Annotated in this window: 71 protein-coding genes and 1 tRNA gene (1 of these 72 only partly in view); 30 read left to right on the top strand and 42 right to left on the bottom strand. The window is 67.9% G+C overall.

The window, feature by feature from the left end; all coding sequences use genetic code 11:
* The 14 genes from ACWGIF_RS01630 to ACWGIF_RS01565 all read right to left on the bottom strand — a co-directional run.
* Positions 1–290 carry the 5' portion of a hypothetical protein gene (locus ACWGIF_RS01630; RefSeq protein WP_453489379.1) on the bottom strand. Its footprint begins 34 nt before the window's first position, so the window shows 290 of its 324 coding nt (coding positions 1–290); it begins with the start codon at positions 288–290; its stop codon lies off the left edge, out of view.
* Between the two features lie 2 nt (positions 291–292).
* Entirely contained in the window at positions 293–754 is a 462-nt protein-coding gene (locus tag ACWGIF_RS01625; protein WP_453489376.1) for a toprim domain-containing protein, read from the bottom strand.
* A 31-nt stretch (positions 755–785) separates the two neighbouring features.
* Positions 786–1,202 carry a CHC2 zinc finger domain-containing protein gene (locus ACWGIF_RS01620; protein ID WP_453489373.1) on the bottom strand — a complete coding sequence of 139 codons (417 nt, stop codon included), beginning with the start codon at positions 1,200–1,202 and terminating at the stop codon, positions 786–788.
* Entirely contained in the window at positions 1,199–1,348 is a 150-nt protein-coding gene (locus ACWGIF_RS01615; protein WP_453489370.1) for a DUF7215 family protein, read from the bottom strand. The genes ACWGIF_RS01620 and ACWGIF_RS01615 overlap by 4 nt, the downstream gene beginning before the upstream one ends.
* 8 nt (positions 1,349–1,356) lie before the next feature.
* Positions 1,357–1,728 carry a hypothetical protein gene (locus ACWGIF_RS01610; protein ID WP_453489367.1) on the bottom strand — a complete coding sequence of 124 codons (372 nt, stop codon included), beginning with the start codon at positions 1,726–1,728 and terminating at the stop codon, positions 1,357–1,359.
* Between the two features lie 30 nt (positions 1,729–1,758).
* Positions 1,759–2,637: an AAA family ATPase gene (locus ACWGIF_RS01605; protein WP_453489364.1), complete on the bottom strand. Its 879-nt coding sequence runs from the start codon at positions 2,635–2,637 to the stop codon at positions 1,759–1,761.
* Positions 2,574–3,068 (bottom strand): deoxycytidylate deaminase, encoded by a 495-nt coding sequence (locus ACWGIF_RS01600; RefSeq protein ID WP_453489361.1) that lies wholly within the window; start codon positions 3,066–3,068, stop codon positions 2,574–2,576. The genes ACWGIF_RS01605 and ACWGIF_RS01600 overlap by 64 nt, the downstream gene beginning before the upstream one ends.
* Positions 3,069–3,112: 44 nt before the next feature.
* Positions 3,113–3,550: a hypothetical protein gene (locus tag ACWGIF_RS01595; protein WP_453489358.1), complete on the bottom strand. Its 438-nt coding sequence runs from the start codon at positions 3,548–3,550 to the stop codon at positions 3,113–3,115.
* 37 nt (positions 3,551–3,587) lie between these two features.
* A complete protein-coding gene (locus ACWGIF_RS01590) occupies positions 3,588–3,737 on the bottom strand; it encodes a hypothetical protein (RefSeq protein WP_388517594.1) in 150 nt (49 codons plus the stop codon).
* Entirely contained in the window at positions 3,734–3,934 is a 201-nt protein-coding gene (locus ACWGIF_RS01585; protein WP_453489355.1) for a hypothetical protein, read from the bottom strand. Before ACWGIF_RS01585 ends, ACWGIF_RS01590 begins: the two co-directional genes overlap by 4 nt.
* Positions 3,931–4,407, bottom strand: a complete 477-nt coding sequence (locus ACWGIF_RS01580; RefSeq protein WP_453489352.1) for a hypothetical protein — start codon at positions 4,405–4,407, stop codon at positions 3,931–3,933. The genes ACWGIF_RS01585 and ACWGIF_RS01580 overlap by 4 nt, the downstream gene beginning before the upstream one ends.
* Before the next feature lie 47 nt (positions 4,408–4,454).
* Positions 4,455–5,420 carry a hypothetical protein gene (locus tag ACWGIF_RS01575; protein ID WP_453489349.1) on the bottom strand — a complete coding sequence of 322 codons (966 nt, stop codon included), beginning with the start codon at positions 5,418–5,420 and terminating at the stop codon, positions 4,455–4,457.
* Entirely contained in the window at positions 5,417–5,674 is a 258-nt protein-coding gene (locus tag ACWGIF_RS01570) for a hypothetical protein (protein WP_453489346.1), read from the bottom strand. Before ACWGIF_RS01570 ends, ACWGIF_RS01575 begins: the two co-directional genes overlap by 4 nt.
* Before the next feature lie 201 nt (positions 5,675–5,875).
* Complete coding sequence (locus tag ACWGIF_RS01565; protein WP_453489344.1) at positions 5,876–6,334, bottom strand: hypothetical protein; 459 nt, start codon at positions 6,332–6,334, stop codon at positions 5,876–5,878.
* A 141-nt stretch (positions 6,335–6,475) separates the two neighbouring features.
* Here ACWGIF_RS01565 and ACWGIF_RS01560 point away from each other — a divergent pair, with 141 nt between their 5' ends.
* The gene (locus ACWGIF_RS01560; RefSeq protein ID WP_453489341.1) at positions 6,476–6,802 is read left to right on the top strand and encodes a hypothetical protein; all 327 of its coding nucleotides are present in this window, start codon (positions 6,476–6,478) and stop codon (positions 6,800–6,802) included.
* Between the two features lie 52 nt (positions 6,803–6,854).
* Here the strand turns inward: ACWGIF_RS01560 and ACWGIF_RS01555 are convergent, their stop codons facing one another.
* From ACWGIF_RS01555 to ACWGIF_RS01435, 25 genes are all read right to left on the bottom strand, one after another.
* Positions 6,855–7,061 carry a DUF7439 family protein gene (locus tag ACWGIF_RS01555; protein WP_453489338.1) on the bottom strand — a complete coding sequence of 69 codons (207 nt, stop codon included), beginning with the start codon at positions 7,059–7,061 and terminating at the stop codon, positions 6,855–6,857.
* Between the two features lie 4 nt (positions 7,062–7,065).
* The gene (locus tag ACWGIF_RS01550; RefSeq protein WP_453489335.1) at positions 7,066–7,887 is read right to left on the bottom strand and encodes an N-acetylmuramoyl-L-alanine amidase; all 822 of its coding nucleotides are present in this window, start codon (positions 7,885–7,887) and stop codon (positions 7,066–7,068) included.
* A 71-nt stretch (positions 7,888–7,958) separates the two neighbouring features.
* On the bottom strand, positions 7,959–8,333 hold the full coding sequence (locus tag ACWGIF_RS01545; RefSeq protein ID WP_453489332.1) for a DUF2746 domain-containing protein: 375 nt from the start codon (positions 8,331–8,333) through the stop codon (positions 7,959–7,961).
* Positions 8,330–9,652, bottom strand: coding sequence for a tail fiber domain-containing protein (locus ACWGIF_RS01540; RefSeq protein ID WP_453489329.1), 1,323 nt, complete (start codon positions 9,650–9,652; stop codon positions 8,330–8,332). Before ACWGIF_RS01540 ends, ACWGIF_RS01545 begins: the two co-directional genes overlap by 4 nt.
* A gap of 69 nt (positions 9,653–9,721) precedes the next feature.
* Entirely contained in the window at positions 9,722–11,653 is a 1,932-nt protein-coding gene (locus ACWGIF_RS01535) for a hypothetical protein (RefSeq protein WP_453489326.1), read from the bottom strand.
* Positions 11,654–11,959: a hypothetical protein gene (locus tag ACWGIF_RS01530; protein WP_453489323.1), complete on the bottom strand. Its 306-nt coding sequence runs from the start codon at positions 11,957–11,959 to the stop codon at positions 11,654–11,656.
* The gene (locus tag ACWGIF_RS01525; RefSeq protein WP_453489320.1) at positions 11,959–13,164 is read right to left on the bottom strand and encodes a siphovirus ReqiPepy6 Gp37-like family protein; all 1,206 of its coding nucleotides are present in this window, start codon (positions 13,162–13,164) and stop codon (positions 11,959–11,961) included. The genes ACWGIF_RS01530 and ACWGIF_RS01525 overlap by 1 nt, the downstream gene beginning before the upstream one ends.
* A complete protein-coding gene (locus tag ACWGIF_RS01520) occupies positions 13,165–14,019 on the bottom strand; it encodes a phage distal tail protein (RefSeq protein ID WP_453489317.1) in 855 nt (284 codons plus the stop codon).
* Positions 14,020–14,026: 7 nt separating this feature from the next.
* Complete coding sequence (locus tag ACWGIF_RS01515; RefSeq protein WP_453489314.1) at positions 14,027–17,848, bottom strand: hypothetical protein; 3,822 nt, start codon at positions 17,846–17,848, stop codon at positions 14,027–14,029.
* 3 nt (positions 17,849–17,851) lie between these two features.
* The gene (locus tag ACWGIF_RS01510) at positions 17,852–18,166 is read right to left on the bottom strand and encodes a hypothetical protein (protein ID WP_453489312.1); all 315 of its coding nucleotides are present in this window, start codon (positions 18,164–18,166) and stop codon (positions 17,852–17,854) included.
* Positions 18,167–18,246: 80 nt separating this feature from the next.
* Positions 18,247–18,576, bottom strand: a complete 330-nt coding sequence (locus ACWGIF_RS01505; protein ID WP_453489309.1) for a phage tail assembly protein — start codon at positions 18,574–18,576, stop codon at positions 18,247–18,249.
* 123 nt (positions 18,577–18,699) lie between these two features.
* Positions 18,700–19,440, bottom strand: a complete 741-nt coding sequence (locus ACWGIF_RS01500; RefSeq protein ID WP_453489306.1) for a phage tail tube protein — start codon at positions 19,438–19,440, stop codon at positions 18,700–18,702.
* Between the two features lie 43 nt (positions 19,441–19,483).
* Positions 19,484–19,993: a hypothetical protein gene (locus ACWGIF_RS01495; RefSeq protein WP_453489303.1), complete on the bottom strand. Its 510-nt coding sequence runs from the start codon at positions 19,991–19,993 to the stop codon at positions 19,484–19,486.
* The gene (locus ACWGIF_RS01490) at positions 19,968–20,459 is read right to left on the bottom strand and encodes a hypothetical protein (RefSeq protein WP_453489301.1); all 492 of its coding nucleotides are present in this window, start codon (positions 20,457–20,459) and stop codon (positions 19,968–19,970) included. The genes ACWGIF_RS01495 and ACWGIF_RS01490 overlap by 26 nt, the downstream gene beginning before the upstream one ends.
* Positions 20,456–20,794, bottom strand: a complete 339-nt coding sequence (locus ACWGIF_RS01485) for a phage head-tail adapter protein (protein WP_453489298.1) — start codon at positions 20,792–20,794, stop codon at positions 20,456–20,458. Before ACWGIF_RS01485 ends, ACWGIF_RS01490 begins: the two co-directional genes overlap by 4 nt.
* Entirely contained in the window at positions 20,791–21,249 is a 459-nt protein-coding gene (locus ACWGIF_RS01480; RefSeq protein WP_453489295.1) for a hypothetical protein, read from the bottom strand. The genes ACWGIF_RS01485 and ACWGIF_RS01480 overlap by 4 nt, the downstream gene beginning before the upstream one ends.
* Before the next feature lie 79 nt (positions 21,250–21,328).
* Complete coding sequence (locus ACWGIF_RS01475; RefSeq protein WP_453489292.1) at positions 21,329–22,384, bottom strand: hypothetical protein; 1,056 nt, start codon at positions 22,382–22,384, stop codon at positions 21,329–21,331.
* A gap of 84 nt (positions 22,385–22,468) precedes the next feature.
* A complete protein-coding gene (locus ACWGIF_RS01470; RefSeq protein WP_453489289.1) occupies positions 22,469–22,984 on the bottom strand; it encodes a hypothetical protein in 516 nt (171 codons plus the stop codon).
* Positions 22,985–22,986: 2 nt separating this feature from the next.
* Positions 22,987–24,129 carry a VG15 protein gene (locus ACWGIF_RS01465; protein WP_453489286.1) on the bottom strand — a complete coding sequence of 381 codons (1,143 nt, stop codon included), beginning with the start codon at positions 24,127–24,129 and terminating at the stop codon, positions 22,987–22,989.
* Entirely contained in the window at positions 24,126–25,565 is a 1,440-nt protein-coding gene (locus ACWGIF_RS01460) for a phage portal protein (protein ID WP_453489283.1), read from the bottom strand. The genes ACWGIF_RS01465 and ACWGIF_RS01460 overlap by 4 nt, the downstream gene beginning before the upstream one ends.
* A gap of 33 nt (positions 25,566–25,598) precedes the next feature.
* Positions 25,599–27,245, bottom strand: a complete 1,647-nt coding sequence (locus ACWGIF_RS01455; protein ID WP_453489281.1) for a terminase — start codon at positions 27,243–27,245, stop codon at positions 25,599–25,601.
* Positions 27,246–27,265: 20 nt separating this feature from the next.
* Positions 27,266–27,697, bottom strand: a complete 432-nt coding sequence (locus ACWGIF_RS01450; protein ID WP_453489278.1) for a phage terminase small subunit — start codon at positions 27,695–27,697, stop codon at positions 27,266–27,268.
* A gap of 13 nt (positions 27,698–27,710) precedes the next feature.
* Positions 27,711–27,971, bottom strand: a complete 261-nt coding sequence (locus ACWGIF_RS01445; protein ID WP_453489275.1) for a thioredoxin family protein — start codon at positions 27,969–27,971, stop codon at positions 27,711–27,713.
* Positions 27,968–28,210 (bottom strand): hypothetical protein, encoded by a 243-nt coding sequence (locus tag ACWGIF_RS01440; protein ID WP_453489272.1) that lies wholly within the window; start codon positions 28,208–28,210, stop codon positions 27,968–27,970. Before ACWGIF_RS01440 ends, ACWGIF_RS01445 begins: the two co-directional genes overlap by 4 nt.
* A 1-nt stretch (position 28,211) precedes the next feature.
* Positions 28,212–28,284, bottom strand: a tRNA-Met gene (locus tag ACWGIF_RS01435).
* A 2,535-nt stretch (positions 28,285–30,819) separates the two neighbouring features.
* Between ACWGIF_RS01435 and ACWGIF_RS01430 the strand changes: the two genes are divergently transcribed.
* The 24 genes from ACWGIF_RS01430 to ACWGIF_RS01315 all read left to right on the top strand — a co-directional run bounded on the left by ACWGIF_RS01430 (position 30,820) and on the right by ACWGIF_RS01315 (position 43,342).
* The gene (locus ACWGIF_RS01430; protein ID WP_453489269.1) at positions 30,820–31,167 is read left to right on the top strand and encodes a hypothetical protein; all 348 of its coding nucleotides are present in this window, start codon (positions 30,820–30,822) and stop codon (positions 31,165–31,167) included.
* Between the two features lie 26 nt (positions 31,168–31,193).
* Positions 31,194–31,553: a hypothetical protein gene (locus ACWGIF_RS01425; RefSeq protein ID WP_453489266.1), complete on the top strand. Its 360-nt coding sequence runs from the start codon at positions 31,194–31,196 to the stop codon at positions 31,551–31,553.
* A 114-nt stretch (positions 31,554–31,667) separates the two neighbouring features.
* On the top strand, positions 31,668–32,060 hold the full coding sequence (locus ACWGIF_RS01420) for a hypothetical protein (protein WP_453489263.1): 393 nt from the start codon (positions 31,668–31,670) through the stop codon (positions 32,058–32,060).
* A gap of 107 nt (positions 32,061–32,167) precedes the next feature.
* Positions 32,168–32,689, top strand: a complete 522-nt coding sequence (locus tag ACWGIF_RS01415) for a hypothetical protein (RefSeq protein WP_453489260.1) — start codon at positions 32,168–32,170, stop codon at positions 32,687–32,689.
* Positions 32,690–32,823: 134 nt separating this feature from the next.
* Positions 32,824–33,600 carry a hypothetical protein gene (locus ACWGIF_RS01410; protein WP_453489257.1) on the top strand — a complete coding sequence of 259 codons (777 nt, stop codon included), beginning with the start codon at positions 32,824–32,826 and terminating at the stop codon, positions 33,598–33,600.
* 100 nt (positions 33,601–33,700) lie between these two features.
* Positions 33,701–34,045 carry a hypothetical protein gene (locus ACWGIF_RS01405; RefSeq protein WP_453489254.1) on the top strand — a complete coding sequence of 115 codons (345 nt, stop codon included), beginning with the start codon at positions 33,701–33,703 and terminating at the stop codon, positions 34,043–34,045.
* Positions 34,045–34,302: a hypothetical protein gene (locus ACWGIF_RS01400; RefSeq protein WP_453489251.1), complete on the top strand. Its 258-nt coding sequence runs from the start codon at positions 34,045–34,047 to the stop codon at positions 34,300–34,302. Before ACWGIF_RS01405 ends, ACWGIF_RS01400 begins: the two co-directional genes overlap by 1 nt.
* 11 nt (positions 34,303–34,313) lie before the next feature.
* Positions 34,314–34,736, top strand: coding sequence for a hypothetical protein (locus tag ACWGIF_RS01395; RefSeq protein ID WP_453489248.1), 423 nt, complete (start codon positions 34,314–34,316; stop codon positions 34,734–34,736).
* A gap of 128 nt (positions 34,737–34,864) precedes the next feature.
* The gene (locus ACWGIF_RS01390) at positions 34,865–35,092 is read left to right on the top strand and encodes a hypothetical protein (protein WP_453489245.1); all 228 of its coding nucleotides are present in this window, start codon (positions 34,865–34,867) and stop codon (positions 35,090–35,092) included.
* Positions 35,093–35,145: 53 nt separating this feature from the next.
* Positions 35,146–35,715 carry a hypothetical protein gene (locus ACWGIF_RS01385; protein WP_453489242.1) on the top strand — a complete coding sequence of 190 codons (570 nt, stop codon included), beginning with the start codon at positions 35,146–35,148 and terminating at the stop codon, positions 35,713–35,715.
* An 80-nt stretch (positions 35,716–35,795) separates the two neighbouring features.
* Positions 35,796–36,017 (top strand): DUF7417 domain-containing protein, encoded by a 222-nt coding sequence (locus tag ACWGIF_RS01380; protein WP_453489239.1) that lies wholly within the window; start codon positions 35,796–35,798, stop codon positions 36,015–36,017.
* Positions 36,014–36,286, top strand: a complete 273-nt coding sequence (locus ACWGIF_RS01375; RefSeq protein ID WP_453489236.1) for a hypothetical protein — start codon at positions 36,014–36,016, stop codon at positions 36,284–36,286. Before ACWGIF_RS01380 ends, ACWGIF_RS01375 begins: the two co-directional genes overlap by 4 nt.
* 4 nt (positions 36,287–36,290) lie before the next feature.
* Positions 36,291–36,749, top strand: a complete 459-nt coding sequence (locus ACWGIF_RS01370; protein WP_453489233.1) for a hypothetical protein — start codon at positions 36,291–36,293, stop codon at positions 36,747–36,749.
* Positions 36,750–36,869: 120 nt separating this feature from the next.
* A complete protein-coding gene (locus ACWGIF_RS01365) occupies positions 36,870–37,334 on the top strand; it encodes a hypothetical protein (protein WP_453489230.1) in 465 nt (154 codons plus the stop codon).
* Positions 37,331–37,606: a hypothetical protein gene (locus ACWGIF_RS01360; RefSeq protein WP_453489227.1), complete on the top strand. Its 276-nt coding sequence runs from the start codon at positions 37,331–37,333 to the stop codon at positions 37,604–37,606. Before ACWGIF_RS01365 ends, ACWGIF_RS01360 begins: the two co-directional genes overlap by 4 nt.
* Complete coding sequence (locus ACWGIF_RS01355; protein WP_453489224.1) at positions 37,603–38,196, top strand: deoxynucleotide monophosphate kinase family protein; 594 nt, start codon at positions 37,603–37,605, stop codon at positions 38,194–38,196. The genes ACWGIF_RS01360 and ACWGIF_RS01355 overlap by 4 nt, the downstream gene beginning before the upstream one ends.
* Positions 38,197–38,211: 15 nt before the next feature.
* Positions 38,212–38,421, top strand: coding sequence for a hypothetical protein (locus ACWGIF_RS01350; RefSeq protein WP_453489221.1), 210 nt, complete (start codon positions 38,212–38,214; stop codon positions 38,419–38,421).
* Entirely contained in the window at positions 38,418–38,711 is a 294-nt protein-coding gene (locus tag ACWGIF_RS01345; RefSeq protein ID WP_453489219.1) for a hypothetical protein, read from the top strand. The genes ACWGIF_RS01350 and ACWGIF_RS01345 overlap by 4 nt, the downstream gene beginning before the upstream one ends.
* A gap of 10 nt (positions 38,712–38,721) precedes the next feature.
* The gene (locus ACWGIF_RS01340) at positions 38,722–39,174 is read left to right on the top strand and encodes a hypothetical protein (RefSeq protein WP_453489216.1); all 453 of its coding nucleotides are present in this window, start codon (positions 38,722–38,724) and stop codon (positions 39,172–39,174) included.
* A gap of 11 nt (positions 39,175–39,185) precedes the next feature.
* Positions 39,186–39,422 (top strand): hypothetical protein, encoded by a 237-nt coding sequence (locus ACWGIF_RS01335; protein WP_453489213.1) that lies wholly within the window; start codon positions 39,186–39,188, stop codon positions 39,420–39,422.
* The gene (locus ACWGIF_RS01330; RefSeq protein WP_453489210.1) at positions 39,419–39,631 is read left to right on the top strand and encodes a hypothetical protein; all 213 of its coding nucleotides are present in this window, start codon (positions 39,419–39,421) and stop codon (positions 39,629–39,631) included. Before ACWGIF_RS01335 ends, ACWGIF_RS01330 begins: the two co-directional genes overlap by 4 nt.
* A 155-nt stretch (positions 39,632–39,786) precedes the next feature.
* The gene (gene thyX / locus ACWGIF_RS01325; RefSeq protein ID WP_453489692.1) at positions 39,787–40,437 is read left to right on the top strand and encodes an FAD-dependent thymidylate synthase; all 651 of its coding nucleotides are present in this window, start codon (positions 39,787–39,789) and stop codon (positions 40,435–40,437) included.
* A gap of 182 nt (positions 40,438–40,619) precedes the next feature.
* The gene (locus tag ACWGIF_RS01320) at positions 40,620–42,614 is read left to right on the top strand and encodes a recombinase family protein (protein ID WP_453489207.1); all 1,995 of its coding nucleotides are present in this window, start codon (positions 40,620–40,622) and stop codon (positions 42,612–42,614) included.
* Entirely contained in the window at positions 42,572–43,342 is a 771-nt protein-coding gene (locus ACWGIF_RS01315; protein ID WP_453489204.1) for an ABC transporter permease, read from the top strand. The genes ACWGIF_RS01320 and ACWGIF_RS01315 overlap by 43 nt, the downstream gene beginning before the upstream one ends.
* A 171-nt stretch (positions 43,343–43,513) precedes the next feature.
* On the opposite strand, the gene greA is transcribed toward ACWGIF_RS01315, so the two are convergent.
* Positions 43,514–44,011 carry a transcription elongation factor GreA gene (greA, locus tag ACWGIF_RS01310; protein ID WP_326588341.1) on the bottom strand — a complete coding sequence of 166 codons (498 nt, stop codon included), beginning with the start codon at positions 44,009–44,011 and terminating at the stop codon, positions 43,514–43,516.
* Between the two features lie 155 nt (positions 44,012–44,166).
* Entirely contained in the window at positions 44,167–44,577 is a 411-nt protein-coding gene (locus tag ACWGIF_RS01305) for a DUF4307 domain-containing protein (protein WP_453489201.1), read from the bottom strand.
* Positions 44,578–44,684: 107 nt separating this feature from the next.
* Between ACWGIF_RS01305 and mca the strand changes: the two genes are divergently transcribed.
* Together mca and ACWGIF_RS01295 are read left to right on the top strand one after the other, a co-directional pair.
* Entirely contained in the window at positions 44,685–45,566 is an 882-nt protein-coding gene (mca, locus tag ACWGIF_RS01300) for a mycothiol conjugate amidase Mca (RefSeq protein WP_453489198.1), read from the top strand.
* Positions 45,567–45,568: 2 nt separating this feature from the next.
* Positions 45,569–45,799, top strand: coding sequence for a hypothetical protein (locus tag ACWGIF_RS01295; protein WP_453489195.1), 231 nt, complete (start codon positions 45,569–45,571; stop codon positions 45,797–45,799).
* A 342-nt stretch (positions 45,800–46,141) separates the two neighbouring features.
* On the opposite strand, the gene ACWGIF_RS01290 is transcribed toward ACWGIF_RS01295, so the two are convergent.
* Positions 46,142–49,426, bottom strand: coding sequence for a tetratricopeptide repeat protein (locus ACWGIF_RS01290; RefSeq protein WP_453489192.1), 3,285 nt, complete (start codon positions 49,424–49,426; stop codon positions 46,142–46,144).
* Between the two features lie 211 nt (positions 49,427–49,637).
* Here ACWGIF_RS01290 and ACWGIF_RS01285 point away from each other — a divergent pair, with 211 nt between their 5' ends.
* The 3 genes from ACWGIF_RS01285 (at position 49,638) to ACWGIF_RS01275 (ending at position 53,874) form a co-directional block, all read left to right on the top strand.
* Positions 49,638–50,402 carry a DUF4344 domain-containing metallopeptidase gene (locus tag ACWGIF_RS01285; RefSeq protein WP_453489189.1) on the top strand — a complete coding sequence of 255 codons (765 nt, stop codon included), beginning with the start codon at positions 49,638–49,640 and terminating at the stop codon, positions 50,400–50,402.
* Between the two features lie 62 nt (positions 50,403–50,464).
* A complete protein-coding gene (locus ACWGIF_RS01280) occupies positions 50,465–51,772 on the top strand; it encodes a recombinase family protein (RefSeq protein WP_453489186.1) in 1,308 nt (435 codons plus the stop codon).
* 47 nt (positions 51,773–51,819) lie between these two features.
* Positions 51,820–53,874 (top strand): thioredoxin domain-containing protein, encoded by a 2,055-nt coding sequence (locus ACWGIF_RS01275; RefSeq protein WP_453489183.1) that lies wholly within the window; start codon positions 51,820–51,822, stop codon positions 53,872–53,874.
* Positions 53,875–54,134 lie beyond the last annotated feature (260 nt).

Raw genomic sequence — 54,134 nt, 5'->3', positions numbered from 1 at the left:
CTCAGGGCTGCGGCGGCGAGCTGGACGAGGGAGTACCGCAGCTCCAGCGCCGTGCTCGCGCCGACCTCGAAGGCGAGGGACAGGAGCAGTGCGTCGAGGCTGCCCGTCTTGGCGTACTCGCGGCCCCAGGCGGCTGCCCTGCCGTCGTGGGACTGGCGCCGGAAGGCGGGCGTCGGGGTGGTGGTGCCGACCCTGCCCATCTCGGCCTTCAGCTCGTCGAGGAGCTTGGCCAGGGGGTCGACCTTGCGGGGGGCGCGCTTCGGCTTTGCTGTCGTAGTCGTCTGTACCACTATCACACCTCGTCGTCGATAAGAGACAGGACCGCGTCAGCGCCCCCTGCCAGGTAGGTGTCGGTTACGTCGCCGGCCCGCAGCCGGACGGCCTTCGCCGTGCGGAGCTGGCGGCAGATCTTCGCGGAGAACTCCGCGCCGGCCTCGTCCGGATCTCCCCAGACCCAGACCCGAGAGAAGCCGGCCAGCATCCGGCGGTGCCGGGGCTGCCACATGTTCGCGCCGGGTGCGCCGACCGCGTACAGCCCGAGCTTGCGCAGGACCGCCCGGTCCAGCTCGCCCTCGGTGATGTGGATCGTGTCGCCGGCCTCGTGGATGGAGTCGATCCCGTACATGCGCGGGACGTCGTCCTTGATGGTGTTGTACTTCCCGTGGAAGAAGTCGCGGTGGTTGTGCTCCTGGAGGCACCGGAAGCGGATCGTCAGCGGCTTGCCGTTGCGGTCCAGGTAGGGGATGGCCAACATGCCCCGGTACTTCGCGTGACCGGGGAACGGGTCAGCGACGACGCCAAGTCGGGCGGAAGTTGCTTCCTCCCTTCCCAGCCCCCTTGCGTGCAGCCACTGTGCGGCCTCCGCCGTAAGCGCTCCTTCGTACGCCCGCGTCGCTTCCTCCAGCGTCTCCCGCTGGGAGGCCGAGAGTGGCCGCAAGGGCTCGTGCTCCTCGGAAATCGGTCTCCTCCTTCAACATGATCATGGTGTAGCTGTCGCCGCCCTCGCCGCAGGAGTGGCACTTCCAGAGCCCGGCGTCGAGCTTGTAGGACATGGACGGGGTGTTGTCGTCGTGGAGCGGACACTTGCCCATCCCCGTGTTCCGCTCCGAGTTGAAGTCCACCTCGAAGTGCTCCATCACGGCTTCGAGGCTGGGCTTGTTCTCGTCGTCGTGGTCGGCCTCGCCGACCCTGCGGTACCTCACGCCACCCCCTGAAGGTCCACCCCGTACGCCTCCTCGATCGCGAGGGTGGTGGTCAGGTCGGCGTCCGGGTCCTCGATGTAGGCGAAGAACGCCTCCGTCTCGTCCCACAGCTCGTTGCGCTCGTCCTGGGTCATGTCCGAACCCATGAAGCCGATCACTTCGGGTCCAGCCCGAGGTAGTTCTCCAACGTGGTGAGCACGTACGCCTGGCGCCAGTTCTTGCCTCGGGCCTTCACGACGGCGATCGAGGAGACCGCCCGCTCGTCGAGGCCGCGGTGCTTGGCGAAGTTCAGGCGCTCGACGCCTGCCTCTCGGACGAACGTGGACGGCTCGAACTTCGCGTTCTTCGCCTCGATCACCAGGAACTCGCCGGCCAGGCGGATGACCATGTCACCCTCGTCCTCGGTGCCGGCCAGGCGCAGGGACTCGACATCGAACCCTTCGCCGCGCAGGCCCTCCCGGAGGTCCGTCTCCCACTGCGAGCCCTTGCGCTTGTTGCGCTTGTTCCTTGCCGCTGCGTCGGTCACTCTATCACACCCTCTCACTATCACACCTGGTCATGAACCGAGGAGCACCTTCGTCGGGGACCACTCCTCTTGGGGGGCCGCCTTCGCGGCCTGGATGATCTGCCTCGGCTCCGCCCGGCGGAAGCGGGTGTATTCGGGTTCGCAGATCATCGTGGTGTAGCGCTGTGCGGTCGGATCGCACGGGCCCATGCGCTGCTTGACGCACGCGACGTGGTACGCCAGCGACGTCGGGTCGAGCGCGACGGACAGGGACAGCTCGGGCTTCTCGGAGAGGCCGCCCTTGATCTGATCCCGGCTCGGCGGGTTCCAGGGCGACGTCTTCGCCTCCCACGCCTTGTCACTGGCGTGGTGCAGCAGGATGACCGTCGCGCCCGTGTCGCGGGCCAGCTCGGTCGCGCCCTGCATCACCGCCATCTGCTCGGTGTAGTCCGACTCCGCGTTTTCGAAATCCATGAGGTTGTCGAAAACGATCACTTCGGGGTACGCGTCCCACAGCTCGATGTACGCCTCGATCTCCTCGTCGATCTGCCGCCAGGTGATCGGGCTCCCGAAGGAGAAGGTGATCTTCGAGTCGGCAAGCGCGTCGAGGTACGCCTGGCGGTACCGCCCGCCCTCAGCCATGCCCGCCTCGACCATCTCGGTCGTATCCCTGGTCGCCATCGACGCCAGCCGCGAGGACGCCGTGAAGGCGCTCATGTCGGCCGAGAAGTAGAGGGTGGGCAAGTTCATCTGCGCCACCCAGAACAGGGCGAAGCCCGACTTCTGCGTGCCTGACCGGCCTGCGATCATCACGACCTCGCCATGACGAGGGCGGACCCCGGCGGCGTACAGGTCAGTGAACGCCTCTATACGAGGGAGTTCACGGCCCGACTCCGCATGGAGCGAAAGAGACCTACCAGGGGTGAGCACGTACCGGACTCCTCTCCGAGGACGATGACCCGCTGAACGCCAGCGGAAGCGATGAGGGTGGTGCAGGCCGGGCACGGGCGGCGCGTCACGTACAAGGTGGCGCCGGGCAACTCGTGCGGGTCTGCATGGAAGATGGCGTTCGCCTCGGCGTGGACCGCCGGGCAGTTCGAGTAATCAGAGTTCGGCTCGCACTCCTCCGCGGAGAGCCGGCCTCGCGGGCAGTTGCCTGCGCTCTTACAGCCGGGGAGCCCGGCCGGAAGGCCGTTGTAACCGACGCTCAGCACGCGATGACGACGACTGAGCAGCACCGCCCCGACCTGGGCGCGGGTGCAGTCTGCGCGGGTTGCGACCGCCTCGGCGATCGACAGTGCCCACTGGTCCCAGCTTGGACGCACTCGGGACCTCCTTTCAGCGGGGCTTCCGCCCGCCATCTCCCTCCTTCCTGGTCTCGTTCCGGACGTTTATCACACTAGGATCACTCGAAGTCGGGGGCGTCGTTCACGGCCGCCTCCGCCTTGGCCTCACGAGCGTTGGCGTACGCGACGACCTTGGTGCGGGCGTCGGCGTCGTTGAGCGGACGCCACACCCACGCGGGACGCTGGCCCGGCTTCTTCGGGGGGATCTGGTCGAGGGTCACGATGGTCGCGCCGCCGACGATGGTCTCCAGGTCGCGGGCGAGGATCGTCTGCTCGATGCGCGTGCCCTTGGTCACCTCGGGGGTGCCGGCCGCGAGCTGGCCCTGGTCCTTGAAGACGGTGACGTCCGCGAGGACGGAGTCCTTCGGCCCGTTCGGGGTCGGACGCTGGCGCTCGAAGGAGTGGACCTCCAGGAGGATGGCGACGGCGCTCTGAACGTCAGCGGGCTTGAACCAGCCGCCGGCCTGCACGGGGATGTCGAGAAGGTTGAGAGCCACTAGGCGTATCTCCTTGTATTCGGTGAACGGTGTTCGGTTACTTGGTGAGGCAGCGGGCCGGCATGTCGCCGACCTTGCTGAAGGTCCAGAGCCCGCACGGTGCGGACGTCCAGAGCCAGATGCTGGCGATGATGCCGAGCGCGAGGGTGACGATGACGGCGACTTCCTCGCCCTTGGTGGGCTTCACCAGGGTCGGGCGGGGATGACGACGGTGGACGCCTGGGCGTCGATCACCTTCTGTCCAGGAGGCGCGCTCTCCCGAAGGGTCTTCACGACGTCCTTCGAGTGCTGCGCGGCGAAGACCTTCTCGTCGATCAGGAACCCGAGGGGGAGATCGACTTCCAGGGCGTAGGTCACGGTGGAAACGATGGTCACCTTGCTCACGCGGGCAGCGCCTTCCCCTTGGCCTTGTAGGCGTCCATCACGGCCGGGTCAGCGAAGAAGGACTGGTTCGCGGCCCACACCTTCTTCAGCTCGGCGCGGCTGGTCTGCTTCTCGATCTCGCCGAGAATCCAGGCGTTCTTGTCCTGCTCGGGGGCCGCGGGCGTAGCCGCCTGCTGCGAGCCGCCGACGCTGGCCCACGGGTCACCTGCCGGCTTGGCCGGGGGGCTGGGCTCCTCGGAGATGACCGTCGCACCGAGCTGGGTGGCGATCAAACCCTTGCCGTGGGCGATGTTCGTGGCGTTGGTGACGACGTCTGATAGCGTCAGTCCTGTCAGACTATCACGCTCCATCCCGAAGAAGTCGATGACGTCCTCGCGGACCTCTCCCGGCCGGCCCTTGAAGACCGCCCAGCTATCGTCATACGACTTGCCGTACTTGATGGTGACGGTGATGCTCCGACTCGATTCACTCACTCGCCGTTGCTCCTCTCTCGCGGTGACTTAGTCACTCTATCACACTTTCAGCCGGTCGAAGCAAGTTGCTTCTCTGTGGCCTGCCTCACGAACGGCATCATCGCCTTGCGCGACTTCGACCGCATCCCCCGGATCGTCAGCGCCAACTGCGCTGCCTCCCAGCCGAGGTTCAGATCCACCCAGTACAGGGTGCACTCCGCCTTGCCCGCCGGCAGGTGGATGATGATGCCCCAGTCCTGATTCACGGGCGGCAGAGGCCGGTAGGCCCCCGCTGCGTCCTGTTGTTCTATCACACGCTTCTTGAAGGCAGCAAGCTCGGCCTTGCTGTCGACGTCCACCGGGAAGCGCGTGTGGTCGTACAGCACGCCGCGCGAGTAGCACGCGAGCTGCGCCGCCATCTTCAGACCGCCGTACTCCACCGAGCCCGTCTTCAGGTCACAGATGAAGTTGTCGGAGATGAACTCCCCGCGCGGGTCTTCACCTGCGTACTCGGCCATGCGGTCGAAGGTGCCGGCGACCCCCAGCTCGTCGACCACGACGAACTGCTCGACGGCCTTGACCGTCAGCACCGACGTCTCCATGAGGTAGGCCCCCATGTCCTCGACGTCCTGCGCCGACGCCGTACGCGGGAGCTGCTGACCCGCGTCGACCAGCTCAGACAGGTTGTGCAGGTGCGTACCGCGCTCGCGCTTGTCGTTGGCCCCGGAGGCGTCAGTCGCCTGCTCGGCCAGGAAGTTGAGCGTCTTCTTGTCGTCCGGGTCCTCGGGGTTCAGGCCGCGGGCCTTGTCCACCAGGTCAGCGCGCTTGGTGGCGCCGACCAGGACCATGCGCTTGCCCCAGTCGATCAGGGCCGACTTGTCCTCGATGCAGTCGATGAAGGTCGTGGTGCGGGTGTAGCCCTTCGGCTTGCCGCCAGCCATCGGCACGACGAGCGGCCGGCCCCAACCGTCCCGAGGAACCGAGTGGTTGGGGTGGACGGGCTTCTGCGGGATCTCGATCAGGTTCAACGTCACGCGGCCACCCGAGGCTCGCGGTCGCACAGGAACGTGATGATGTTCCCGTCTTCGTCGAACTCCTCGTCGTACTCGTCCTGGTCGATCATCTCCAGGCCGAACTGCTCCAGGAAGTCGAGGACGTCCTTCATGATCGCGGGGTCATGGTCGTACGGGTCGGTGATCATGCGGTAGTCCTCCGACTCGGCATCGATGATGACGCGGATGCGCCCCTCATCGGCCACGAGGTCGGCCCTCTCCAGGACTCGAAGCACTCTCAACTCCTTCAGGTGTGTTAGTGAGACGAACTGTGGAACGGGATAGTCGCACATCCGGCAGGACTTCGTCAAGCAGTTCGAATTTGAAGATGGTTAAAACCTAACGGAGATCGTGTATCGCTCAAGTAAAAGGTGACGGTCCGTAGATAACAAAAAGACCCCCTCTTCCCGAGGGGGTCTTAGCAGGTCAGCGCGCCGTCAGCGCTCGTCAGCGTTGCGCCGCTGGGTCGTCTTCTCCTGCGGCCGGCGGATGAGGTCGTCGTCGCCAGGCTCGCGCGGGACATAGAAGAACCCGTCCTTAGTGTCGGGGTCGTAGTGCACGACCGCGTTCTCCTCTTCGAGCATGTTCTTCCAGGACTCCAGACGCTTGGTCTTGTCCTCGTCCATGTCCAGGCCGGCGCGACGCCGCGCCTCCGCCCGCAGCATGATCACCGGGTAGAGCTGCCGGTGCTCCTTCTTCATCGCCCACGGGATCAGCTCGTCGTTCCGCGCGATACGCCTGGCCAGGCCCTTGCGGTATCGGAAGTTCCCCCACGTCGAGGACACGGTGTCGATGTTGTACTTCCTCTTGTACTCGTCGATCATGTCCTGATACGTCCAGCCCTCCTCGAACCAGCGGATGACTTCACCCTCGTCGACGATCTTCTTCTTAGCCATGGTCTCCCCGTGTCTGCTGGGTGCTGCAACTGTTATCCGGTCGGTGTGTTGGTCTTACCTTCCCATTACAGCTGAGGGTCTGTCAACCTTTCACATGCGCGGTAGAGTGGTAGGCAGCACATAAGCAGCGGAGGAGTGGGGATGAAGATCGAGGTCACCGCCTGCGACATCGACAAGGTGACGCCTGCCACGACGTACACCATCATGCGCGACGGTGAGACGTTCGAGCTGGACCTGTGCGGCGAGGACGCCAAGCCCATCGAAGACCTGATCGCCCGCGCTCAGGGTGGCGGCGACGAGGTGCCTTCTCCCAGGTCAGAGCGCTCGTCGCAGTCGTCTCCGACCAGGCGGCCGGCGGCCCGTAAGGGAGCCGTCTCGGCGCCCGAGAGGAAGCCCGACAGGCGACGCAAGGCCCGCGTCACCAGCATGGAGGAGATCGAGCGGCAGAAGCGGGAACAGCAGGGCTGAGACGACAAGAGCGCCCCCACCGACCAGAGCGGTCAGTGGGGGCGTTCGTGTGTTACTCGGACTCTCCGTTGGGCTGGGCGTAGACACCCAGGGCGGTCAGCACGTGGACGGCGACCGCGACCTTCGGCTCGTCGGCGAGGTAGAGGGAGGCCAGGCCGGCGAGCGTGCCGAGCGTGGCGACAGCGGCCTTGGCGTAGGGCTGCACCTTCTTCGGCAGGAGCGGAAGGATCAGAGCGACAGGCTTACCGTGCTTGGCCATGGGCTCACGCCTTGACGGAGAAGCCGCGCTTCGCGCCGAGCTTCTTCAGGCTGGTCAGGCCGGGGATGCCGTCCGCGTCCGCACCGGAGTAGCCGAGCTTCTGCTGCCACTTCCGGTAGGCCGCGATCGTGGTCGTGCCGAAGGAGCCGTCCGAGGCGTAGGCCGCGGAAAGCAGGCCCTCGGCCTTCAGGGCAGCCTCGACGATCTTCACGTCCGCCGGGTGCGTGGTTGCGCCCTGCTTGGCGCCGGGGTCGCGCTTCGCGGCGGCCACCACGTTGGACAGGTCGACGACCTTCGCGGCCGGCTTGCTCGGGGCCGGCGCAGGTGCGGGCTGAGCACCAGCCGGGGCAGGCATCCCGGCCTGGACCCAGGCGTACAGCGGGCCGCCGGGACAGGCGGTCGCGATGCCGTCCCGGTGGCCCTTCTTCGCCAGGGTCCGGCCGGTCTTCCGGCACGCCTCGTCGTACAGCGCACGCGCGGCGGCCAGCGCCTTGTCGCTCGGCTTCTGGTCACCGCCGATGGCTATCTGGACACCGAAGCCGGACACGTTGTGACCGGGGCAGTGGGCTCCCTGGCCGGTCCAGCCGCGGCCCTCGAAGATCGTGCCGTTCTGGTCGATGACAAAGCTGTAGCCGATACCCGCCCAGCCCTGCGCCTGGTGCTGGCGGTCGATGGCCTGCGGGACAGCGTTGCCGGTCGCGGTGACGTGGTTCGCGCCGTCGTAGTGGATGAAGAACTCGGTGCGCTGGTTGAGCGCGACGTGGTTCGGGGTGCCGTTCCAAGGCTTCGCGCCCCAAGCTGCGCGGGAGACGATCGAGACGGACAAGGGGGGTACCTCCAGGGGAAAAGGCGAAGGCCCCGCCTCGCTGGGAGACAGGGCCTTCGGAGTGGGGCGGGTCAGGCGGCGTTGGCCGCCATGTGGTCGTCGAGTCGCTCGGACACCGCCAGGCGTTCGCGGCGCTCGTGCGCGATGTCTGAGCGGAGGGCGGCGATGTCCTCGGCCTGCTCGCGCAGGGCCTCGTCGTGGCGGGTCTGGCCGTCCAGGACGCGGTCGATCCGGTACATCACGGAGTCGAGGTCGTCGCGGAGATTCGTCGAGTGGGTGTTCGCCACCTGGTCGCGCGCCTCCTGGACGTGCTCGCGCACCTCGCTGAGGGACTTGTTCTGGCGGCGGAGGAACTCCGCGGCGATGCCGAGCAGGGTGACCATGACGGTGCCGCCGGCCGTTACGAGGGCGACCTGCACGGTGGGCTCCATGGCGAGAGTCGTCACGCCGCGCCCTCCAGGGCCGCCAGGCGCTCCTCCAGGTTCGCGATCTTCGCGGCCTGGTCCTGGACGACCGGGATCAGCGCGACGCCTAGCAGGTCGTAGCGCAGTCCGTCGACCTCGCCGTTCAAGTAGTTGATCAGCCAGGGAAGGTGAGTCTCGACCTCCTCGGCGATCAGGCCGACCTCGTCCTTGCCGCCCTCGCGCACGGTGCCGTCCTCGTCGACCTGCGTCTTGCGGTCGTAGATGACGGGGCGGAGAGACAGGACGTCGTCCGCCTTGACCTCGAAGTCGCGGACGTTCTCCTTGAACTTGATCGAGCTGGTGTTGCGCGCGAACGTGCCGTCGCCCTGTACCCACACCGCGTAGTAGGTGCCGGACCCGGAGACCGAGTCGGCGTGGACGCGCTTGGAGCCGTTGGCCCAGGCGATCGTCGAGCCGGACGTCAGGTACTCGCCGTGGCTGTGGCCGCTCGGAGGGAACGAGCTGGGCTTGCCGCTGATCGAGGTCCAGTCGTGCGAGTGGGACGACGGGGTGAACGTGGTCGGCTTCGAGGTGATCGAGAGCCAGTCGTGGGAGTGAGCGCTCGGGGGGTAGGTGGTGGGCCTGCCTGTGACCTGGGCCCAGTCGTGGGTGTGTGACGTGGGGTTGAAGGCAGTCGGCTTGTTGTTTACCTCGGTCCACTCGTGCGTGTGCACATCCGGGGGGAACTCGTTCGGCCGGCCAGAGATCGAAGCCCACGTCACGGTGGGGGCGAGGGCAGCCCACGCCGAGCCGGTCCAGTATTCCCACTGGTTGGTCGAGGTGTTCAGCCCGAGCCGGCCGATGCGGGGAGAGGTCGGGCGGGTCGAGGTCGTCCAGCCGCCCACGGTGGTGCCGATGAACCGTCGCTCACCAGTAACGGCGGATGCCGTGATCGTTGCGGCGCCCACGGCGACACTGACCTGGGCCAGTGGGAACTCGTAGACGCCGGTGTCGGTCTGTGTGACGGCCGGCACCCCACCGCCGGGCGTTCCTTGCACTACGGCGAGAACGATGGAGTTCGCGGCCGGGTCGAGACGCAGAACCACGCGGTCGATGCGCACACTCGTCGAGGCTGCGGCGATCGTGACGGTCTCCGTGGCTGTCGACTGGACCGCATGGCCGCGGATCAGCGCGAAGCCGGCGCTGACCTTGACCTGCATACCGGAGCTGTCGCCGAAGACGTTGAAGCCAGAGCCGCCCACCTGGTCGGCGACGCCCGTGGACTGAAGCTCACGGAAAAGGTAGGAGAACTGGCCCTCGCTGACCGGCTGCTCGTCGAAGGGATAGGAAGTGATGGTCACTGGGGGGTCCTTCCTGGGAAAAGGAAAGGCCCCCGGACCGAGTCACGGGGGCCTTGCGGATGGGGCGGGTCAGGCGAGCGCCATGACGATCGGGTCGTGGCTGGTCAGCACACTCGTCTTCGTAAACGAGGCAGGAAGCGAGGTCTGACTGTTGAGGTGCGCGGCGCGCATGAACGCTGTACCCAGGAGGTGGAAGTTGGCCGGGGCGGAGACTGCCCAGTTCTCGACGAAGTGGTAGTAGAAGTCCGTGGCTGAGCCGGCCGACACCAGGAAGGCCGCCCAGTACCGACCAGGCTGCATCACGTAGGAAGCGGTCAGGTTGAACGGCACGGCGCCCGTGTGGTTGTCGGTGATGTCGGTTGGGGTGCCCGGCTCCTGTCCGGCACCAGGCACCGGGTTAGCGGTGCCGCCAAGCGCGGTGCTTCCGGTCCAGGCGACCCGAGATCCAGCCTCGTTGTAGATGCCGGCGAAGAAGCGGGTGTTCGGCAGGATGGTGGACCCGCCCCATCCACGAGCGAAGACGACGACCTTGCTGACGGTGGTCGGCTCTGTGATGTTGATGCCGGCCAGGTACATACGGCCGATCACGGCTGCCTTCAGAGCGTTCCGCTGTGTCACGCCGTTCGAGTCGATGTACGCCTTCCAGTCGAAGGCGTTGGGGATGGTGGCCGGGTCGTGGGACCACGCCTGGAAGCCGAGGGACTGTGGTGTCCAAGAGTTCCTGGTGCCGCCGCCCACGTTGACGATCCGACCGTCGCCTTGGCGGACCTTCATCTCGCCGCCTTCGGCGTAGGCGACGACGCCGTTCGAGGGGTTCGTGGACGGGACCGTGGAGGCGTTCTGCATCCCGAGGACGCGCACGCCGCCACCGAACGGTGAAGTCGTGTCGCCGACACCCACGTTGTAGAAGGTGGCGCGCGTACTGTTGCTGTACGGGTGGCCGGCGTCGGTGACGCGGAAATATGTGGACGCGTCCGAGCTGCCGTACGCGGTCAGGGGGTGGCCGCTGGTCGGCTGGATCACCACGGGGCCCGTCACGGTTCCGCCGGTCAAGGGCAGGCCGTCGCCACCTGTACCGACCTCGAAGACCGTGCCGTCACCCTTGCGGATGTACGGCTTGCCGGCCTTCGAGTAGAGGTGGATACCTGTCGCTGGACCGGTCGGATCGGTGGCTATGTCCTTGGCGCCGATCGAGCCGGCCGCGGTGAGCTTCGCGTCGCCATGCGCGGACGTGGTGCCGATGGCGACCTGGCCGGTCCCTCGGTCGCCGTACATGATCGTCGACTTGAACGTGCCGTCGTCGTTACGGGACGAGAGGCGGAAGTTCGAGCCGGACCCGTCGCCAGCCTCGGCGACGTCATCCTTCTGGAAGGTCCAGCGCTTCACGCCGCCGACGTCGAGGCTCCACTGCCGGTACGCGCCGGACGCCCCGTTGAGGGAGAAGTCCCCGGTGAAGGTCCCGCCGCTCGTCGGCATGGCGTTCACGTCGGCCGCCGTCAGCGTGATGCTGGAGGCCGACTTGCCGTTGACCGAGGTGACCAGGCCGTTCGTGCCGGGGTCACCCTTCGGGCCCTTCAGGTTCATGATCGCGGTGCCCCAGCCGGACACGCCGCGCTGCCACACGTCACCGGTATCGGTGCGGAGCAGCATGTCGCCAGGCTTGGTGTCCGCGCTCGACGTCGAGGTGTTGTTCGTGTACCACTTCGAGCCGCCTACCGTGCCGACCTGAGCCCAGGTGCCGGCCGTCTTCTTCCAGTGCGTCAGCGTGGTGCTGGTGATACCGAGGTAGGTCCGGGTGTCGTCCTGGATGTAGATGTCGCCGTCCACGCCGACGCCCGAGGTGGGCGCGGTCGTCCCGGTGAGCACCTTGCTGCCCGCAGCGCCCGGAGCACCGTTCGTGCCGTTCGTGCCGGGGTCACCCTTCGGTCCCTGCGGGCCGGTGGCTCCGGTAGGTCCGACGACGCCGGAATCCTCCGGTGCCGGGTAGATGCTCAGTCCCACTTACACAACCTCCACTCCGCTGACGTGCAGCGTGCAAACCGCGCCACTGCCTTGTACTTGGATCGTTTCGTTCTCCTCGACCACCTGGTTGATCTCCAGGGTGAGCACGCCCTTCGCGGCCAGGCTGACCGCCGGGAGGATGTCCACCCCGGCGAGCTTGACGACGACCGACCCAACGGCCGTAGTGCTCGGGTTCGCGGCGACGATGTTCGTGACGATCGCCATGCCGGATGTGGGCACGGTGTAGGCGGTCGTCAGCGCCGTAGGGGCAGCGCCCCGGAAGAAGTTCATCGGCGTTGTAGCCACTACCAAACTCCCATGATCGACATGATGTCCGAGCCGCCCGAGCCCGCGTCCGCGCGCTCCAGTCGGGAGACGCGCTTCTCGGCGCTGGACAGCCGCTTGTTCAGTGCGACGTCGAGGTTGAACCCCGTCGCGTCGCCGAGGACCGCGCCGACCATGAACCCGGTGGAGCCGGCCTTCAGGGCGAGTCCGGTCACGTTGGACTTCAGCTCCTGGCCGTCCACCACGACCGCGACCCGGTCGCCCAGACCCCAGTCCTTGCCGAACGCCATGGTCGAGTCCTCCATGGGCACGAGCTGGACATCGACGGCGGTGAAGCCTGCGTCGGCTATCACCTCGTCGCCAGCCTGCTGAAGCTCGTCCCACTTATCGGTGTTGCGTTGGTCGACCCACTGCTCGATGCGGCGCCCCCAGTCGTTCTCTGCTTCGAGGCTCGTGGCCGAGTCGATCTGAAGGAGCTGCCGGTTGGTCAGCTCTCCTTGGCCGGCCACGATGGCGCGCGTCACGCCGGGGGCTGAGATGGTCGCGCGCTGCCCAGACAGGGTGCCGTTCAGCACGTCCAGCCGGATGAAGTCGGTCCTGTCCAACACCTCGTAGGTCTCGAAGACAAGCCCTGTTCCACGCTGTATGACGCGGAAACCGAGGTTGCCCAACAGAGCGACCTCGGTCAGCAGGTTGCCCAGCACGGGGAAGCGTGCCGACTTCACGACCTGGGGGCCGCGGGCCAGGTCAGCGCCCATCGTGAGCGCCGTCTTACGCCGTCCAACCGGTGCGCTCGGGCCGATGTTGGCCCGGACGAACGAGTGCATGACGCTCTCTGCTGGACCCTGTCTGACGTCATGCGCGAGGGCCTGCGTCGCCCCGTTGGGGTTGGTCGGCTGAGGGAAGGCGAGCATGTCGGAGAGGATCACGTCGTCAGACACGCCATCGAAGACGACCGAGCCGCCGGGGTCTTCAGGGGTGGAGGCGGACTCGAACCTGACCATCGGTCCGGACATCAGGGTGTAGCTGGGGCCGGTCACGATGATCCCGGCCCCAGGCGTACGCAGGTGCGGCGTAAGCGGGTGCTCCGCCGCGAGGGTGAGCTTCCAGGACCCGACGTTGTTGAAGGTGTCCTGCATCTCGAAGACCAGCTCCTCGGGCCGGACCAGGCCCACCCGAGTCAGCGTCTTGTCCCGCACTTCGACGGTGATGTCTTGCAGTCGCACTCACACCACCATCCACTTCCGCGGCTGCCACGAGCAGACGATCCGGGAGCCCGACGAGATGTCGAGCAGTGACGCCTCGGCCGTAGAGAGGCCGGGCTGGACCGTCCAGAAGCGCGGCGCGGCGTCGAGCTGGTCGTAGCGGTTGGCGCCGGACTGGTCGGTGACCGTGCCCTTCTTGGTGTCGATCGTGAGCACCTGGCCGGCGGTCAGGGTGCCGTTCCACCGCAGCCGATCGCCGCTGGGCGAGACAGCTGTGAACGTGTTGCCCGGCCCGTGGATCTTCCAGATCGGGTACGCCTCGGCGTCACCCGAGTTGTCGAGCTGGATCGTGCCGATCGCCTGAGAGGCCGCGACGGTCAGCTTGGAGAGGCTGGAGAGGAACGGGGCGGAGGTGGCACCCGTGATCTGGCGCGTCTCGGTGACCGAGGACGTCCAGTACGGGTCCGGGGCTCGGAAGGTCACGACCGTCTCGAACTCGGTCTCGCCGATCGTCTCCACGCCGTACGTGAACTCGCCGCCACCCACCCGATAGACGTCTGTCACCCATCGGGTGCCGTCGTCGTTCTGGAGGGTGAGGGTGCACCTCCCGGCCAGCGCCAGGGCCAGCCGGGAGAGGTGCGCTTGGAGGTCCCGGCGATTCCTCGCGAGGATCTCGATAGGGATGTCGATGTCCCTGGGCAGGACTCGCCTACGTCGGTACACAGCGCCGTCGCCGGCCCCTTCGAGCCACTGGACGGCGACGGGGGGCAGGCCGAAGCCTGTCACCCCCGTCTTGGCCTGGAAGCCCAGGCCCTTGTCCGCGATCTCGTTGAGGTCGAGCGTGTCTGCGCCGCTGCTCAGCAGGAGCTTCGGCAAGACCGAATCACCATCCCATCCGGGCTCGGTTGGCAGCGGCGAAGAGATCCTCTTCGGAGCCGAGAGAGGAACCCGGTGCTGCGTAGTAGTTGAGGACCTTCGTCGAGCCGCCCGAGTCGGCCCCGGCGAGTGCCGAGGAGATGGCGGCCGTGACGCCACGCGAGGCGCCGAACGCACTGATCGACGGGGCGCCGAACTCAGTGCCGGCGACGTCGTTCGTCAGCTCCTTCAGGGACCGCTTGACGGCGTCGTACCGGGACTCCAGACCCTTGATGAATCCGTTGATCACGAGCTGGCCGGCGTTCACCAGCAGCACGCGGTCGAGGGACTCGGGGCCCTTCCAGTCCGTGAGCTTGTCCGTCAGGGAACCCAGGGCGTTCTTGACGTCGCCGAACATGCCGGTGATGCCGGAGATGAAACCCTTGATCAGCTCGATACCGGCGTTCTTCAGTGTCGAGCCGAGGTTGGACAGTGCTTCCCTGGCCTTGGTGGGCAGCTTCCGAACTTCGGTGACGGCCTTGAGCAGCCACTCACCGATCGTCGTGACCAGCTTGCTGAACGCTTCCCTGGTCGCCGTCCAGACCGAGTTCCATCCGTCGGAGAAGAACCGGCCGATCGAGCGCAGCCCGTCCATGGCCTTCGTGCCCAGGTTCGAGAAGAACGAGGAGAAGCCCGAGCTGATCGAGTTCCAGGCGTCCTTGCCGAACTGCGAAACCTTCTGCCAGCCCGACTTGAAGGCGTTCCCGATGAAGGTCAGGCCCTTCTTCACTGCGCCGAGGACGCCGACAGAGAGCCAGGTGATCAGGGCGCCGAGGATCGTGTCCCACAGGCCCTTCAGGAACAACCAGAGGCCGTCCCACATCTTCTCCAGGCCGCTGAGACACCGGTCCCAGTCGCCGGTGAAGATGCCCTCGAACAGGCCGATCCAGAATTCGAAGTAGCCCTGGATCATCATCCAGACGCCCTTGAAGATCTCGACCAGTCCTTCGAGGACCAGGGCGACGCCGTTGATCGCGGCGACCAGTACGCCGATCAGCAGCTCGGCGATGAACGAGATGATCGGGGCGAGGATCGGCATCAGGAAGTCGATCAGTGCCTTGATCGCTTCGAGGAACGGCATGAGCGCCTGGACCAGGCGATCGAAGGCGTCCTTGAGGAGCGGCAGCATCTTCTCTGCGACTTCCTTGACCACCGGAATCAGCGGGAGGATCGCGGCCGTCAGGATCTTGATCAGGATGTCGACCAGCGGCATGGCCGCCTGGACGATCCCAGCCAGGAACTCGGCGACGATCGGCAGGATCGGGGCCAGGCCCTCGATGAGGGCCGCGACGAGCGGGGCGACCGCCGTCAGGATCTGCGTGAACAGTTGGACGATGACCGGCAGGATGATCCCGAGGGCCTGGAAGGCCATGGCGAGCGCGTCCTGGATGATCGGGACGAGCTGCATGATGATCGGCGAGAGCACCTGGAAGGCGCTGGTGAGAGCGCCGCCGAGCAGCTCGATGATCGGCAGGATCGACGGGGTCAGCGCGGTGAACGCGGCGGCCAGTGGAGTCAGCGCGGCTGCGATGAGCGGGCCGAGCTGCGCGGCGAGTGCGCCGACGATCGTCAGGACTGCGCCGAGCGCCTGCCCCAGAGGGGCCAGTACGGGCAGCACTCCTTCGACGCCGGCCTGGATACCGTCGAACAGGGCGTAGAGGCCGACGAACACATGGGGCTGGTTCAGCGCGGCAGCGATGCCGCCCATGGCCGTGCCGAGGATCGTGCCGACCTGCGGCAGGAGCACCGCGAGCTGTACGGCGAACTCGCCGAAGAACGCCTTGACCTGCGCGCCGCCTTCGGTGGCCATGTTCTTCATCGCGTCGTGCGCGGCCTTGAACAGGTTGGTCATCTTGGCCTGCACGCCACTGCTGTCTACGGCCTCATGGACTCCCGCGAGGGTGTCCCGGACCATCTGCAAGGTGGAGCCGCCGGCCTTGGTGGCGGCGTTGGAGATGCCGGCGAAGATGCCGAACATCTCCTTCAGGATTCCGCCGAGATCCTTCAGGGCCTCGATGCCCTCGTCGATCTCCTGCTTGAGGCCGCTCTCGCCCTTCATGTTCAGCCAGTTCGACGCTCGCTTGGCGATGTCCACGAACCACGCGGCGAGCCTCGGGAGGTAGCCAGCGCCGACCTCGCCGAGCACCTTGATGATGTTGGCGAAGGCTCCGGTGCCCTTCGTGGCCTCGTCGATCGACGCGGAGAGGTCGTCGAACATGCCGCCGAGCGCGGGCGCGAGGCTGGTCTTGAGGGAGTCGGCGAAGCCGCCGAAGAACTGGCCGAGCTGGGTGGAGGTCTTCTCGAACCCGCTCGTCAGCTCGGGTATGAGCGTGTCGATCAGTTCCCTGATCGGCTTCTTGGCCTCGGCCCAGAAGTTCTTGCTGATCAGGTCTTGGAGCTGAGAGAGCTGCCCCTTCACCTGGGGCAAGACCTTGTTGAAGTCCTTGAACGCGGCGACGGTGGCACCGATGCCGATCGCCATGCCGCCGAGAATTCCGGGCAGGGCGAGGGACGTTGCTCCGATCTGCGCGAGCGAGGAAGACAGGGCGAAGAGGTTGCTCGTCGCGGCCAGGCCCCACCCGGCGAGGCCGGCGATGGCCGTGGCCAGCGTGCCGATGATCGGCACGTTCTTGTCGAGGTTCTTCAGGGTGTTGCCGAGCTTCTCGAAGAGGTTGCCGAGGACGCGGGCGCCGGACAGGGCCTGGAGCATCGCCGTGGCAGTCGCGGCGGCCGACAGGGAGACCTTCGGGAAGAGGTTCACCACGCGGTCGCGCGCCAGTCGGGCCATGGTTGCCACCACCGCGGCGATGGCGGACTTCGAGGTCTCCGGCTCGATCTCGGCCTTCAGGCCGTCGATCTTGTCCTGGAGGTCGTCGATCTCCCGTTCCACCTTGGCCTTGGCCAGGGCGTCCATCTCGGGAGTGATCTTCGCCTTCAGCTCCTGCATCTGCTGGAAGGCACCTTCGAGCTGACGCTTGAGCTTGGCCACTTCCTTCTCGTCGAGCTTCGGGTTGATGGTGATGTCGTCCATCAGCTCGCGGATCTCGTCGTACGCAGCCTGGGCCGTCGCGAGGTCCCAGTTCAGCTTGACCTCCGCCTGAAGGTCGAGCCGCGACTGGAGTTCGGCGCGGGCCTGGCGCAGTGATGCCTCGTCGAGTTCGACTTCGAGGTCCACGGTCCTGAGCTTGGCCAGCTCGCCTTCGATCTTCGCGATGGCTGCTTTCAGGGAGGCGTCATCGCCGTAGTCGACTTCCAGCTCCAGGCGAAGGTCGCCCTTCAGCATCTCGCGTACGGCGAGCAGCTCGGCCTCGTCGACCTTGACGTCGATCTCGATCTCGCGGAGCTTGCCCAGCTCGGCGTCGATCTTGGCGATGGCCGCCTTGATCGAGTCCTGGCTGGACTCGTCGATCCGCAGGGTGATCGTCTGGATCTCGGAGAGGCGCTCGCGCAGCATGTCGAGGCCGGCGGTCAGGTCGTCCTCGTTGAGGTCGATCTGGATGTCCGCCGCGTCGAGCTTGTTCAGCTCGCCCTGGATGCGGCCGATCGCCGCCCGGACCGAGTCCTCGTTGTCGAGGTTGACCTTGAGGTTGATGTCCTTCAGGGCCTGCTGTGCCTGGGCCTGGACCTTCTCGGCCTGGGCCTTGATGCCGTCCGCGTCGAGGACGACCTTGGCCTTGACCTCCAGGCCCTTCTCGGCCTGCTCCAGCTCCTTGCGGGCCTCTTCCTTGAACTTGCTCGTGTCCGGCAGGATGCGGATCGCTACGCGACCGACTACCTGTCCATCTGGCATGGCCTACCTCCGGGCGCTGAACTGCTTGTAGATCTCCGCCACGGTGAGGCGGCGCTTCTTCTCGCCCTTGCGGGGCTTCTTCTTGACCTTGGGTCGGGGGTACTCGGGGATCTTCGGAGCGCCCTTCTTGCCCCACTGGCCGCTCGCTCGGGTGTTTTGGTTGAGCGCGTCATAGAGGTCGGCTGCCATGTGGCGGTCCGTGCCCCAGCCGAAGTGCTCCCTGCCGCCCGACGCGAGGGCCATGGTCAGAGAGGTGTCGGGCAGCCTCCGCACCAAGAGGTGGACGAGGGCCGGCGAGGGCCCCCGACCTTCCACCACGTCCACGAGGTTGATCCCGTAGTGGAAGAGGAGGTCGGGGTAGAGCCCTTCGCCGTACTCGTCGATCAGGTGCGCGAGGCTTAGGCTTCCCCCGCCTGCGTGCCCTTGCTGTAGGTCTCGAAGATCTGGGCCAGGAGCGCGAGGTCGCCGCTGACCTGCTCGATCAGCTTCTCGGCGACCTTCTTGTCCTTCGCTACCAGGCGGATCGCGTCCGCCAGGACGTCGCCCTGGTCCAGGTCGGAGTCCTTGTCGAGCTTGTCCTGGAGGGACGCCAGCTCGTCGCGCTCGGCCTTCGCCAGTCGCAGCGGGTTGCGCAGGATGACGGTGGTCTTGTCGTCAACCTGGATGTCGGTCGAGCCGTACTTCGCGTCGGCGGCGGCGCGGATGTCGTCGAGGGAGAAAGTAGCCATGAGGTGCGGACCTCCAAGGGTCGGGGGAGAACGGGGGAGCGGACCATCGGGAAGGGCCTCCGCGGGGAGGCCCCCAGCGCGTAAGGAGGTCCGCACCACTTACGCGCTGGGGGAGTTGCTGGGTCAGACGACCTGGCCGGCGTTCCAGGAGTCGCCGTCCCAGTGCGTCTTCGAGCCGTCGCCGAGGACGACGTGCTGGCCGGTGGTCCAGGCGGTCGCCGGGCTGGCCGTCACGGTGCTCATGTCGGTGAGCTGGTAGGGGGCGACCGAGCCGGTCGGGGTGAAGGAACCGGGCGAGCCGGCGGTGGCGCCCGTGGCGACCGTGCCGCCGAGCGGGGTGATCGCGTAGGACCAGGCGTTGGCGCCGTGCGGCATCGGCTTCACGCCGAGGGGCAGGCCGGCGAGCGACTCGGTGTCACCGAAGGACAGGTCGTCGCTGCGGTAGATCTCGGCCTTCGGGGCGTAGAAGGCGAAGTGCGACTCGCCATCGACGAAGACCGCGAGGAAGGCGCAGGTGGTCGGCGTGGGGTCGACCGGGACGCCGACCGTGCCGTCCGGCAGAACCTGGGCGTTCGAGCCGTAGTAGAGCTTCAGGCCGTCCACGTCGAACTGCTGCAACGTGAAGCTCATCGTCTCCGAACGAGTGCTGTACTTCGTCCGGAGGGACTTGTTCTGGAGCGAGCCGATGGTGGTGGCCTCGCCGCCCTCGGAGGTGATCGAGAAGATCTCCTCCAGGCTGGTGTGGCCTACGGCCTCCCAGGGGGACAGCGGGGCCAGGAGGTCGGCCGGCATCTCGGTCCCGGTGGGAGCCGTGAGGTAGTTACCACTGCCGATGACGAGGGTTGCGGCGTCGTTCAGTGCCACGAGGGGTCTCCTTACTTACCCCAGGTGTGTTTCACTATCACACCTAGGGCTGGGTGTTCGGGATGGGGAAGGGACGGGCGCGTGGCTTACGGATCTCGACGTCGTACTGCGTCTCGTAGCGCCACACTCCGGTCGGGAGGTCGGCGTACTGCACGGGTCCGGTCGCAGTCGCCCAGTCGGTAGCCCGTCGAGGGGCTGAGGCCATGTCCACTCGGGTCAGGTGGCCGCGACCGGCGTAGACCTTCTGGTTCAGCCAGGCGTCGCGAAGGACCACGCGAACCGCCTCGGCGAGGATCGCCGCGTCAGCGTCGCCGTCCGGGTCCTCGCAGAAGGACTGGACCGAGATGCGCGCCGAGTCGGTGAAGCGGGCGTCGCCGGTCCAGGTGCCGAAGCTCGGGTCACGGCGGACGAGTACGAGAGGGAAGCTCTGGTCCCTGGCGATCAGGGAGTTCACGGCGATGCCGGGGAGGCCCTCGCGGAGCACCGCGAGGAGAAGATCCTCAACAGGGGAGAGTTCGGCCAGCGCCTTAATCTCGGCGGGAAGACCGGCCACGACGGGCACCCCCCTTCTTCTGGCGGATCTTGACGTGGCGCCTGACCTTCGAGCCGCCCTTGCGCGAGCGGGGGAGGTTGGCGGCGTCGGTGAGGATGTAGAGGCCGTTCATGGCGCCGACCGTGTACTCGTTGACGGTCTCGCCCTCGGGGTTCAGCAAGGTCACGTCGTAGGCACCGCGGCCCAGCTCGATCGAGAGCGCCGAGTTGGCCTTGCCTGCCTGCTCGTCGGTGGCGATGTCCTGGAGGACCACGTACCGGTCGACCCGGCCGCGCTCGGTCTGGATGCTGGTGTTGCTGACCGCGGCGCGCGACTTGCGGTCCTGCTTGACCCGCTGAAGGTTCTCCTCGGCCCGGACGCGAATCTCGAACTGGGTGAACTCGACCTCGCCCTGCACCCCATCCATCAGGGCCAGGTACTCCTCCAACTTCAGGCCCTCGACCGACTCGTCCCAGTCGATCTTCACGGCCGCTCCCGGATGTCGATCGACCAGTGCCGGGTCTTGCGGGTGCCGTGGTGGTAGGCCGGCGGCGTGACGATGTCCCACTGGGAGCCGAGCACCTCGACGCGGGACCACAGGGTCACGTCGGGCAGGTCGGCATCGACGACCATGCGGGTGATGTTGATCTGCTGCTGACCGGGGACTTCGGCCCGAGCCGAGCGCTGCGGGATGAGCGCACAGCGCACTTCGATCGGGCCCGCCGGGTCGGCCACAAGCACCTTGTTGCCTCGACTGTCGATGTGCTCGACCGTCTTCCAGACCTTCGCTGGTACGCCGCGCCTGCGCTGAAGGCTGCTCACCAGGGTTCCCCCTCGTCAGCGAACAGGGGGAAGTCCTTGCCGTGCTCGGTCGGCACGAGGCCGGCGGAGACGGGGCGAAGGACGGTCCGCCAGGCGACGACGTCCGCCGAGTACAGGGGGGCAGCCGAGCGGCCGGCCAGGGAGGCGAGGAGTCGAGTCTCCTCGTCGGTGAAGTAGACGGTGCCTGCGTTTTCGCCGGCCGCGTCGTTCCAGCCCAGGGTCTCGTCGCCCGCGCGGGACTGGGTGTAGCCGTCCGGGTTGGACATGTACCGCTTGCACGCCTTGAGCACGAGGGTGCGCACCATGCGGGGCGCGGAGGCGTCCGGCCAGTCGCGCCCGTAGTGGGCGGCCAGGTCCGAGGCGTCCTCCAGGGCCGACGTCGCGATGCGCTCCTCGTCAGCGTCGAGCGTCCAGTCCAGTCGCCCCTTCAGGTCATCGAGGGTGGCATAGGCCACGGGATCTCCTTACTCGTCGGGGCGAGAAGGGCCGGGCGCGATGTCTCACTATCACACCCGGCCCTGCTCAGTGACTGGATTAGACGGAAGCGCCGTCAGCCGGGCCCGCGATGCCGGTGATCGCAGCCAGCTCCTGGGCCTTCTCGTCCGGGCCGTCCGGGTCCGGCAGGACGTCAGCGGTCGCGTCGAGGTCGAGCTTGATCGCGCGGACGAAGTGCTCGTGCTCGGAGACGAACGCCTGGCGGGTGTTGGCGTCGCGGCCGATCAGGGTGTCCTGAACGATGCGGAAGCCCTTGTAGGTGTTCACGATGCTGCGATCCGTCATGCGGGTCGCGTCGTAGTCGCGAATCCAGCGCAGCGCCACACCGTTGTAGGACGCGGCAGCACCGAACGGGACGGACTGCGGGACGGACGGGGCACCGGTCGCGAAGATGAACGCGGAGCCGACCATCGCGACGGCGAAGTCAGCGGGCAGCTCGTTCGAGACGACGATGTTGAAGCCGAACCGGCGGCCGATGGTGGCCTCCTTCAGCGCGGAGACAGCCTCGGCGTCGCCCACGTTGGAGGCGAGGTTGAGCTTGTCGTCCGAGAGGAGCGCGGTCTCCCAGCCGGAACCGACCAGGAGGGTGCGCTGCTCGGCCGGCACCCGGAGCTTGTTCATGACCTCGCGGGCGCGGATCAGGGTGCCTCGCAGGTCACGGCCGGACTTCGAGCCGGCCAGGGTGATCTCGTACGGGGCGTCGAGCAGGTAATCGACGGCCTGGTACTCCAGGCCCTTGCCGACCGCCTCGGTCTGCTTGGCCATGAGCTTCGCCCAGCCGTTGAGGTCGAACGCTTCCTGCTCGTCGGTGAGCTGCACGGCGGAGTAGATGTCCCCACCGAAGGTCACCTGCACCGTCTTCTCGCTGTAGGTGTCGAACTGGATCTCGGTGCTGCGATCGTTCCGCCACCCGTACGTACGGAACGGCAGGACGCCTTCGACCTTGACGTTGATGGCGTCGCCCTTGGCGCCCTTGAACTGGTCGACGCCCTCGCGCTGGAAGACGGCAGGGACGACGAGGGACTCTTCGAGAGCGACGGCCGCGGTTGCGGCGAGCTTCTCCGGCTTGATGACGTCGTGCGGCGTGTAGGCCACGGGATGGTTCTCCTGTCGGTAGGAAAGGGGAGGCTCGGCATGTTGGTCTCACTAACACACCTGGGCCAGAAGAAAGGAGGGTGCTCAGTAACCGCGCCTGCGCGCGGCACGAGCGGCCTTGACCGGGTCGAAGTCGTCGTTGCCGTCAGGCGGCGTCAGACCTCCGCCGAGGGACTCGGGGGCCGGCGATGCGATGAGCTTCTGAAGCTCCTGCGCGTCGGCCTCCAGCTCCTCGGGCGTCGCGCCGGTAAGGCGCTTGGCCAGGGCCTCGGGCAGCTCGTACTTGGCTGCCACGCTGTTGAGCAGGATCTGCCGCTCCAGCGCTTCGTTCTGCGCCTTCAGCTCAGCCACCGCGGACTCGAACTCCTCGGGCGTCTTGGCGTTGGCGAACTTCGCCTCGACCTCACGCAGCTTCACGCGGTAGTTCGCCGCCTCGGCGCGGACGTCGGTCAGCTCCTTGCGGAGCACCTCGGCCGGCACCTCTTCGGTCGGCTTGTCGTCCGGCTTCTGCTCCGTCTCGTCGCCCTTGGGGGCCTCGCCCTCCGGGGGCGTCTCAACGGTCTGCTCGGTCTCGGTGCTGGGGGTTTCCTGCTCGGGCACGCTCACGCCTCCTGGACGCTCGGGGATGTCTGCCGCGCCTCCTGGGCTGCGGCCTTCTGTTCTTGCCGGATGAACCGGCGCCAGGCGGACACAGCCGCCTTGCCGGACAGGCCGCGTGTGACCTTCGGCCACAGCGCCTCGTACCGGCGGTTCAGCTCGTAAAGGTCCGAGCTGCCGTACTGCCCGCGCGAGAAGATCGGCTCGGCGTAGCAGTTGCAGTTGTCGTGGAATTTGTCGCCGTCCGCGTAGTTGCCGGACTCCAGGTCGGCGAGGGACGGGCCGGCCTTCTTCTGCGACCGGTAGACAGCGCCACGAGAGATGAGCATCGCGCACCACCCGCAAGGGGTGCCGGTACGCGAAAGTCTGATGTAGCCGAGGACTCGACGGTCCTTGCTCATGTGGTTCCACACCGCAGAGCGACCACCGTTGTTCACGATCCGCGCAGCCGCCGCGGCCTGCCTGGCGCCCGCCTCTTGGTGGGCTTGGTCGCGGGCCTTGTCGACGTCCGTCGCGGGCTTGCTCTCGTCGATCGCTGAGGTCTTGCGCTCCAGGTTGGCCGGGCCGAGGAGATCGAGGATGGTCCTCGCCTCGTCCTCCGCCTCGCGCTCGATCCGCTCCTCGTCCTCACGTAGGCCGGGCAGCTCCTCGACCAGGATCTGGTCGTCGTTCGGGTCGTCCTCGACCTCCTGGGCCGAGTCGTCCTGACCTTCCTCGCCGGCTTCCACGGGCGCGCCGCTCGCGGCCGGCGAGGAGGGGTTGGGAGCAGGAGAAGCCGAGTCCGAACGCTCCTCCAGGGAGCCGTCCTCGGCATCTCCGACCAGCGCGGCGAACTCGCGCCGCAAGGTATCCAGAGTCACGTACGTAGGCTCCGGATGGTACGGATCAGCCACCGTTGTGCCCGTGCGCAGAGCGCGGGCCAGACGGTAGTAAGCGCGGGCAAGGTCCCGGCTCATGCGGCGCCGGGACATCACCAGCGTGATGGCCTTGCGCAGCCACGCCGTGGACGTGGCAGCCCTCGCGGTAGCGGGGACTGCCTGCCACAGCTTCAACGCCTCCTCGACGGTGCCCGCCCCGATCTGGGTGAGCGCCACCTGGAAGGCGACGGACGCCTGGTCAGCCTCAGCCTGTTTGGTTGGGGTCGTCACGCGGCGAGCACCTCGGATTCAGGCGCCGGCGGTACGGACGTCACGGACGGGGTGGCCCGCGTCAGCGCGGAAGCGAGCTGCCCCACGGAGTCGTCGTCCTCGGCCATGTCCAGCCAGTCCTCGTACTCCGACTGGGTCACGCCAGGCACGCGCTTCCACAGGCCCCTCTTGGGGATGCCGAGCTGCTCGGCCAGCTTGCCGAGAGCGTCAGCGGCCTGCGCGAGGCTGCGCGACTCCATGTCCCGCCACTGCACTTCGCCGTGGAAGTCGTCAGCGGACGAGGCGTTGCCCTCCAGCTCGGCCGCCAGGCGGAAGACCCTCTCCCACGACTCGCCGAAGATGGAGCGGAACTCGGTGATCTTCCGTGCGAGCGCGGTCTCAGCCGCCAGGAGGGCCTCCGCGGAGAGGTTGGCGATCTGCCCCAGCATGTGATGAGGCGGGGTCTGCGAGATCGCTGCCCAGTGCCTAATCGACATGTCCACCGAGTCGATCAGCGAACTGATCGGCCCGGCCGGCAGGCTGCCGAACTTCACGTCGGGGTCCTCGGCGAAGAGGAACCGGCGCGCGTTGTGGTTGATCGGCAGAGGGATCGGGTTGCCCTGCTCGTCGAGGACCAGGTCGCCCGTCTCCGGGTTCCGCTTCAGCGGAGGAGCCATGCCCGTCGCGTAACGCACCTCGTGCGAGGTGTACGTCTGCGCCACCAGCAGGTCGAAGATCGTCTGGTTGATGCGGTTCTGGAGCGGCACCATCGGCTCGACGACGCCGACCGTGCGACCCTCCAGGTCGACGGACGCGGCGAACCGGGTCACCGGACACTCGCTCGCGCCGTGCGCCTTGCCGGCCACCACGCGGATGCCGTCCGGGTCCGTCAGCGACTTGAACGACACCGCGTACTCGCGCTTGCCGTCCCACATACGGGCCCTGCCCGGCACGTCGGGCTTCGCCCAGGCCGTGATCGTCAACGCCGCGTGCGGCGTCTCGTCGTTCGCGGGGTCCTCGTACAGGGCCGCCGTCTTCTTGGCCGACAGGCCCTTGGAGATGACGCCCTTCTTGGTCTTCTCGGTCAGCACGAAGCTGTGCCCGTACGCCAGAGCGCCCCGGTAGATGGCGGCCTGGCGCGCGTCCAGACGCGAGCGCTGCCAGTGCGACCACTCGACCGAGCTGGAGGCCGGCGCGGCAGGCAGGTCCGACTCGCCCTCGCCGGGGCGGAAGCCGTCCACGTACAGCGCCTGCGCGGGTGTCCCGATCAGCAGAGGCATCCAGTTGGACACCGCCCGCTTCGCGAGCAGCTTGTACTCGTCGTCCGCCTGGGGCGGCATGTACGGGTCGTCGTGCTTGCCGTGCACGTAGTTGTCGATCCGCTGGAGTCGGCTCTCGTCGCGATCGAGGATGGCGAGGAGTTCCTTCGCCAGCGATGCTGGGCTGGTGTCGGCCATGCCTCACCACCTTCCTGTCTGTCTATCACACGTCTACATGAAGTAGCCCCGGCCGGAACGAGGCCGGACCTTCTTGCCGCGGGCGCGCAGGTCGTAAAGCGCCTCGTGCGCGAGCATCAGGGCCGCGTACGCGTCGACCTTGCGGGGCGACTCGCGCGACTCCTTGCCGAAGGAGATGCCGTAGTTGTTGGTCCGGCGCCTGGCGTTCAGCGTGTGCCGGCGCAGTGCGAGGTCCCCGTCGTAGCGGAGCTTGCGGTCGAAGATCGAGCGCATCAGGCGCTCGTGCGCCATCGTCGAAGACTTCAGCGAGGAGCGCATGTCCCAGCCGATCGCGTCCTTCGAGGCCGGCGACTTCACACCCAGGCCCTCGCCGTACATCTCCGACCACTCGGAGATGTACGACTCCCACAGAGCCACGTCGGCGTAGAACGCCCGCACGTTGTGCACGCGGAAGGCGTCATGGACAGCTGAGTCGACCTCGGCCCGAGGTACCGACCAGCCCTCACCGCGAGGACCGTCCGGCTTCTCCCACAGGCCCAGGACGAAGGCGCACATGTCCTTGATCCGGATCGCGACCAGCGCGGTCGCGTCGTCCGTCTTGCCGCCGTCGAAGCCCATGACGATCTCGTCGCCCGGCTGGAGCGTGGCGCCCTCGTGCAGGATGTCGGCGAGCTGCTCGGGCCCGTACAGGGCGTCTTCCTCGGCGACGATCTGGTTCAGCCACATACGCCGCGACCGCGAGGCCGAGATCGTCGTGTCGAGAACCGACTGGATGATCGTCTCGGCGACCAGCCAGACCGCGTCACCGCGGATCTTCGGCAGCACGATCCGTAGCGCCTCGGGCGTCAGCGGAGTCTTCGGGTGCGCCTCGATCGAGTCGTAGAGGAAGCCGATGTCGATGGCCTTGCCCTCGCGGATCTTCTCGAAGGCTTCCCGCATCCGCTCGGCGACAGAGTCTTCGCCGGGGAGGTAAGCGTTCGTGATCGCGAGATACCGCGAGTCCTGCTTGGTCGCGTTGCCGTCGATCGTCTCGTACATCTTGTGGCCGGCGTTCCCGAGCACCCAGTGATGGGTCTCGTTGAGCAGGACGAACGTGGTCCGCTTGCCCTCCAGGGCGCGGTACGACGACGTCACGGCTTCGAGCCGGCACTTGCCACCGTTGGCGCGGATCAGGACCGCGCCATCCTTGATGTTGTACTTCGCCTTGAACTCGTCGCTCATCAGCGACGGGATCAGGGCCATGGTGTTCGTGGTCTGCGACTGGTTGACGGCCGTGACCTGAACCCACGCACGCGGGTGGGCCACGCCGACCGGCTCGCCGGCCTCGTCCCAGTGAGAGAAGCGCGACGGCCCACACAGCTCGACGAGACACAGCACGGCGAGCAGAGGGTCCTTGCCCCAGCCCTTCATCCTCTGCAACACGCCCTTGCGGGCGGTGAACCGGCCGTTCTCGTCCACGGCGTACCAGTGGAGGACGAAGCGGAGCTGCTCCCTGGTGAACTTCCAGGGGCCGCCCTCCTCGGAGCGGAGCCACTCGGCGCACCAGCCGGCGATCTGCCAGCCGAGGGTCTTGTGGGGCAGCACCCAACGCCCGAAGGCGTCACGCTGCCAGGTGGGCCCGATGAACTCGGGCTCCAGGAGGTCGATCTCCTCGGGGGTGAGGACAGCCTGCTTGGCCATGGCGCACCCCCCAGGGAAGATCAGTCCACCCCGAGATCCTTCTTGTAGTCGGCGATGGCCAGGACTGCGGCCGGCGTCTCGTCCGGCTCGGGCTCCTGAAGTTCGATGCGCACGCGGCGCCTATCTCCCTCGGCGACCAGGAGTCGCTCGAAGGCCGAGTAGATCGTCTGGAGCATCTGCCCCGACCTCTTGCCCGACTTCTTGTAGTGGGAGAGGTCTTCACACAGCGAGTACGCGAACGCCCAGTCGCTGTTCTGGTAGAAGTCGGCCTGACCGGAGGACTTCAGCGAGTCCCACAGCCGGCGCGCGATGGGGTGCCAGTCGCGGTCCGCGTTGGGGACCTTGACCGGCTTCATCTCGCCTCTGGTCACCGACTGCTGGTCGGTGCCCTTGCGCGACCGGGGGCGCGCGAGGTCTTCTTCACGGTTCGGGACGGGGCCACGAGCGCCCACCGGTCACCTCCCTTCAACGCAGCACGCTGAGAGCGTCCTGTAGTGCAGAACCGAGGAGTGCGCCGAAACGCCTTACCTCCTGGCCATCCCGCTCGATCACGACGGTGGGCACTGCCACAACGTCGTAGATGGTGGCCGTATCCAGGCCGCTTCCAGTTGAGACGTCGATCTTCTCGGCCTCGATGCCGAGCGCCTCCAGCTCGGCCAGGAGCACGGGGCCGAAGCCCCGGCACGGCCGGCACGTGGGGGAGGTGAAGTAGAGGATGCGCGTCACACCAGGCCGCCCGTCAGGAAGTGCGCGGACAGCCAGGCCATGAAGGCGAGCAGAACAAGCCGCCGCACACGCACTGAACCGGTAGCCGCCGGTCGCTGCTCTCCTGCTCGGCCGATGCCGAACCACTTCCAGACGTGCTCGGAGAGGGTGTCTCCTCGGTCGTCTCGGGCAAGGGCTACTCCTTCGATGACACAGAACGCTCCGAGCCAGCCGACCCAGAGCCATGACCAGATATCCATGTCGATCCGGCAGGGCTCGAACCTGCGACCTCGGGGTTATGAGTCCCGCGCTCTACCGACTGAGCTACGAATCGTGAGCACGCCCGGCAGGAGTCGAACCTGCTGGCTGCGGCTTTGGAGACCGCGCCGCGACCACTCGCTCGAACGCTCCTCAGCCCGCCGTAGCGGGAAGTCGAGCCCCTCGGGGTAGCGAGCCGAGGGGCGAGGCACGCACCAAGGGAGAGGAGGCCCTGGGGTGCCGGCTGGCGCTCTACGAGCAGGGGGAGGACTCGGAGCTGCCAGGTCTTACGTGAAGCCCGGATGGGCCTCGTCACGTCGGAACCGCTTACTGATCTGCCGCCGCTTTCGCGCGCTGGCCGCGGCCCCTTCTTGCGATGACTTCCGCTGGTGATGCCATCCGCAGAGCGATCTCAGGTTGGCTTCTCGATGATCGTCACCAGCGATGATGTGGTCCACGTCCGTGGCCAGCTCGTCGCACCGCTTGCCGTACTGGTCTCGCGCGGTGCACTGATGGCCGTCTCGCCGAAGGACTCGTCTCCTGATCCGGTCCCAGTCATGGGGTAGCCGGCTCTTTCGGTCCGAGTCACGCCACTGAGGCAGGCGATCACCTCCTGGCCGTGGAAGCTGATCCCCTCGACGACGTCCTACCTGAAGAGGTAGCTGCTCGAAGCTGTCGACCCGAGGGGCAGTCTGTAGGAGTACGTGGCTGCGTTCAGTGGGCGCTCCGCGCCCTAACTGCCAAGCCCGAACTACGTCAGTCGGAAGCATCTGGCGAGGCCCGACAGGGCCTCCAGCCTGCTAGTTCGTCTAGCCACTGACGCTTACATATATATATACGGAAGACGATCTTGGTTTTTTGCGGAGCATCTTGGGTGACCCCTGTCACACTTACACATGCCTGTTGGCTGACGACTGCGCCGCCTCGCGGCGGCGGTCCAGGGCTGGACTCGACGGCGAGAAGATTCAGTGCGGCGAAGCCGCGGTGGCGCCCTACCGGGCGCACTGAGCAGTGCCGGCTGACGAGGCTGGGGGCGGCGGAGCCGCCCGTGTAGAGCTGTCCGGCTGTACGGCCTGGCGCCGCGCGACGGCGCAGTGATACATCCACTCTGTGCAGCGCTGGGGAGCGCTCTGCGGCGCTCTTGCGCCAGCTCTGGCCTGCGATGCAGCGCTCCGGGGCCGTGTGGCCGGCACCCCCGATCGACCCTGAAACCGTGGCGCGATCTTGGCTGCTATCACACGGCGATCCAAAAACTCGCGCGTAAGGGGCCCTCCCCCACCCCGCCCGTTACGTTCGAAGCTAAAGACTTCAGTTCGCCGATGCTTGCGCACGCGGACAGTCGCGCCGCCGAAGGGTTCAACGCCAAAGACTTCAGACCGAAGGGCCGGGCAGGGGGCGGCCAGCGGCCAGCACAGCGGCCAGCGCGCACACATAGGGGGAACGGGCCGACCACATAGAGAACGGCCCGCAGAACGGCGCACAGACCCGCTCTGACCAGCGCAAACGCACGCCAGGACCGGCCCGGAACGGGCCCAACGTGAGAGACAGACCAACCAGGCCCGCGAATCCGGACAAGACAGGACAGAACCAACGGTCTCGTTTCGGTAACGGTCGAGGGACACAACGGGTTGAACCGGACACGCAAGGGGTTGTGTGACGGGCGTCACATCACTGGGTATCAGTACAGGTCAGAGCGTTGTGGATCAAGGAATCCGGCCCGAATCCAGGCCGATTCGCTGCGATGGGATAGACAGACAAACTTGTCCCGTGCTTTTGTTCTCCCATCACACCGACCGGCACCGAGCCGGACGGGACGGACGCAAGGGAGGCAGGACATGAACGCGAATCACAGCCGCGACACATACGGGCCCGGCCCGTAACGCACTCCGCACCGGAGTGATGCCGGGCCGGATGGGAGCCGGGGTGCCTTCCTAGGGGTCGAGACCTAGGGCGCGTAGACGACTACGTGCGGCGGATGGCGAACGGACTAGCCAGCTTCACCAGGAAACGGAGCCTTGCGGCACCCGTGCGCGTCATGGCGGCGGGATACGTATGGCAAGCGAAGCAAAGGGGCGTCCCGTCTTTAGGGGCGCACCGATGGGGTCGACTCCCCGGATGCCTAGCTTCACCCATGCAGCCAACTAGGAACGGTCGTTTCCCGCTCCCCAGGGAGTGCCTTACCGCCCCTACGGAAGGGAGGTAGCCAAAGGGCCGACAGTCGGCCCCATGGCGGTAAGGCACTCCCTAGGGGGCGGGCACGGGGCCTAGTCCACCCCGTTCCGAAGAACGGACCGCAGTACCGCAGTACCGATAAGCCATACGCAGAAACCGCGCCCGGTAGGCGCACGCCGAAACTCTGACCACTGCCCGACGCTGAACACGAGCGAGTCACTCCCCGATGTGGGGAGGTACCGCCGTGCCTCGCTCTGGGGACACGTTCACACCACGGCTTCTGTCGACCTACCGCACGCATCCGGTCGGGGCGGGGAGAACGGGACGTACGCAACGTCGCCGCCCCGCCCCTGTACCGGCACGCCTTCAGGCTGGCCGGCCTTCGGCCAGTCCGAAGGGTGCCCGTACCCGAGCACCCCCTACGTTCCACGGAGGAACCATGCCCGTATCCCTGGACAAGGCGAGCGACACGCTCTGTCTGTCCGATGCCGCCCGCGAGTTGGGCGTCACCCGTGCCACCGTGACCAACTGGCACCAGCGGCACGCCGACTTCCCGCACGTCGAATCGCTCGGCGGTATGCGGTACGTCAACCGCACCGCGCTGTACCTCTGGCTCGACAAGGGCGACCGCTGGGCCAAGATCCGGCAGGCGCAGGCCAAGCAGGCCCCGGAGGTGCGCAAGCCGCGCGTCCGCCGCGATGTCGCCGAGCTGCGCCGCCTGATCGCGGAGCACGAGTCTGCCCTGGTGCGCCTGCACCGCGAGCTTCGCCGCTCGCTCGATGTGTGATAGACTGACAACGAAAGCGAGAGACCATGCGTAACCCGTTCGTGCCGCACCCGGTGCCCACCATCGAGCACCGATACGAGATCAGGTTCTACTTCTTCGGTGAGGATGAGCCGTCGATCACCGAGCGAGGCGCTCGCCGGAGCGTCGCAGCCCGCGCCATCCGGAGCGTCCGCCAAGAGCGGGCGAAGGGCCATGACGTGCGGGTGGAGGTCAAGCACACACCCACGTACGAGGAGTACGAGGAGACGCTGTGCTTCGGCTGCATCGCCCGCCCCACGACGTGGGAGTGGGACTGCGATGGGCGATACCGCACGGCCACGTGCGACTCCGATCAGTGCGACTGGTGGTCCTCGGTGAGGGCCCGCGAGACGCAGGGCACGGTGTGATAGTCTGACGAAAGTCAGCAGGGCGTGAGCAGCCACCCCCCTGGTGCGAGTCCGGGACGCCCGCTCAGCAAGACCCAAGTGTGATAGACTGACAACGCTTCGGAGGAACCCCCAGTGATCCGATTCACCAGCCCCAACCGCTACAAGTTCGCGCTCCGCTCGGCCCGCGCTCTCTCCGATCGCATCGCCGACGCGACCTCGAAGCCCGAAGAGATGCCCGACGACGCGCGGTACTACCTGACGGCCGACAACCAGGCCGGCTTCGGGGTGACCCCTGACGGCACCCTCATCGGCCTGTTCTCTCTGATCAAGGGGCGGGGACACACCCTGGTGCAGGTCGCCATCGACAAGGGCGCGTACCTGCTCGACTGCTTCGACGGCTTCCTGCCGACGTACTACCGCGGGTTCGGCTTCGTCGAGACCGAGCGCGTCCCCAACTGGACGCCGGGCGAACCCGACGTCGTCTTCATGGCCCTGCCTGCACACGAGCGGGCGGAAGCTGCATGATCCACCGGCTCCGCCGGTAGGGAGAGCGGCACACTCCGGGCGTTCGAGTCCCCGGCTCCCGCTGCCTCTGCACACACCAGGTGTGATAGAGTGACTGAAAGGAACGCATGATGACCATCTCCTTCGAGAAGGCCGCCGTCCCCACCGCCCAGGCCGTCGCCGCCCTGGAGATCGAACTCCGCCAGGTTCGCGACGCCCTGGAGCTGGTGACCGCCGAGCGCGACAGTGCGCGTCACGTCCTCGGCTCCCGCGACGCGATCATCTCCAACCTCCGCGACGCCGTGGAGCGCGAGAAGCGCGAGGCGTACGCCGCCCGCGAGAAGTACGGCAAGCTCCGCGCCGACGCCCACACCCTCCTGCGTGAGCTGGTGGAGGAGTACGACCTCGACACCCACCGCGAGGACATCTCCAACAAGGGCGAGGAGATCGGCCTCGACTCCCTGGAGTACAGCTACAAGGGCTCCATCACCATCCGGTTCGACTTCGAGGGCCTGCGCCGCAAGGACGGCAACGAGCTGACCGAGAACGACATCCGCGAGTACCTGGTCGGCAGCCTCCAGGAGAGCGGACGCCTGGAGCTGGACTACTACGACTCCCTGCCCGGCGACATCGACTTCGAGCTTGAGTGAGTGTGTAAAACAGACCGCCCGTAGGCGGTAGGGAGAGCGGCCCACACCGAGAGTTCGAGTCCTCGGCTCCCACCGGGACGGCAGGCATCGCCGCCAGTCCCTCACCCCACCCCACCCACCTTGAAGGGACACCCATGTCTTCCCTCGACCGCGACACCCTGACCGACATCGCCGAGCGTTCCCTGAAGCGCCCGTCCGACGCGATGTTCTGGGACGACCGCCTCTTCACCACCCACGGAGCGCTGTTCTCCTGGGCCGAGCTGGGCGACGACATCTTGGAGGAGTCCAACTACCTCTCGGCCCTGGCGTTGATCCAGGGGGCGGCCGGCGATTTTGCGGACGACCATGTCATCGACGGCTCCGCCCGGCACTTCGCCTTCGGCAGCCTGCGCACCATCTACGTCCAGGTTTACGAGACGTACGAGGAAGAGTGCGAGTGCGCCCCGACCTGGCAGCACGAGGACGAGTGCGAGCGGGACGAGGACTCCTGGTACTGCCAGAGCTACTGCCTGACCGAGTGCGACGGCGAGCAGTGCCTGCCGGATGAGCGGGAGTTCACCCCCGCGTTCATCGAGGCGGCCGGGCTGGCATACGGCCTGCTCGACTACCCGATCATCGACGAGTCCGACTACTCCGAGCGGGAGATGGAGCGCTTCCGCAAGAACGTCGAGGACGCGGTCGACGACGTCCACAAGCAGCACTGGGACGACTCCGACGCCGACCGCGAGGCGATCTTCGAGCGGGCCTACGACGCCCTTCAGGACCTGTACGGCCATGAGGCGAACGCCGATGTGTCGTGGTCCCGCGTCGCCCAGATCTGGAACGAGCACCGCGAGAACTACTTCGTCGAGCGTGCGAACGAGGCACTGAACGCCCCCCTCGACGGCCAGCTCCTGCTCATCGCGGCCTGAACCTCCACCCCCCAGGGCGAGCGGCACACACCGGGAGTTCGAGTCCCCGGCGCCCACCATCGCGGACGTCTGCCCGCGAGCAGCAACCCAAGGAGCAACCGTGTCTCTCTCTGTCAGCCTTCTCACCGAAGCCTTTCGTCCGCTGGCCCGCGTCTTCGGCGACGGGATGACTGCCGACCACGTCGGCTCGAAGTTCACCTGCGGTGAGGCGGACGAGATCGCCCTGGCCCTCTGGATCAGCGGCCACCAGGACGCCGCCCTGACCTGGCTCGTCGGCCACGCCGAGGGCGAGGACTGGGACGACGCCCACGCCCACGAGTTCGACGAGGAGCAGGACGCCGACCGCGAGGCGCCCCGCGTCTTCAGTGAGGACGAGCTGCGTGAGTACCTGCGCGGGCTGTCCGAGAACTACCTGGAGTCCCTGCGCATCATCGCGGCTGCCTGATGACCGACACCGCAACCATCGCCCTGCGCATCGAGAACTTCTACGTCGCGGACGGCGTCGAGATCGAGACGACGGCCATCGTGACAGTGCCTCTCCCGCTGCCCGAGGAGGACACCGACGAGCGCATGGAGTGGGAGTACGAGCACATCTTCCCGGCTACCGGCACGGGCAGGTCGGGCGACGCCGTGTACGACGTCGAGGTTTCCGAGTCGACCGCCCCTGAACTGCGCGGTCTGACCTTCGAGTTCGGCTACTGAGGAGCTACATCATGACCATCACCGTGACCGAGCAGATCGCACAGATCCTGACCGACGAGAACGTCCAGGACATCATCGACACCGCAGCGTACGGAGGGATCACCTACTGGGCGATCGAGCCGACCCCCGCGGAATTCGCCGGCCTGCCCTCCGACAAGCAGTACGTCGTGGTCGAGGGCGACGACGAACGCTTCTGGGGAGGGGACCGCGAGGTCGAGGCGGTCCACTACATCAGCCGTGACCAGATACGAGCGGCGTACGCCAAGCTCCTGGACTTGAACCAGCAGTACGTGAACCGCGAGTACCACGGGTACATCGTGCAGTCCTGGATCGACCGGAACGACCGGGACGGAATCGACACCTGCATGATCGACGCGGGCACCGCCGACATCCTGGTGCAGGTCGCGATCTTCGACGACGTTCGCTACGGCTAGGTGTGATAGACGTACCGATGTGATAGTCTGGCAACGCCAGCAGGGAGACCGGCAGACGCCGGGGTTCGAGTCCCCGGCTCCCGCCATCGCGGATAGACCGCGAGCTGCAAGCCCAAGGGCGTGAGCGCATGAGCACCACCTTCTCCCTCCGAGAACTCACCACTGCCGCGAACGGCGGCGCCGACCTGGTCCTTGACGGCCTGGATCTGGGCGACCGAGACAGGGACCTGATCAACCTGGTCGTCAACGCGATCGTGACCGTCGCCGAGGACCCGCAGGTCGACGACCTCGACTCGGTCATCGAGACCAACTACGACGAGTCCCCCGAGGACGTCCGCAACTGGTGGGACTGGTAAGCCGCCAGTCCGACCAGCGTCAGTAACACCAACACACCCACGAGGAGGTCGCCGTGAGCGACGAGCAGATCATCCACACCGTCGAGATCGCAGACGGCACGATCCACATCAAAGTCCTGATGGCCGAGCGCAAGACGTACACCAACTGGGACGGCAACGAGCGGCGCGAGGTCGAGGAACTTCAGGCGCGGGCCTGGGTCAGCACCGACCCGGAGTTCAAGTCCGACACCGACCTCGGCTTCGTCAAGATTCGCGGCCGGAAGTACGCCATCGAGCACGTCATCAAGCGCCTGCCCGAGGGTCGGGGCTACCTCGACCGGCACGGCATCGCGATGAAGTGGCAGTCCGAGGCGAGCTACCGAGGCGGCTACCGCAACGACCGGGGTTCTCAGGTGAGCTACGACGCCAAGGCGTACGGGCAGCTCGGAGAGATCGAGCGCGAGGCGCTGAACCAGTTCGAGAAGGACAACCCCATGTGGATCACCGACAGCATCCGCCTGCTGTTCGAGTACGAGCGCAACCACCTGGAGGGCAAGGCCAAGCGCAAGCGGGACGAGGCGAAGCAGCACGAGGCCGAGGCCGCGAAGTGGCAGGCGCGCATCGACGAGCTGCTCGCCGCCTGATCCACCTGAAGTAGACGGGACGGGGCCGAGGTGAGATCGGCCCCCTCCCTACCCCCAACAGTACGAGAGAGAGCAAGGACATGGGACGCATGAAGGACATCGCGATCGACCTGATCAGCTTCGAGCTGGGAGAGCTGGACGACGACGAGACGCTGGACCTGTTCGCCACTCTGATCCGCAGCGGCATGGTCTGGACCCTCCAGGGCTACTACGGCAGGACCGCGGAGCGGCTGATCGCAGCGGGCCTGATCACCGAGGCCGGCGAGGTCGTCGCCGACGCCCTGGAGGAGCTGGCCGCATGAGCACCCCGAGGCAGCTCGCCGCACGAGTCGACGCCGACCTGGCCCGAGCCATCGAGACGCTCGCCCCCACGGGCTTGAGCTACAGCGAGATCGTCAAGCGGGCGGTCGCCCAGTTCGCCGAGATCTACCAGGTGGCCGTGACCAACGGTGTCGCCCGGCCCAACGAGATCCCCACCCTCACCGCCTACCGCTACCAGCTTCCGCCTGCGTGGCAGCCGCCCCGCACCGGCGCCATCAACCTCCCCCGCCTGAAGTCCCCGAAGGAGTAGTCCCATGAACTTCCGTACCAAGATCCTCGTCTCCGCCACCGCCCTGTTCGCCTTCGCCGCCGGTATCACCGTCGACCTGGCCGCCGCCCACCTCGCCGAGTCCGCCCCGTCCGCCTCGTCCACCGACCAGATCACCCTGACGTCCTCCTCCGTCCGACCCCCGAGCCCGAAGCTCCCGACCCGGCCCTGCCCCGAGGACGACGGCACCGCGAAGAACTGCTACTGGGACGCGGCCCAGCTCGGCAACGGGAAGGGCCACTCCTACATCGTGGACGCCCGAGGCAAGCTGATCTACCTCGACCCGAAGCTCAACAACCCGAGCGCCCGGCTGAAGTTCGCCAGGCAGAAGCAGGCCGCCGGCTGGGAGTTCTGGGGTGCGGTCTGGGGACACCAGCTCTGCTGGGCCAAGGTCGGCGACACCTCGTACATCCACTGCTTCGACGGATTCCGCGAGACTTCCTGACCCCCAAATGTGATAAAGCCACAGCTTTCAGGGTGACCGGCAGGCACCAGGGTTCGAGCCCCTGGCACCCACTCATCGAGTTCCCCATCGAGCGAGAGGACCACGACAGTGAAGTGCTACGTGACCAGCAGTGCAGGTGTGCAGTGCAAGAACGACGCCCGCAGCCGTGACGGGCTGTGCATGGCCCACCGGACCCGCATCGCCCGATGGGGCCACGTCGGCAAGGACATCCCCATCCGCGAGTACATCCGCACCGCCGAGATCGCAGCCCCGAAGTTCCTGAAGGGCAGCACCGACGAGGAGAAGTTCCACTCCGCAGTCGCCAGGACCAACAACCACTGGCTCTGGACCGGCGGCATCTGCAAGGCCACCGGCCTCGGACAGCTCAGCTACAACGGCTACAACCAGACCGCCGGCCGAGTCGCCTGGCTCATCGCCTTCGGTGACCTGCCCAAGGGCACGCGTGTATCCCCAACCTGTGGAGAACGGCTGTGCGTGCGGATCTCCCACCTCCAGGTGACGTACGCGGACGGCACTCCGTACGTGGATCTGTCCCCGTCCGAGCTGGAGGCGCTGGCCGCATGAGCAAGTTCGGATGGAAGCGCGTGGATGGTCAGTGGGTCTGGAGGCCCGACGTCGAGACCGCCATGGCTGAGATCACCGGCGGCCTGTACGGCGAGGAGTACGAGGACCGACGCCGCGAACTCGACGAGCTGGTGAGCGCGGTCCGCCGAGAGTGGGCCGACCGCCTGCGCGATCACGACCTGGACGACCCGATGGGCCGCCACTTCTACACCGGAACCGGCATCGTCTACGCCGCCGACCTGCTCGACCCCGACAAGGAGGACCCGAAGTGAACAACGCACTGCTCGTGGGCCTGGCTGGCTTCGCCCGGTCCGGCAAGGACTCGGCCGCCCAGGTACTGGTCGAGGGAGGTTGGAGGCGAGACGCCTTCGCCGACCGCCTGAAGACGTTCCTGTACCGCCAGAACCCGCTCGTCACCACCTACCCCGACGTCCCCCCGGTCCGCCTGGTCAACCTGGTCGCCGCGTACGGATGGGACGGGGCGAAGGAGAAGTTCCCCGAGGTGCGGCGCCTGCTGCACGCCACGGGTACCGACGCCGGCCGCGTGACGCTGGGCGAAGACGTCTGGGTCGACGCCCTGCTCCGTGACTACGAGGCCGAGCGCGAGGCCCTGGTCGTGAGCGACGTCCGCTTCCCCAACGAGGCCCGAGCCATCCGCGCACTGGGTGGCGTGGTCATCTGGATCGAGCGACCCGGCGTCGGCCCGGCGAAGGATGCCAACGGCCTGACGTTCACCTCCGAGGTGGCGCTGAGGAACTGGCAGTTCGACGCCACCCTCGTCAACGACGGAGACCTCGACGACCTGCGCGACCGGCTGCTCGGTGTGACCGTGCTCGCCGAACACTTCGCCTCCGCAGCCTGAGCGAGGTGTGATAAAGTGACTCACGTCGAGCGGATCGCAGACCTCGACTCCCTCCCCCCTGGTTCATCCGTCGAGATCCTCGACAAGCGGGGGAGCGTCCGAATCAAGAACCAGGCCGGCCACTGGACCGACCCGGCGAAGGCTGCCGGTACCACCTGGAACGTCTGGACCTACGTCAACACGCGCCGCTACGGAGCGCGCGTCATCGAAAGGAACCCGCAGTGAGCAACCCCATCAAGGCCATGACCGAGACCCTGACGCAGGCCATCCGCGCGCAGATCAGCAACGAGGAGCACGGGCTGGTCGTCCAGCTTCAGGCCGTGATCAACGAGTACCAGGCCCGCGAGGACCAGCGCCAGGCCGAGATCGACGCCTGGTTCGACGAGAGCGGCGACGTGAAGGACGGCGACTACAGCGGCTACGACGACGCGAAGTGGGGCGTGAACGAGGCCGGCCGCGAAGACCTGGTGGGCCTCCTTGCGGAGCTGCTCGGCCTTCTTCCGGACCGGGTGTGATAGACATACCGTGAGGATCACCCCCCGGAAGCACGAGATCCAGGCGGTCGTCGACATCCTGGAGGACCCGACCTTCGAGTCTCCCGATCAGATGGCCAAGGCCCTGCTGAAGGAGATGGGATCGATCCTCCAGATGCGTGACCTCTGGGTCCTCACCCACAGATGGGCGGACGGGAGCAAGGGCCTGAACTACGGGCCCTTCGGCTCCACCGCAGAGGCCGAAGCCTTCGCCAAGAAGATGAGCTTCGGCGGTACGGGCCGAGTCATCCCCCTGACGTCCTCGGGGATCGCCCTCGCCAACCACGACGGCAAGGCCGGCTGGCCCGGCTACTGCCACAACCCGCAGTGCGGGCATCCCCCGTTCACTCACTCGGCGGCCGGCGCCGCCCGCGGCCTGTGTCAGCTCACTGACTGCGGCTGCGAGAAGTTCGTGAAGGACTCACCCAAGAGCAAGAAGAAGTAGGGAGCACCACCGTGACGTACAGGACAGTCGACTTCCGAGCCTGCGAGTGCGGCGTAAAGCGCGCGTTCGCCACCCGCCACGACGCCGAGAAGGCCATGGGCAGGGCGCAGGCCAAGCGCACCCGCAAGGCAGACGCCAGGGGTACCCGGCGCGGCCTGAAGGTCGAGGGTCGCGCGTACCAGTGCGAGCACGGTGCATGGCACCTGACGAGCATGTCCCGCAAGCAGTACGAGGAGATCGCAGCGTGAAGATTCGCAACGGATGGGGCTGGGTCCGAGGCTTCGGACTCGCCAACGGCACCCCGGAGCGCAGCATCCTGGAGCCCATCGACTACAAGGCCCTCTACGAGGACGCGGTCGAGCGCCTGACGCAGGTCGAGGAAGCCCTGAACGACGCCCCCACGTACGAGGGTGCGGTCACCGCGGCGTACGACGTCCTCTATCAGGACCGGGTGTGATAGTGAGACGCCGCCTCTCCTCCTTCGCTGTCCTGTCCGTCCTCGTTCTGTTCGCCGGCCTGCTGGCTGCCACTCCCGCCCACTGAAAGGACCCCCACCTCGTGACCATCACGACTCGCTCAGACGTCACCGTCCAGCCCCTCCGCACCAGCGCCATGGACTACGACGTCGTCCAGGCCGCCCGCGTCAGCACCAAGGGGGCCGACGCCATCGACTCGGAGGGCGCGACCAAGGGTCTGATCAACTTCCTGATGAGGGACCGCCACGGCTCGCCCTTCGAGCACAACTCCATGACGTTCTACGTCGAGGCCCCGATCTTCGTGGCCCGCGAGTGGTTCAGGCACCGCGCCGGCTGGAGTTACAACGAGGAGAGCGCGCGCTACAAGGAGCTGGCGCCCGTCTTCTACATCCCGGCCGGCGACCGCAACCTGGTGCAGGAGGGCAAGCCTGGCGCCTACCGCTTCACGCCCGGCACCTTCGCCCAGTCCGTCGTCGCTCAGGCCGAGGCTGCGGAGTCCTACCGCAAGGCGTGGAACGCGTATCAGTCTCAGCTCACCTCGGGCATCGCTCGCGAGGTTGCCCGCAACGTCCTGCCGGTCGGCATCTACACCTCGTTCATCGCCACCTGCAACGCGCGCAGCCTTATGCACTTCCTGAGCCTGCGCACCCAGCGCGAGAGCGCGAAGGTCCCGAGCTTCCCTCTCCGAGAGATCGAGATGGTCGCCGAGAAGCTCGAAGCCCACTTCGCCCGCACGATGCCAGTCACTCACGCCGCCTTCGAGAAGCACGGCCGGGTGGCCCCGTGAGTCAGACCATCACGTCGAGCTGGCGGAGAGTGACCTGGTCAGAGGCCGAGAAGGCGCGCCTCGCACGGCTCCTTGTTGGACAGATGCGAGAAACAGACAAGACGGCGTAGAGTCCGTCTTACACACAGCGAAAACCCCCGAGCTGGTGCTCGGGGGTTTCTTTATCACATGGGGAGAGTGGCATGGGGGCTCGGGTCCTTCCACGGAAGCAGATAGGCAAGCAGGTCATCCGCATCGCGATCTACCTGCGCGTTTCCACTGCGCAGCAGCTCGAAGGCTACGGCCTGAAGGTGCAGGAGGATCAGTGCCGGGCATGGATCGCGTACGCGATGCGCGGGATGAACCACGTCATCGTTGATGTGTACGTGGACGGCGGCGTCTCGGGCAAGCTCGCCAGCCGCGAGGAACTGGACCGCATGACGGCTGACGCGATGGCCGGCAACATCGACATGATCGTGTTCGGCAAGCTCGACCGCATCGGCCGCACGATGAAGAACATCCACCGCTGGGTCTACGACATCACCGACGTCGAGGTGGACGAGGTCACCAACCGCAAGGTGCGCATCGCCACGGCTGACGGCCGGATCGACTCCGACGACGACATGTTCGGCATCCAGCTCTCGCTCCTGGCGTACATGGCCGAGGTCGAGCACGCGCTGATCCTGGAGCGCACGATGGGCGGCCGGATGCAGAAGGTCGCGGTCGGGGGCTGGCCCCTGGGGGAGCCGCCCTTCGGCATCATGCTGGACGTCGATGGCACCCCCGTCCTCCATCCCGAGGAGATCAAGCAGATCGAGGAGGCCGCCGCCCTCTTCATCGATTCGCCCGAGATCCCCAGCCGCGAGGAAGTCGCTCGCTCGCTGAACGCGATGAACTACCGCACCCGCCAGGGCAAGGAGTGGACCGGCGGTAACCTCGCCCGCCGCCTGAAGGCCGGCCTGAAGGGCTACGTGGACTTCACCTTCGCCGGTACGAACGAGGACGGCGAGCCCATCGAGACCTCGTACCGCATCGAGACCCCGAAGACTCTGCCCGACGAGCGGGCCGCCGAGCTGCTCGCCATCCTGGACCTGACCTCCCGCACCAGGAGCAAGCCGAACAGTAAGTACCTCCTGTCGAACCGCCTCTTCTCGCTGTGCGGCACCCACCGCACGGGCGCGACGGTTCCCGGCACGGACGATCGGTACTACCGCTGCATGGGTACGCGTGAAGGCGTCGAGAATCACGACTGCTGGGAGCTGCCCGCTGACGAGGTGGACGCGGCGGTCTGGGCTGAGGTCAAGAGCCTCATGGGCGACAAGGACAAGCTCCACGACCTGATCGCGGACTGGTTGGGCACCGTGCCCGAGCGTGCCAGCTCCTACCGCCGTCGCCTGGCCGAGCTGGACACCGAGATCGAGAAGAAGAAGGCGTCCCGCAGGCGCAAGATCGCCCTCCTCCTGGCGTCCGTCGAGGACGACGAGGACAGCTACGACGCGACCCTCGTCGAGGAGCTGAAGAAGGAGCTGAAGGCGAAGGAGGACGAGCTGATCGAGGAGCGCGACCGGGTGGCCGGCTGGCTGGAGGAGGCCGAGGCGCAGGAGGGTCGGGCCTCTCACCTGATGTCCCTGGTTGAGAAGGTCGACGGCAACATGGACGACTTCACCCTGGAGCAGAAGCAGGACGTCCTCGACCTGCTGCGGGTGGAGGTGCAGATCACCGACAAGGGAGTGCCCCGGCACAAGGGCCTGATGGACCCGATCACCGAGTGGCACCGCGCGACCGGCACTCCGATCCCCGTGGACGTCACCGATGAGATGTGGGCCAAGGTGAGCGGCATCCTCTCGTCCAACCGGCAGTGGAAGGACGTGCGCGGAGGCTTCGAGGTGATGCTGGACAAGCTGCGTACCGGCCGAGCGTGGAACTCGTACACGGGGGACGAGCGGATCGGGGGGCGTAGCTACGGGTCGCTGTACCGACGCGTGACGCACTGGCACACGTCAGGGGAGTACCGCAGGGCCCTGAACGCCCTCACGCCCTACCTGGGGGTGCCTGTGCCGCCCCTGTACGTGCTTCCGTCGATGCACGTGACCGGCGCCGTGGATGAGAGCGTGACGAGCACGGCCGCCAGCGGGCGGGGCAAGCGTTCCGCGAGTTGCAACAAGGGCGAGACGGCTGGCTCATCTTCCCAGAGATGATCATCTTCGGCGTGATTCAGCCGGTCATGTTCGTCGTCCTCTTCAGCTACGTCTTCGGCGGCTCCATCAGCGTCGGCGGCAGCACCTCCCCCGCCGCCTACCGCGAGTTCCTGATGGCCGGCATCTTCGCCCAGACCGTCACCTTCGCCACCGCGGGCGCCGGCGCGGGCATCGCGGACGACATGCACAAGGGCCTGATCGACCGCTTCCGCTCCCTGCCCATGGCGCGCGGCGCGGTCCTCACCGGCCGCACGCTCGCCGACCTCGTCCAGACCGCGCTCACCGTGGTCGTCCTGGCCGTCGTGGCCCTGCTCGTCGGCTGGCGCACCCACACCAGCTTCGGCGAGGTGCTCGCGGGCTTCGGCCTGCTGCTCCTGCTCGGCTACGCCTTCTCCTGGATCGGCGCCCTGATCGGCCTGTCGGTGCGCACCCCCGAGGCGGCCACCTCGGGCGGGCTGATCTGGCTCTTCCCGCTGACGTTCATCTCGAACGCCTTCGTCCCCTCCGAGAACATGCCGCCCTTCCTGCAGACCATCGCGGAGTGGAACCCGTTCAGCGCCACGGTCCAGGCGTGCCGCGTGCTCTTCGGCAACCTTCCCGAGGGCTACCCGGTCCCGGACGCCTGGCCGATGCAGCACCCTGTCGTGGCGTCCGTCCTCTGGTCGCTGCTGATCATCGTGGCCTTCCGGACGCTCGCCGTCCGCAAGTACCGCTCGGCGACCGCGTAGGCGTACGGCGTACGGCGTACGGGTGCATGGACGGGGGGTGTACCCACGCCTCGTCCGTACACCCGTAGGTGCGCCTCGTACGGACCCGCGTACGGCACCCGCGTACGCAGAATGCCCGGCCGGGAGAACCCGGCCGGGCATCGTGCGAAAAGAAACGGTGACCGAGGGTGATCAGCCGGTGAAGGGCTTGACGTCCAGGATCTTGACCGAGGCCTTCTTGCCGTTCGGCAGCTCGTACTCGGCGTCCTCGCCGATGGCCTTGCCCAGCACGCCGCTGCCCAGCGGGGACTGGGGGGAGTACGTCTCGAAGTCCGCGGAGGCGTACTCACGCGACGCCAGCAGGAACTCCATGGTGTCGTCCTCGTCGCCGTCGAAAGCGATCTTGACGAGCGTGCCGGGGGCCACCACGCCGTCGGACGCGGGGGCGGTGCCGACCTTGGCGTTCTCCAGGAGCTGCGTGAGCTGGCGGACCCGGAGCTCCTGCTTGCCCTGCTCCTCCTTGGCCGCGTGGTACCCGCCGTTCTCGCGCAGGTCGCCCTCCTCGCGGGCGGCTGCGATCTTGGTGGCGATCTCCGTGCGGGCGGGACCAGAGAGGTAGTCCAGCTCCGCCTTCAGCTGGTCGTACGCCGCCTGGGTCAGCCAGGTGACGCTTTCGCTCGTCTGGGTCACGGGTGCTCCTCGTCGGTACAGGGGACTACAAAGCCGCCAGCGGCGGACGAAACCACGAGCCTAACAATTCGGGAAGAAAAGGGGGAGGACCCCGGAGGCTCATTGCCCCGCGGGCCGCGTCGCGAAGCCTCGGTGCGAGGCCTGCGTGGGGAGTCTCAGTGCGCGGAGACCGGCTGGCAGCCCACCAGCTCGACCATCGTCGCCCGGCGGGTGGTCTTCAAGGTGACGACCTCGTCCACGCGCGCCTCGGGCTGGGCGAAGGTGAAGTCCGCACGGCCCACCTCGCCGTGCCCCTCGTCCTGAGAGCTCAGGGAGCAGACTCCGGTGACCGAGTCGTCCTTGCGGATCTCCAGGTGGACCTTCACCTCGGTGTCCGAAATCACCTGGAACTTGATCACCTCGGCGCTCACGCTCTGTCCCGAGATGTAACCCCAGCCGATCCAGCCGATCACACCCAGCAGCACGACGCCCAGCGCCGACCCGATGATCTTGAGCTTCCGGTCCGCACGCTCGTCCGCCGACCGGCCGTACCGGCCCTCGGGCAGTCCCTCGCGCACCGCGCTCATGATCGTTTCCTCTCGCCGGGGAGGGTGGGTCACCCCTGGAATTTTCCGACCCCCAGTTCGGTCACTATAGGAGTCGCCCGTCGCGCCGAATCGCAGAGGATCCTGTTTTGACCGAGCAGCTTCGACTGATGGCCGTCCATGCCCACCCCGACGACGAGTCGAGCAAGGGCGCGGCCACCATGGCCAAGTACGTGTCCGAGGGGGTCCCGGTGCTGGTGGTCACCTGCACCGGTGGCGAGCGCGGCTCTGTCCTGAACCCCAAGCTCCAGGGCGACAAGTACATCGAGGACAACATCCACGAAGTCCGCGCCAAGGAGATGGACGAAGCGCGCCAGATCCTCGGCATCGAGCAGGAATGGCTCGGCTACGTGGACTCCGGCCTCCCCGAGGGCGACCCGCTTCCCCCGCTGCCCGAGGGCTGCTTCGCGCTCGCGGACGTCGACGAGGCCGCCGGTGAGCTGGTGAAGAAGATCCGCACCTTCAAGCCGCAGGTCGTCACCACGTACGACGAGAACGGCGGCTACCCGCACCCCGACCACATCATGACCCACAAGATCTCGATGGTGGCGTTCGACGGCGCGGCCGACACCGAGAAGTACCCCGAGGCCGAGTTCGGCCCCGCCTACCAGCCGCAGAAGCTCTACTACAACCAGGGCTTCAACAAGCCGCGCACCATCGCCCTGCACGAGGCGCTGCTCGCCCGCGGCATGGAGTCTCCCTACGGGGAGTGGCTGGAGCGGTGGAAGGAGTTCGAGCGCAAGGAGCGGACCCTGACCACCCACGTGCCCTGCGCGGACTTCTTCGAGATCCGTGACAAGGCGCTCATCGCGCACGCCACGCAGATCGACCCGGACGGCGGCTGGTTCCGCGTCCCCATGGACATCCAGAAGGAGGTCTGGCCCACCGAGGAGTACGAACTGGCGAAGTCGCTCGTCGACACTTCCCTCCCCGAGTCCGACCTCTTCGCGGGCATCCGGGACAATGCCTAGCTATGAGCGCTACGCAGGCAGCACTGACCCAGCTCCTCCCGCTGGCGGGTGACACCTTCGACAAGAACAAGGTGACGCCCGGCATCCTGGGCTTCATCGTGTTCGCGGCCCTCGCCCTCGGCGTGTGGTTCCTGATGAAGTCGATGAACCGGCACATGGGCCGGGTGAACTTCCAGGAGGCCCCGGACCCCGCCTCCGCCTCCGCCTCCGCCTCGCCGGAGCGGGCCCCGTAGGACCGCCGCCCGCGCCGCCGTCCCGCTCCTGACACGGCGCGGCGGCGGCCTCCGCGTGGGTGGAACACCCGGGCAACGGCCCACCCGCACGCCGCCGAGCGCGTGCCAGCACCCCGGCCTGCACCCTGGGGGCGGGCGAAGGCGTACGGCGCCTGCGCCACGGGCGACGCAGCCCACCGGGCCCCGCCGCGGCCGCCGGGCCGGCGCCTGGCCGGCCGTGGTGGGGCGCGCCGCCGGGTCAGGCCGGCCTGCTGTGGGCTCGCAGCCCGACGCCGCGAGGTCGGGCCCGCGCCCGCCGGGTCGGGCCCGCGCACCCGCCGACGCCGGCCCCGCCCCGCCAGGTCAGGCCCGCGGAACGCCCATGATCTCCCGGGAGTGCAGGTTCGGGACCAGGCCGAGCCGCCACGCCTGCCAGCCCTCCGCCGGGTCCACACCCCGGCCCAGGATCACCCCGTACGTCTCCAGGCAGTCCTCCAGCCGGCCGTCCCGCGCCGGATGCGGGGCCTGCGCCAGCCGGGCCAGCTCCGCCCGCGCCTCCTCCGTGGCCGACGGGACCGCCACGTCCGCATACGGCAGCACCGTGCACCGCAGGAAACGGGCCCAGTCCTCCCCGCGCCGGTCCCCGTAGGAGATGAACAGCCGGACCGCCTCCTCGCACAGGCCCAGCGCCTGCACGAGACGGCCGTTGCCCGCGTCGATCACCGCCAGCTCCAGGCACGTCCACGCCTCGCCGTGCGCCAGCCCGATCCGCCGGAAGTCCGCCCGCGCGTCCACCAGCAGCTGGCGGGCGAAGCCGGAGTTGCGCAGGTTCCCCGTCCGCGCCGCCCGCTGGTCCCGCGTCACCCGGCCCGAGTGGTGGCGGGCGTGCGCCAGCCCGTACACGTCCCGCATCCGCGAGAACATCGTCCGGGCCCGCTCCAGCCCCCGTACCGCCTCGTCCCGGTCGCCGCCCTCCTCCAGCGCCTGCCCCAGGTAGTACTGCGTCCACGCCTCGCCCCGCGCGTCCTCCGCCTCCCGGTGGCGGACCAGCGCCTCCCGCAGCCGCTCCACCGCCGCACCCGGATCCCCGTCCACCACCCGGGCCCGGCCCAGCTGCGTCAGCGCCCAGGCCTCGCCGCGGTCGTCGCGGGTACGCCCGTACAGGTCCAGGGCGAGCCGCAGCTCCGCCTCCGCCCGCCCCACGTCCCCGAACCGCAGGAGCACCTGGCCCAGCTGGAAGTGCGCCCATGCCTCCCCGTGCACGCTCTCGCTCTCGCGGTGCAGCGCCAGCGACACCTCCAGCAGCCGCGCAGCCTCGGCCAGGTGCGCGCGGTCCCGCTCCACCGCCGCCAGCGCGTGCAGCCCCCACGCCCGGTCACCCGCCAGCTCCGGCGGCTCCTGCAGCACCAGCGCCTCACGGATACGGACCGCCGCCTCCGGCAGATTGCCCTGATGGTGCAGGGTGATGCCGAGCGAGACCAGGGCCATCGCCGCCCCCGCCTCCTGATGGGCCTCCATGTACTGGTCCACCACCGACGTCAGCGTCGTACGGGCCTTGTCCAGCTCGCCCAGCTGGCGCGCGGCGATACCCGTACGCCACTGCACCGACCGCACCAGCCGCCCCTGCTGTCCCTGCTCTCCCAGCCCCTTCCGCCCCGCCTCCACGGCCTGCGTCAGCTCGTCGATCTCACCGAGCCGGTACAGGTCACCGCGCAGCAGACAGAAGTCGCACAGCGCACCCAGCAGATCCAGCACCGCCTGCTGGTCCACGTCCTGCGCATGCCGCAGCGCAGCCGTGATGAAGCTCGACTCGTCGTCCAGCCAGCGCAGCGCCGCGTCCAGCGACGTGAAACCGTGCCCGTCAAACTGATTCGCGCGCGTCGACATCTTCCCGTCGACCATCCGGATCACCGAGTCCGCGAGCTGCGCGTACGTGCGGATCAGCCGCTCGTGCGCCGCCGCAGCCTCCGCCCGGTCCTCCTCCGCCGCCAGCCGCGCCGCCGCGTACGCGCGCACAGCGTCGTGCATCCGGAACCGCCGGCCGCGCACCCGCTCGATCAGCCCGGCCTCCCACAACTCCTCCAGCGTGCGCAGCGCAGCCTGCTCCGGCACGTCGGCCAGCGCGGCCGCCGCCGCGGCGCCGAGGGAAGCCCGCCCGGCCAGGGGCAGGCGCCGCAGCAGCTGCCGGGCCGGCTCGGCCAGGCGGGCATCGGCGGCGCGCAGGGCCGCCTCCACCGGGTGGGCCGCACCACCGCCGAAGGCCCCGCCGCCGCCCACCAGCGGAGCCAGCATCCGCAGGGCGAGGGGCAGCCCGCCGCCCACCTCCAGCACCGCCGCCACCGCCCCGTCCATGCCCTCGGCCCCGGGCGGGCCTCCCGCGGCATCCGGCTCCCCGAGACCCGCCCGCGGCGCGGCCCCCCGGACCAGCTCCGCCGCCTCGTCCGCCGCCAGCCGCTCCACCGGCAACTGGTACACCCACGCCGCCAGGTCCGCGGGCAGCTCCAGCGGCTCCCGCGCCGTCACCAGCACCAGGCTCTCCGAACGCTCCGGCACCAGCATCCGCACCTGCGCCGCATCCACCGCGTCGTCGAGGAGGACCGTCACCGGAAGCCCCTGAAGGTGCTGGTGGTACAGCTCGCCGAGACGCCGCACCTGCTGCTCCGCCGACGCACCCTCACGGAACAGCAACTGTTCGCGGGGCGCCCCCAGCCGGTTCATCAGGTGCAGCAACGCCTCCCGCGTCGACAGCGGCGCCTCCCCCGACTCCCCGCCGAGGGAACCACCCCGCAGATCCACCACGCACGCGCCCCGGAACTGGTCCCGCAGACCGTGCGCCGCCCGCAGCGCCAGCGCCGTACGGCCCACCCCCGGCTCCCCGTGCAGCACCACCACCACCGGGCGGGTCTCGGTACTGGCCCGGGCCGCCTGCACCCACTGCGCGATCCGCGTCAGCTCCGCCCGCCGCCCCGCGAACAGCCCCGCCGGATCCGGGAGCTGCCCGAACGACTGCTCCAGCGCACTGCGCCGCCGGGCCTCCGCACTCCGGTCCGCTCCCCGCAGCCGCGGGGCCGGCCGGGACAGGGGCTGGGACACGGGCCGGGCCGCCCGCGCCGCCGCGGCCACCGCACGCTGCTGATCCAGGAAGGGACGTATCCCACGGACCTCCAGCGCCGACAGCCACTGCAGCTTCAACTGCTCCGGACCCCCGGGACGACCCAGCTCCCCGGCCCGCCGGTTCGCCGCCGGCAGGTGCAGCGCCGTCACCTTGGCGACCGTCGCCACCGCCCCCGCAATGCCCACGACCGCGCCCGCGGTCAGCGCCGTGCCGGCCGCCACACCCAGCGCCAGGTCCGCCCCGACCGCCGTGGCCGCCGCCACCGCCGTCACCAGCACCGCCGTGGACGTGTTGCCGCGCCGGAAGGCCTCACCGAGCGACTCGTCCCCGGCCGCCGCCTCGTCCAGGGCCCGTACGTACGCCTCGTACTCGGGCGCCGCACTCGCCGCGAGCGCGTCCAGGGCCTCCTTGCCCCGCGCCAGCAGCGCCGCCTTGTCCACGGCCGCACCCGCTGCACCCGCCCCCCGCTGAGCCGCCTCGTCCACGGCCCGAGCCAACAGCCGCTCGGCCTCACCGCGATGGCTGTCCCGCATCGGCATCCCCCTCAGAGAGCTCCGGCAACGTGCCCCAAGTGTCCTGCGGGACTTCCCCCGACGCGAGGGAATCTGAGCTAGTTCAGAGGGAAGCGGGCACTCCTCCGTACAGTCGGATCGAAAACAACCAAGTCACCTGTCTGGAAGCCCACATGACGAAGCGCCAGCCCGACCCGACGACCGACGCCCCCACCCCCCTCCGCACCCGGGCATGACCACCCTGGGGCGAGCGGCCGCGATCCTGGCCGGATGCGTCGCGGCCGTGCTCCCGCTGTCGGTGACCGGATTCCGGAAGGAGATCCCCGACCGGGGATTCGTCCTCCGCTACGAGACGCCCGCCACGGCCGACCGGCATACCTCCCGCCTCCTGAAAGACCGGTCGCTCGCCGAACTCACCCTCACCGACCTCAACGCGTACATCGACCTCCCCCACCGCGTCACGGTCGTCGCCCGCTCCTGCGCCGGCGAAGGCACCGCCTACGACCCGGAGCAACGCCGCATCGAGCTCTGCTACGACGACCTCACCGAGGAACGCGAGCTGTTCGAGCGCGCAGGGGTCCGTCCCCCCGACGAACAGCTCGCCGGGATCGTCCGGGAGACCCTCCACCACGAGGCGGGCCACGCCCTCATCGACGCGCTCGGCCTGCCCGTCCGCGACCAGGGCCGCGCCGAGGAGGACGCCGCCGACCGCTTCGCCCAGCTCATGCTGCTGCGCGGCCAACCGGAGGGCGATAAGAGCCTCCTGACCGCCGCCCACGCCTACGACCTCGCAGCGGCGGCCGACCCCGAACCGGACCCCGAGGACGAGCACCCCCCGAACAGCACCCGCGCCGAATCCCACCGCTGCGCGGTCTACGGCGCCGCCCCCACCCGCCACCAGAACCTCGCCACCCCGGCCCGCGCAGCCTGCCCGGCCACCTGGAGCCGGTCCCGCGACGCCTGGCTGAAAGACCTGGAACCCCTGCTCAGGGCGTAACCCGAGAGTCTGTTAGTGAGTTGTAGCGAACATCGCAACAACTCTCGATGAGGAAAAGCGCCATGGACCACATACCGGTCGCCTCGTACGCCAGGACCTCGCAGGACACGCCTCAACGCGACGCACGCGGCGTGCGCCATCAGCACCGCATCAACGAACGCACGGCCCGAGAGCACGGCTGCACCGTCGTGGCCACCTATACGGACAACGGCTGCAACGCGACCAAGGACGACCGGGTACGCCCTGGCTTCGACCACCTCCTCGCCGACCTCCACCGAGGCCACGCCTTCACGGCCGGGACCCTGCAGGGCGTCGTCACCGTCGCGGACGACCGCCTCTACCGCAGGCCGGACGACTTCATCCGCTTCATGGCGGCGCTGACCTCCGCACCGGGCCGGGTGTACGTGGGACGCGACGGCCTGCGCAATCCATACACCAAGGCCGGCCTGCTGCAAGGCGCCGAATGCCTCCAGGGGGCCGTCGCCGAGGCGGAGGTGCGCAGCCGCCGGGTCCAGGACTGGCATTGGTCCCGCGCGATGGACGGACTGCCGCACAGCGGGCCGAGGCCGTTCGGGTGGCTGGAGGACCGGCAGACGTTGCACCCCGTGGAGTCGGAACTCGTCCGCAAGGCCATCGAGGCTCGCATCGGCGGTGTATCCATGGGGCAGGTGGCGCGAGAGTGGGCTGCCCTCGGCGTCACGGGGACGCGCGGTGGCCGCCCGAACCCGCAGACGGTCACGCAGATCATCACGGCTCCCAGAGTCTGCGGCTTCCGCGCCAATCGGGGCGAGCTCCTGATCGATCCGGGCACGGAGAGGCCGCTGATCGGATCATGGCAGGCCATCGTTACGCCTGAACGCTGGACTGCCGTCTGTGCGACGTTCTCGGCCGGGAGCCTCTACATGCACCGGGGCCCTCTCAGCCCTCGACTGACCGACCGCAAGGCCGGCCCGAAATACCTCGTCAGCGGGTTCCTGCGCTGTGGGGCAGACCTCGCGGGTGGCGACAGATGTGATCAGCTCCTGGGAGGTGGCAAGAGCGCCAGCCGGAGGAGCCCGTACAACTACATCTGCGCCTCGGGCCGAGGCTGCGGGAGATGTGCCATCAGCGGGCCTCTCGTGGAGGAGGCCATCGACAGGCTGCTGTTTCCCGCAGATGTGCCGGGCCGGGTCCGGCTGCCGGAGCCGATACGGCTGCGATGGCAGTCGGGCGGGATGGGGTTCGAGGAGAAGCGGAAGGTGATCGCCTCGGTTTTCACCCACCTAGTGATCAAACCTGGAAGGAAGGGCTGCGGCACCTGGGACCACTCCCGCGTGGTTCCGGTATGGAAGTGGGCTGATCGGATCGGGGCCGCCGAACCGGCGGCCTGATGGCCCTGTCATGAGCCGCACGCCGAAGGGTGCGGCAGGATGGGATCATGCCGAATCGCCTCGCGAACGAGACCTCTCCGTACCTGCTCCAGCATGCCGACAACCCCGTCGACTGGTGGCCGTGGTCGCCGGAAGCGTTCGCCGAGGCGCGCGAGCGGGGGGTGCCGGTGCTCTTGAGTGTGGGATACAGCAGTTGTCACTGGTGTCATGTCCTCGCGATCGAGAGCTTCGAGGACGAGTTGACGGCCGCCTACATGAACGAGCACTTCGTCAACATCAAGGTGGACCGCGAGGAGCGCCCCGACGTCGACGCCGTCTACATGGAGGCCGTGCAGGCCGCCACCGGGCAGGGTGGGTGGCCCATGACCGTCTTTCTCACCGCCGATGCCGAGCCGTTCTACTTCGGGACCTACTTCCCGCCGGAGCCCCGGCACGGGATGCCCTCCTTCATGCAGGTGCTCGAAGGGGTGCGGACCGCCTGGGTGGGGCGGCGCGAGGAGGTCGCCGACGTCGCGCGGCGGATCGTCCAGGACCTGGCCGGGCGGCAGCTGGACTACGGGAAGGCCGGGACGCCCGGGCCCGAGGAGCTCGCGCAGGCGCTGCTCGGGCTGACGCGGGACTACGACGCCGCGCGCGGCGGATTCGGCGGGGCGCCGAAGTTCCCGCCGTCCATGGTGCTGGAGTTCCTGCTGCGCCATCACGCGCGCACCGGGTCCGAGGGTGCGTTGCAGATGGCCGCCGATACATGTGAGGCCATGGCGCGGGGCGGTATCTACGACCAGCTCGGCGGCGGCTTCGCGCGGTACTCCGTGGACGCGGAGTGGAGAGTTCCGCACTTCGAGAAGATGTTGTACGACAATGCTCTTGTTTGTCGCGTCTACGCGCACCTGTGGCGGGCCACGGGGTCGGACCTCGCGCGGCGAGTCGCCCTGGAGACCGCCGACTTCATGGTCCGGGAGCTGCGCACCGACCAGGGTGGGTTCGCCTCCGCGCTCGACGCCGACAGCGAGGACCCGCTCAGCGGCGAACACGTGGAGGGGGCGTACTACGTCTGGACTCCGGCGCAGTTGCGGGACGTGCTGGGAGAGGCCGACGGGGATCTGGCCGTCGCGTACTTCGGGGTGACCGAGGAGGGGACCTTCGAGCACGGGAAGTCGGTGCTGCAGCTGCCGCAGGACGGGCCCGTGGTGGAGGCGGGCAGGCTCGCCGGCATCAAGGAGCGGCTGCTGGCCGAGCGGGGCCGGCGGCCCGCGCCCGGGCGGGACGACAAGGTGGTCGCCGCGTGGAACGGGCTGGCCATCGCGGCGCTCGCCGAGTGCGGGGCGTACTTCGAGCGGCCGGACCTGGTGGAGCGGGCGACCGAGGCGGCCGATCTGCTGGTGCGCGTGCACATGGACGGCAGGGCGCGGCTCGCCAGGACCAGCAAGGACGGCCTGGTCGGCGCCAACGCGGGGGTGCTGGAGGATTACGGCGACGTGGCGGAGGGCTTCCTCGCGCTGGCGTCCGTGACCGGCGAGGGGGTGTGGCTGGAGTTCGCCGGGTTCCTCGTCGACCTGGTCCTGGACGGGTTCACCGCTGAGGACGGCTCGCTGTACGACACGGCGCACGATGCGGAGAAGCTGATCCGCCGGCCGCAGGATCCGACGGACACGGCCGCCCCGTCCGGGTGGACCGCCGCCGCGGGCGCGCTGCTCTCGTACGCCGCGCACACCGGGTCGCAGGCGCACCGCACGGCGGCCGAGCGGGCGCTCGGGGTGGTGCACGCGCTCGGTCCGCGCGTGCCGCGCTTCATCGGGCACGGGCTGGCGGTCGCCGAGGCGCTCCTCGACGGGCCCCGCGAGGTGGCGGTCGTCGGCCATCCGGAGGATCCGGCGCTGCTGTCGCTGCACCGCGCCGCGTTGCTGGGGACGGCTCCGGGGGCGGTGGTGGCGGTCGGTCTGCCGGGTGCGGCGGAGGGCGGTGAGGGCGAGTTCCCCCTTCTTGCCGAGCGCACTCTCGTACGCGACCTTCCGACGGCGTACGTTTGTCGTCGTTTCGTCTGCGCGCGGCCTACGACGGATCCGGTCGAGCTGGCGGAGCAGTTGGGTACGGTTCGTCCCTGAAGCAGCTGGAGTACCGCCAATTCCGGTTGTGTATACATCGGTTCGGCAATCAGCTGTTTATCTGTACTGCCGCTGAGTGTCATGTTCCCTGCCTAGTCTCTTTCGGGAATCGCCGAGTTGGCGCACTGGGGGGTGCGCGCAAGGGGGAAGCGGGGGAAGCGGGGGCGGGGGGGGGGGGGGGCGGGCCCCGCTGAACCCGAAGTTTTTAGGAGAGAACGCAGCCGGCCGCGGCATGGGGGGGGGTGGAGTTATTGAAAGAG

The organism is Streptomyces sp. NPDC054849 (assembly GCF_053610945.1).
This window is presented reverse-complemented; position numbering and strand designations above follow the sequence as displayed.

Excerpts from the sequence above, each read along its gene's own strand:
- ACWGIF_RS01625 (WP_453489376.1), bottom strand. The coding sequence starts at position 754 with ATGTTGGCCATCCCCTACCTGGACCGCAACGGCAAGCCGCTGACGATC.
- ACWGIF_RS01615 (WP_453489370.1), bottom strand. The coding sequence starts at position 1,348 with ATGGGTTCGGACATGACCCAGGACGAGCGCAACGAGCTGTGGGACGAG.
- ACWGIF_RS01600 (WP_453489361.1), bottom strand. The coding sequence starts at position 3,068 with ATGGCGGGCGGAAGCCCCGCTGAAAGGAGGTCCCGAGTGCGTCCAAGC.
- ACWGIF_RS01565 (WP_453489344.1), bottom strand. The coding sequence starts at position 6,334 with ATGGCTAAGAAGAAGATCGTCGACGAGGGTGAAGTCATCCGCTGGTTC.
- ACWGIF_RS01560 (WP_453489341.1), top strand. The coding sequence starts at position 6,476 with ATGAAGATCGAGGTCACCGCCTGCGACATCGACAAGGTGACGCCTGCC.
- ACWGIF_RS01555 (WP_453489338.1), bottom strand. The coding sequence starts at position 7,061 with ATGGCCAAGCACGGTAAGCCTGTCGCTCTGATCCTTCCGCTCCTGCCG.
- ACWGIF_RS01515 (WP_453489314.1), bottom strand. The coding sequence starts at position 17,848 with ATGCCAGATGGACAGGTAGTCGGTCGCGTAGCGATCCGCATCCTGCCG.
- ACWGIF_RS01505 (WP_453489309.1), bottom strand. The coding sequence starts at position 18,576 with ATGGCTACTTTCTCCCTCGACGACATCCGCGCCGCCGCCGACGCGAAG.
- ACWGIF_RS01460 (WP_453489283.1), bottom strand. The coding sequence starts at position 25,565 with ATGGCCGACACCAGCCCAGCATCGCTGGCGAAGGAACTCCTCGCCATC.
- ACWGIF_RS01455 (WP_453489281.1), bottom strand. The coding sequence starts at position 27,245 with ATGGCCAAGCAGGCTGTCCTCACCCCCGAGGAGATCGACCTCCTGGAG.
- ACWGIF_RS01440 (WP_453489272.1), bottom strand. The coding sequence starts at position 28,210 with ATGGATATCTGGTCATGGCTCTGGGTCGGCTGGCTCGGAGCGTTCTGT.
- ACWGIF_RS01430 (WP_453489269.1), top strand. The coding sequence starts at position 30,820 with ATGCCCGTATCCCTGGACAAGGCGAGCGACACGCTCTGTCTGTCCGAT.
- ACWGIF_RS01425 (WP_453489266.1), top strand. The coding sequence starts at position 31,194 with ATGCGTAACCCGTTCGTGCCGCACCCGGTGCCCACCATCGAGCACCGA.
- ACWGIF_RS01415 (WP_453489260.1), top strand. The coding sequence starts at position 32,168 with ATGATGACCATCTCCTTCGAGAAGGCCGCCGTCCCCACCGCCCAGGCC.
- ACWGIF_RS01410 (WP_453489257.1), top strand. The coding sequence starts at position 32,824 with ATGTCTTCCCTCGACCGCGACACCCTGACCGACATCGCCGAGCGTTCC.
- ACWGIF_RS01400 (WP_453489251.1), top strand. The coding sequence starts at position 34,045 with ATGACCGACACCGCAACCATCGCCCTGCGCATCGAGAACTTCTACGTC.
- ACWGIF_RS01395 (WP_453489248.1), top strand. The coding sequence starts at position 34,314 with ATGACCATCACCGTGACCGAGCAGATCGCACAGATCCTGACCGACGAG.
- ACWGIF_RS01390 (WP_453489245.1), top strand. The coding sequence starts at position 34,865 with ATGAGCACCACCTTCTCCCTCCGAGAACTCACCACTGCCGCGAACGGC.
- ACWGIF_RS01380 (WP_453489239.1), top strand. The coding sequence starts at position 35,796 with ATGGGACGCATGAAGGACATCGCGATCGACCTGATCAGCTTCGAGCTG.
- ACWGIF_RS01375 (WP_453489236.1), top strand. The coding sequence starts at position 36,014 with ATGAGCACCCCGAGGCAGCTCGCCGCACGAGTCGACGCCGACCTGGCC.
- ACWGIF_RS01370 (WP_453489233.1), top strand. The coding sequence starts at position 36,291 with ATGAACTTCCGTACCAAGATCCTCGTCTCCGCCACCGCCCTGTTCGCC.
- ACWGIF_RS01360 (WP_453489227.1), top strand. The coding sequence starts at position 37,331 with ATGAGCAAGTTCGGATGGAAGCGCGTGGATGGTCAGTGGGTCTGGAGG.
- thyX (WP_453489692.1), top strand. The coding sequence starts at position 39,787 with ATGGACTACGACGTCGTCCAGGCCGCCCGCGTCAGCACCAAGGGGGCC.
- ACWGIF_RS01320 (WP_453489207.1), top strand. The coding sequence starts at position 40,620 with ATGGGGGCTCGGGTCCTTCCACGGAAGCAGATAGGCAAGCAGGTCATC.
- ACWGIF_RS01305 (WP_453489201.1), bottom strand. The coding sequence starts at position 44,577 with ATGAGCGCGGTGCGCGAGGGACTGCCCGAGGGCCGGTACGGCCGGTCG.
- ACWGIF_RS01295 (WP_453489195.1), top strand. The coding sequence starts at position 45,569 with ATGAGCGCTACGCAGGCAGCACTGACCCAGCTCCTCCCGCTGGCGGGT.
- ACWGIF_RS01290 (WP_453489192.1), bottom strand. The coding sequence starts at position 49,426 with ATGCGGGACAGCCATCGCGGTGAGGCCGAGCGGCTGTTGGCTCGGGCC.
- ACWGIF_RS01285 (WP_453489189.1), top strand. The coding sequence starts at position 49,638 with ATGACCACCCTGGGGCGAGCGGCCGCGATCCTGGCCGGATGCGTCGCG.
- ACWGIF_RS01280 (WP_453489186.1), top strand. The coding sequence starts at position 50,465 with ATGGACCACATACCGGTCGCCTCGTACGCCAGGACCTCGCAGGACACG.
- ACWGIF_RS01275 (WP_453489183.1), top strand. The coding sequence starts at position 51,820 with ATGCCGAATCGCCTCGCGAACGAGACCTCTCCGTACCTGCTCCAGCAT.